The organism is Lentzea sp. NPDC051208, assembly GCF_040682435.1.
In the GTDB taxonomy this organism is placed as follows: Bacteria; Actinomycetota; Actinomycetes; order Mycobacteriales; family Pseudonocardiaceae; genus Lentzea; species Lentzea kristufekii.
In genome coordinates this window covers 1-54,660 of the sequence record NZ_JBFBAW010000031.1, presented here as the reverse complement: position 1 = coordinate 54,660, position 54,660 = coordinate 1, and the positions used below count along the sequence as shown (strand labels likewise).

Annotated in this window: 64 protein-coding genes and 3 pseudogenes (1 of these 67 only partly in view); 25 read left to right on the top strand and 42 right to left on the bottom strand. The window is 69.2% G+C overall.

All coding sequences use genetic code 11. From position 1 onward, the window contains the following. A protein-coding gene (locus tag AB0M48_RS42605) for a carboxymuconolactone decarboxylase family protein (RefSeq protein WP_363854128.1) crosses the window boundary here: on the bottom strand, positions 1-434 show its 5' portion. It extends 124 nt beyond the left edge of the window; only the first 434 of its 558 coding nucleotides appear in the window; the start codon lies at positions 432-434; the stop codon falls past the left edge of the window. Positions 435-516: 82 nt separating this feature from the next. Between AB0M48_RS42605 and AB0M48_RS42600 the strand changes: the two genes are divergently transcribed. Beyond that, positions 517-693 carry a hypothetical protein gene (locus AB0M48_RS42600; RefSeq protein ID WP_319984091.1) on the top strand — a complete coding sequence of 59 codons (177 nt, stop codon included), beginning with the start codon at positions 517-519 and terminating at the stop codon, positions 691-693. Here the strand turns inward: AB0M48_RS42600 and AB0M48_RS42595 are convergent. The 5 genes from AB0M48_RS42595 to AB0M48_RS42575 all read right to left on the bottom strand — a co-directional run bounded on the left by AB0M48_RS42595 (position 690) and on the right by AB0M48_RS42575 (position 5,188). Then, positions 690-1,208 (bottom strand): Scr1 family TA system antitoxin-like transcriptional regulator, encoded by a 519-nt coding sequence (locus tag AB0M48_RS42595; RefSeq protein ID WP_363854124.1) that lies wholly within the window; start codon positions 1,206-1,208, stop codon positions 690-692. The two genes, AB0M48_RS42600 and AB0M48_RS42595, sit on opposite strands and share 4 nt — an antisense overlap. 78 nt (positions 1,209-1,286) lie before the next feature. After that, on the bottom strand, positions 1,287-2,288 hold the full coding sequence (locus tag AB0M48_RS42590) for a serpin family protein (protein ID WP_363854121.1): 1,002 nt from the start codon (positions 2,286-2,288) through the stop codon (positions 1,287-1,289). Beyond that, positions 2,285-3,292, bottom strand: a complete 1,008-nt coding sequence (locus AB0M48_RS42585; protein ID WP_363854118.1) for a serpin family protein — start codon at positions 3,290-3,292, stop codon at positions 2,285-2,287. The genes AB0M48_RS42590 and AB0M48_RS42585 overlap by 4 nt, the downstream gene beginning before the upstream one ends. A 73-nt stretch (positions 3,293-3,365) precedes the next feature. Further along, positions 3,366-4,604 carry a deoxyguanosinetriphosphate triphosphohydrolase gene (locus AB0M48_RS42580; RefSeq protein ID WP_363854115.1) on the bottom strand — a complete coding sequence of 413 codons (1,239 nt, stop codon included), beginning with the start codon at positions 4,602-4,604 and terminating at the stop codon, positions 3,366-3,368. Further along, complete coding sequence (locus AB0M48_RS42575) at positions 4,604-5,188, bottom strand: YdcF family protein (RefSeq protein WP_363854196.1); 585 nt, start codon at positions 5,186-5,188, stop codon at positions 4,604-4,606. Before AB0M48_RS42575 ends, AB0M48_RS42580 begins: the two co-directional genes overlap by 1 nt. Positions 5,189-5,329: 141 nt before the next feature. On the opposite strand from AB0M48_RS42575, the gene AB0M48_RS42570 reads away from it, so the two are divergent. Together AB0M48_RS42570 and AB0M48_RS42565 are read left to right on the top strand one after the other, a co-directional pair. Further along, the gene (locus AB0M48_RS42570) at positions 5,330-6,061 is read left to right on the top strand and encodes a peptidase E (RefSeq protein WP_363854112.1); all 732 of its coding nucleotides are present in this window, start codon (positions 5,330-5,332) and stop codon (positions 6,059-6,061) included. A 16-nt stretch (positions 6,062-6,077) separates the two neighbouring features. Continuing rightward, positions 6,078-6,950: a serine hydrolase gene (locus AB0M48_RS42565; protein WP_363854109.1), complete on the top strand. Its 873-nt coding sequence runs from the start codon at positions 6,078-6,080 to the stop codon at positions 6,948-6,950. Here AB0M48_RS42565 and AB0M48_RS42560 read toward each other — a convergent pair. The 4 genes from AB0M48_RS42560 to AB0M48_RS42545 are packed head-to-tail and all read right to left on the bottom strand — an operon-like array spanning position 6,940 to position 10,562. Beyond that, the gene (locus AB0M48_RS42560; protein ID WP_363854106.1) at positions 6,940-7,785 is read right to left on the bottom strand and encodes a hypothetical protein; all 846 of its coding nucleotides are present in this window, start codon (positions 7,783-7,785) and stop codon (positions 6,940-6,942) included. The genes AB0M48_RS42565 and AB0M48_RS42560 overlap by 11 nt on opposite strands. Before the next feature lie 54 nt (positions 7,786-7,839). Continuing rightward, positions 7,840-8,280 carry a hypothetical protein gene (locus AB0M48_RS42555; RefSeq protein WP_363854103.1) on the bottom strand — a complete coding sequence of 147 codons (441 nt, stop codon included), beginning with the start codon at positions 8,278-8,280 and terminating at the stop codon, positions 7,840-7,842. Beyond that, complete coding sequence (locus tag AB0M48_RS42550; RefSeq protein WP_363854100.1) at positions 8,277-9,125, bottom strand: hypothetical protein; 849 nt, start codon at positions 9,123-9,125, stop codon at positions 8,277-8,279. The genes AB0M48_RS42555 and AB0M48_RS42550 overlap by 4 nt, the downstream gene beginning before the upstream one ends. A 51-nt stretch (positions 9,126-9,176) precedes the next feature. Continuing rightward, the gene (locus AB0M48_RS42545) at positions 9,177-10,562 is read right to left on the bottom strand and encodes a glycine--tRNA ligase (RefSeq protein ID WP_266042585.1); all 1,386 of its coding nucleotides are present in this window, start codon (positions 10,560-10,562) and stop codon (positions 9,177-9,179) included. Positions 10,563-10,655: 93 nt separating this feature from the next. Between AB0M48_RS42545 and AB0M48_RS42540 the strand changes: the two genes are divergently transcribed. Then, positions 10,656-11,333: a tetratricopeptide repeat protein gene (locus AB0M48_RS42540; protein ID WP_363854097.1), complete on the top strand. Its 678-nt coding sequence runs from the start codon at positions 10,656-10,658 to the stop codon at positions 11,331-11,333. Here AB0M48_RS42540 and AB0M48_RS42535 read toward each other — a convergent pair. Beyond that, entirely contained in the window at positions 11,314-11,667 is a 354-nt protein-coding gene (locus AB0M48_RS42535) for an antibiotic biosynthesis monooxygenase (protein WP_363854094.1), read from the bottom strand. The two genes, AB0M48_RS42540 and AB0M48_RS42535, sit on opposite strands and share 20 nt — an antisense overlap. A gap of 41 nt (positions 11,668-11,708) precedes the next feature. On the opposite strand from AB0M48_RS42535, the gene AB0M48_RS42530 reads away from it, so the two are divergent. From AB0M48_RS42530 to AB0M48_RS42520, 3 genes are read left to right on the top strand one after another with little or no spacing between them, the layout of a single operon-like run. Further along, complete coding sequence (locus AB0M48_RS42530; protein WP_363854091.1) at positions 11,709-11,987, top strand: hypothetical protein; 279 nt, start codon at positions 11,709-11,711, stop codon at positions 11,985-11,987. 11 nt (positions 11,988-11,998) lie between these two features. After that, the gene (locus AB0M48_RS42525; RefSeq protein WP_258950881.1) at positions 11,999-12,349 is read left to right on the top strand and encodes a metalloregulator ArsR/SmtB family transcription factor; all 351 of its coding nucleotides are present in this window, start codon (positions 11,999-12,001) and stop codon (positions 12,347-12,349) included. Next, positions 12,346-12,744, top strand: a complete 399-nt coding sequence (locus tag AB0M48_RS42520) for a Fur family transcriptional regulator (protein ID WP_090100492.1) — start codon at positions 12,346-12,348, stop codon at positions 12,742-12,744. Before AB0M48_RS42525 ends, AB0M48_RS42520 begins: the two co-directional genes overlap by 4 nt. Positions 12,745-12,943: 199 nt before the next feature. Here AB0M48_RS42520 and AB0M48_RS42515 read toward each other — a convergent pair whose 3' ends face one another. The 15 genes and pseudogenes from AB0M48_RS42515 to AB0M48_RS42445 all read right to left on the bottom strand — a co-directional run. After that, positions 12,944-13,648 carry a TIGR03943 family protein gene (locus AB0M48_RS42515; RefSeq protein WP_363854086.1) on the bottom strand — a complete coding sequence of 235 codons (705 nt, stop codon included), beginning with the start codon at positions 13,646-13,648 and terminating at the stop codon, positions 12,944-12,946. Then, the gene (locus AB0M48_RS42510) at positions 13,645-14,655 is read right to left on the bottom strand and encodes a permease (protein ID WP_363854083.1); all 1,011 of its coding nucleotides are present in this window, start codon (positions 14,653-14,655) and stop codon (positions 13,645-13,647) included. The genes AB0M48_RS42515 and AB0M48_RS42510 overlap by 4 nt, the downstream gene beginning before the upstream one ends. Continuing rightward, on the bottom strand, positions 14,652-15,083 hold the full coding sequence (locus AB0M48_RS42505) for a hypothetical protein (RefSeq protein WP_363854080.1): 432 nt from the start codon (positions 15,081-15,083) through the stop codon (positions 14,652-14,654). Before AB0M48_RS42505 ends, AB0M48_RS42510 begins: the two co-directional genes overlap by 4 nt. Positions 15,084-15,106: 23 nt before the next feature. Further along, on the bottom strand, positions 15,107-15,505 hold the full coding sequence (locus AB0M48_RS42500) for a YbjN domain-containing protein (RefSeq protein ID WP_086667743.1): 399 nt from the start codon (positions 15,503-15,505) through the stop codon (positions 15,107-15,109). After that, positions 15,502-16,326, bottom strand: a complete 825-nt coding sequence (locus tag AB0M48_RS42495) for an isoprenyl transferase (protein WP_363854076.1) — start codon at positions 16,324-16,326, stop codon at positions 15,502-15,504. Before AB0M48_RS42495 ends, AB0M48_RS42500 begins: the two co-directional genes overlap by 4 nt. 57 nt (positions 16,327-16,383) lie before the next feature. Beyond that, positions 16,384-19,329 (bottom strand): NACHT domain-containing protein, encoded by a 2,946-nt coding sequence (locus AB0M48_RS42490; protein ID WP_363854073.1) that lies wholly within the window; start codon positions 19,327-19,329, stop codon positions 16,384-16,386. A gap of 59 nt (positions 19,330-19,388) precedes the next feature. Beyond that, positions 19,389-20,147: a DNA repair protein RecO gene (gene recO, locus AB0M48_RS42485; RefSeq protein ID WP_363854070.1), complete on the bottom strand. Its 759-nt coding sequence runs from the start codon at positions 20,145-20,147 to the stop codon at positions 19,389-19,391. Then, positions 20,147-21,043, bottom strand: coding sequence for a GTPase Era (gene era, locus AB0M48_RS42480; RefSeq protein WP_363854067.1), 897 nt, complete (start codon positions 21,041-21,043; stop codon positions 20,147-20,149). The genes recO and era overlap by 1 nt, the downstream gene beginning before the upstream one ends. Before the next feature lie 77 nt (positions 21,044-21,120). Further along, complete coding sequence (locus AB0M48_RS42475; RefSeq protein ID WP_363854064.1) at positions 21,121-22,014, bottom strand: carbohydrate-binding protein; 894 nt, start codon at positions 22,012-22,014, stop codon at positions 21,121-21,123. 128 nt (positions 22,015-22,142) lie between these two features. Next, positions 22,143-22,475, bottom strand: a complete 333-nt coding sequence (locus AB0M48_RS42470; RefSeq protein ID WP_363854061.1) for a cytidine deaminase — start codon at positions 22,473-22,475, stop codon at positions 22,143-22,145. Continuing rightward, positions 22,468-23,757 (bottom strand): hemolysin family protein, encoded by a 1,290-nt coding sequence (locus AB0M48_RS42465; RefSeq protein ID WP_363854058.1) that lies wholly within the window; start codon positions 23,755-23,757, stop codon positions 22,468-22,470. Before AB0M48_RS42465 ends, AB0M48_RS42470 begins: the two co-directional genes overlap by 8 nt. Positions 23,758-23,761: 4 nt before the next feature. After that, positions 23,762-24,307, bottom strand: coding sequence for an rRNA maturation RNase YbeY (ybeY, locus tag AB0M48_RS42460; protein WP_030474423.1), 546 nt, complete (start codon positions 24,305-24,307; stop codon positions 23,762-23,764). Between the two features lie 5 nt (positions 24,308-24,312). Then, positions 24,313-24,669: pseudogene (locus AB0M48_RS42455) on the bottom strand (PhoH family protein); the annotation flags it as partial. Positions 24,670-24,939: 270 nt separating this feature from the next. Then, positions 24,940-25,182, bottom strand: a pseudogene (locus AB0M48_RS42450) (LAGLIDADG family homing endonuclease); the annotation flags it as partial. A 570-nt stretch (positions 25,183-25,752) separates the two neighbouring features. Further along, positions 25,753-26,445, bottom strand: a pseudogene (locus tag AB0M48_RS42445) (PhoH family protein); the annotation flags it as partial. Between the two features lie 145 nt (positions 26,446-26,590). Between AB0M48_RS42445 and AB0M48_RS42440 the strand changes: the two are divergent. Together AB0M48_RS42440 and AB0M48_RS42435 are read left to right on the top strand one after the other, a co-directional pair. Then, on the top strand, positions 26,591-27,334 hold the full coding sequence (locus AB0M48_RS42440; protein ID WP_363854054.1) for a GNAT family N-acetyltransferase: 744 nt from the start codon (positions 26,591-26,593) through the stop codon (positions 27,332-27,334). 11 nt (positions 27,335-27,345) lie between these two features. Further along, complete coding sequence (locus tag AB0M48_RS42435; protein WP_363854051.1) at positions 27,346-28,128, top strand: GNAT family N-acetyltransferase; 783 nt, start codon at positions 27,346-27,348, stop codon at positions 28,126-28,128. Here AB0M48_RS42435 and AB0M48_RS42430 read toward each other — a convergent pair. From AB0M48_RS42430 to hrcA, 6 genes are all read right to left on the bottom strand, one after another. Continuing rightward, complete coding sequence (locus AB0M48_RS42430; protein ID WP_363854049.1) at positions 28,125-28,442, bottom strand: histidine triad nucleotide-binding protein; 318 nt, start codon at positions 28,440-28,442, stop codon at positions 28,125-28,127. The genes AB0M48_RS42435 and AB0M48_RS42430 overlap by 4 nt on opposite strands. Before the next feature lie 8 nt (positions 28,443-28,450). Continuing rightward, positions 28,451-29,041 carry a TetR family transcriptional regulator C-terminal domain-containing protein gene (locus tag AB0M48_RS42425; protein WP_363854046.1) on the bottom strand — a complete coding sequence of 197 codons (591 nt, stop codon included), beginning with the start codon at positions 29,039-29,041 and terminating at the stop codon, positions 28,451-28,453. Between the two features lie 9 nt (positions 29,042-29,050). Then, a complete protein-coding gene (locus AB0M48_RS42420) occupies positions 29,051-29,707 on the bottom strand; it encodes an alpha/beta hydrolase (RefSeq protein ID WP_363854043.1) in 657 nt (218 codons plus the stop codon). A 345-nt stretch (positions 29,708-30,052) separates the two neighbouring features. Continuing rightward, entirely contained in the window at positions 30,053-30,784 is a 732-nt protein-coding gene (locus tag AB0M48_RS42415) for a 16S rRNA (uracil(1498)-N(3))-methyltransferase (RefSeq protein ID WP_319984066.1), read from the bottom strand. After that, positions 30,781-31,929 carry a molecular chaperone DnaJ gene (gene dnaJ, locus AB0M48_RS42410; protein WP_363854192.1) on the bottom strand — a complete coding sequence of 383 codons (1,149 nt, stop codon included), beginning with the start codon at positions 31,927-31,929 and terminating at the stop codon, positions 30,781-30,783. Before dnaJ ends, AB0M48_RS42415 begins: the two co-directional genes overlap by 4 nt. A gap of 43 nt (positions 31,930-31,972) precedes the next feature. Beyond that, positions 31,973-32,995, bottom strand: coding sequence for a heat-inducible transcriptional repressor HrcA (hrcA, locus tag AB0M48_RS42405; protein WP_363854040.1), 1,023 nt, complete (start codon positions 32,993-32,995; stop codon positions 31,973-31,975). A gap of 125 nt (positions 32,996-33,120) precedes the next feature. Between hrcA and AB0M48_RS42400 the strand changes: the two genes are divergently transcribed. Continuing rightward, the gene (locus AB0M48_RS42400; protein ID WP_363854037.1) at positions 33,121-33,315 is read left to right on the top strand and encodes a hypothetical protein; all 195 of its coding nucleotides are present in this window, start codon (positions 33,121-33,123) and stop codon (positions 33,313-33,315) included. Here the strand turns inward: AB0M48_RS42400 and hemW are convergent, their stop codons facing one another. Then, positions 33,316-34,524 (bottom strand): radical SAM family heme chaperone HemW, encoded by a 1,209-nt coding sequence (gene hemW, locus AB0M48_RS42395; protein WP_363854033.1) that lies wholly within the window; start codon positions 34,522-34,524, stop codon positions 33,316-33,318. A 28-nt stretch (positions 34,525-34,552) separates the two neighbouring features. Here hemW and AB0M48_RS42390 point away from each other — a divergent pair, with 28 nt between their 5' ends. The 12 genes from AB0M48_RS42390 to AB0M48_RS42335 all read left to right on the top strand — a co-directional run bounded on the left by AB0M48_RS42390 (position 34,553) and on the right by AB0M48_RS42335 (position 44,558). Further along, positions 34,553-34,783, top strand: a complete 231-nt coding sequence (locus AB0M48_RS42390; RefSeq protein ID WP_363854030.1) for a putative leader peptide — start codon at positions 34,553-34,555, stop codon at positions 34,781-34,783. A gap of 109 nt (positions 34,784-34,892) precedes the next feature. Then, on the top strand, positions 34,893-36,572 hold the full coding sequence (locus tag AB0M48_RS42385) for a nitrite/sulfite reductase (RefSeq protein WP_363854027.1): 1,680 nt from the start codon (positions 34,893-34,895) through the stop codon (positions 36,570-36,572). Beyond that, complete coding sequence (locus AB0M48_RS42380) at positions 36,569-36,727, top strand: Insertion element protein (RefSeq protein ID WP_090006108.1); 159 nt, start codon at positions 36,569-36,571, stop codon at positions 36,725-36,727. Before AB0M48_RS42385 ends, AB0M48_RS42380 begins: the two co-directional genes overlap by 4 nt. Further along, positions 36,724-37,419 carry a phosphoadenylyl-sulfate reductase gene (locus AB0M48_RS42375; RefSeq protein WP_319984061.1) on the top strand — a complete coding sequence of 232 codons (696 nt, stop codon included), beginning with the start codon at positions 36,724-36,726 and terminating at the stop codon, positions 37,417-37,419. The genes AB0M48_RS42380 and AB0M48_RS42375 overlap by 4 nt, the downstream gene beginning before the upstream one ends. Further along, a complete protein-coding gene (cysD, locus tag AB0M48_RS42370) occupies positions 37,416-38,315 on the top strand; it encodes a sulfate adenylyltransferase subunit CysD (RefSeq protein ID WP_363854023.1) in 900 nt (299 codons plus the stop codon). Before AB0M48_RS42375 ends, cysD begins: the two co-directional genes overlap by 4 nt. Next, complete coding sequence (locus AB0M48_RS42365; RefSeq protein ID WP_363854021.1) at positions 38,316-39,659, top strand: GTP-binding protein; 1,344 nt, start codon at positions 38,316-38,318, stop codon at positions 39,657-39,659. Positions 39,660-39,673: 14 nt separating this feature from the next. Continuing rightward, positions 39,674-40,723, top strand: a complete 1,050-nt coding sequence (locus AB0M48_RS42360; RefSeq protein ID WP_363854018.1) for an ABC transporter substrate-binding protein — start codon at positions 39,674-39,676, stop codon at positions 40,721-40,723. 30 nt (positions 40,724-40,753) lie between these two features. Then, positions 40,754-41,530, top strand: a complete 777-nt coding sequence (locus AB0M48_RS42355) for an ABC transporter ATP-binding protein (protein ID WP_363854015.1) — start codon at positions 40,754-40,756, stop codon at positions 41,528-41,530. Continuing rightward, a complete protein-coding gene (locus AB0M48_RS42350) occupies positions 41,514-42,386 on the top strand; it encodes an ABC transporter permease (protein ID WP_363854012.1) in 873 nt (290 codons plus the stop codon). Before AB0M48_RS42355 ends, AB0M48_RS42350 begins: the two co-directional genes overlap by 17 nt. Next, positions 42,383-43,078 carry a sirohydrochlorin chelatase gene (locus AB0M48_RS42345; protein WP_363854010.1) on the top strand — a complete coding sequence of 232 codons (696 nt, stop codon included), beginning with the start codon at positions 42,383-42,385 and terminating at the stop codon, positions 43,076-43,078. The genes AB0M48_RS42350 and AB0M48_RS42345 overlap by 4 nt, the downstream gene beginning before the upstream one ends. Before the next feature lie 79 nt (positions 43,079-43,157). Then, positions 43,158-43,679, top strand: a complete 522-nt coding sequence (locus AB0M48_RS42340) for a hypothetical protein (protein ID WP_363854007.1) — start codon at positions 43,158-43,160, stop codon at positions 43,677-43,679. Positions 43,680-43,943: 264 nt separating this feature from the next. Then, complete coding sequence (locus tag AB0M48_RS42335; protein ID WP_363854004.1) at positions 43,944-44,558, top strand: cyclase; 615 nt, start codon at positions 43,944-43,946, stop codon at positions 44,556-44,558. 30 nt (positions 44,559-44,588) lie between these two features. Here AB0M48_RS42335 and AB0M48_RS42330 read toward each other — a convergent pair whose 3' ends face one another. Further along, positions 44,589-45,041 (bottom strand): MarR family transcriptional regulator, encoded by a 453-nt coding sequence (locus tag AB0M48_RS42330; protein ID WP_363854000.1) that lies wholly within the window; start codon positions 45,039-45,041, stop codon positions 44,589-44,591. After that, a complete protein-coding gene (locus AB0M48_RS42325) occupies positions 45,028-45,642 on the bottom strand; it encodes a DJ-1/PfpI family protein (RefSeq protein WP_363853997.1) in 615 nt (204 codons plus the stop codon). The genes AB0M48_RS42330 and AB0M48_RS42325 overlap by 14 nt, the downstream gene beginning before the upstream one ends. Before the next feature lie 62 nt (positions 45,643-45,704). Between AB0M48_RS42325 and AB0M48_RS42320 the strand changes: the two genes are divergently transcribed. Beyond that, positions 45,705-46,472, top strand: coding sequence for an enoyl-CoA hydratase family protein (locus tag AB0M48_RS42320; protein WP_363853994.1), 768 nt, complete (start codon positions 45,705-45,707; stop codon positions 46,470-46,472). Here AB0M48_RS42320 and AB0M48_RS42315 read toward each other — a convergent pair. From AB0M48_RS42315 to AB0M48_RS42300, 4 genes are all read right to left on the bottom strand, one after another. Continuing rightward, entirely contained in the window at positions 46,469-46,813 is a 345-nt protein-coding gene (locus AB0M48_RS42315; protein WP_363853992.1) for a hypothetical protein, read from the bottom strand. The genes AB0M48_RS42320 and AB0M48_RS42315 overlap by 4 nt on opposite strands. A gap of 115 nt (positions 46,814-46,928) precedes the next feature. Beyond that, positions 46,929-47,192 (bottom strand): barstar family protein, encoded by a 264-nt coding sequence (locus AB0M48_RS42310; RefSeq protein ID WP_363853989.1) that lies wholly within the window; start codon positions 47,190-47,192, stop codon positions 46,929-46,931. Then, positions 47,189-47,638 (bottom strand): ribonuclease domain-containing protein, encoded by a 450-nt coding sequence (locus AB0M48_RS42305; protein WP_363853986.1) that lies wholly within the window; start codon positions 47,636-47,638, stop codon positions 47,189-47,191. The genes AB0M48_RS42310 and AB0M48_RS42305 overlap by 4 nt, the downstream gene beginning before the upstream one ends. Next, positions 47,635-47,847 (bottom strand): hypothetical protein, encoded by a 213-nt coding sequence (locus tag AB0M48_RS42300; protein WP_319984048.1) that lies wholly within the window; start codon positions 47,845-47,847, stop codon positions 47,635-47,637. Before AB0M48_RS42300 ends, AB0M48_RS42305 begins: the two co-directional genes overlap by 4 nt. Positions 47,848-47,917: 70 nt before the next feature. Here AB0M48_RS42300 and AB0M48_RS42295 point away from each other — a divergent pair, with 70 nt between their 5' ends. Together AB0M48_RS42295 and AB0M48_RS42290 are read left to right on the top strand one after the other, a co-directional pair. Further along, positions 47,918-48,886, top strand: coding sequence for a zinc-binding dehydrogenase (locus AB0M48_RS42295; protein ID WP_363853982.1), 969 nt, complete (start codon positions 47,918-47,920; stop codon positions 48,884-48,886). Positions 48,887-48,994: 108 nt separating this feature from the next. Beyond that, on the top strand, positions 48,995-50,413 hold the full coding sequence (locus AB0M48_RS42290; RefSeq protein WP_363853980.1) for an amino acid permease: 1,419 nt from the start codon (positions 48,995-48,997) through the stop codon (positions 50,411-50,413). On the opposite strand, the gene AB0M48_RS42285 is transcribed toward AB0M48_RS42290, so the two are convergent. From AB0M48_RS42285 to AB0M48_RS42275, 3 genes are read right to left on the bottom strand one after another with little or no spacing between them, the layout of a single operon-like run. Continuing rightward, complete coding sequence (locus AB0M48_RS42285) at positions 50,388-51,917, bottom strand: DUF885 domain-containing protein (RefSeq protein ID WP_363853977.1); 1,530 nt, start codon at positions 51,915-51,917, stop codon at positions 50,388-50,390. The two genes, AB0M48_RS42290 and AB0M48_RS42285, sit on opposite strands and share 26 nt — an antisense overlap. After that, complete coding sequence (locus tag AB0M48_RS42280) at positions 51,917-53,419, bottom strand: DUF885 domain-containing protein (RefSeq protein ID WP_363854189.1); 1,503 nt, start codon at positions 53,417-53,419, stop codon at positions 51,917-51,919. Before AB0M48_RS42280 ends, AB0M48_RS42285 begins: the two co-directional genes overlap by 1 nt. Positions 53,420-53,450: 31 nt before the next feature. Beyond that, a complete protein-coding gene (locus tag AB0M48_RS42275; protein ID WP_363853974.1) occupies positions 53,451-54,497 on the bottom strand; it encodes a nitronate monooxygenase in 1,047 nt (348 codons plus the stop codon). Positions 54,498-54,660: the final 163 nt, after the last annotated feature.

Here is a 54,660-nt window from a genome sequence, read left to right as displayed (position 1 = left end):
TTGCGCCCCAGCAGCTTCTCCAGCTCGGCGACCTGCTCGCCGGTGACCGCGACCGGTGTCTCGGTCATGGCGTCGGCGTAGGCGAGCGCCTTGCGTTCGAGGTCGGTGAACAGCGGCGACGTGGCGTAGTCGTCGATGTGCTTGAGCCGCTCGATGTCGAGGCCGCCGTGCTTCATGAGCATGGCGCCGAAGTCGACGCACCACGAACAGCCGAGCTTCACCGCGGTCCGGTAGACGCACAGCTCGAACAACGGCCCGTGGACCGCCTTCTTGACCGCCAGCTCGTGCCGGCCGCTCGCCATCAGCAGCTTCGGGTGGTGCGCCATCACGGTGACGGGCTCCGGCACCGCCCCGAACTCACGCCGCGCGAACCAGTACACGGCCCTGAGCAGCGGGCCGGCGTCCTTCTTCGTGATCCCCTTGATCCTCGTCATGCCCACTGGACGAGGTGGCCCGCCGGAACGTGACACCTTTGGGTGACTGGGACGCGAGCCGGTCTACTCATAGGGTCCCTCCATGAGCAACGACTTCGTGCTGGACATGGACCACGAGTCGGCCGGCCTGCTGGCGGGAACGCTGCTGGCAGGCGATTCGTGTGCGGTCCCGGTGCGACACCAGAACGTCAAACTCCTGCTGTGCGCGCTGCCCGGTGAGAACGGCATGCGGCTTTTCCTGCGCCGCAACACCCCCTAGCGGTCATACACGGCCACATACTTCATGAGCACATCGCGCGACTTCTCGTTGTCGAGCGCGACCGCGTGCATGCGCTGAAAGACGGCCACGGCCCGTTCCACGGTCGCCGCGTCGCTGGCGAGCGTCCAGTTCGCGAGGTAGACCAGCGGCGGCTCGTGCTCGTACTGGATGAGCGCGTAGTCGAGCCCGACCGCCGCCGCCCCGCCCGCGCTGGCCGGCACGACCCGGATCGACGGCGCGTGGAACAGCAGGTGCAGGACCTGGTCCTCCATCAGCCGGTTGCCGCCGACGACGGTGCGAAGCGCGTACTCGTGGATGAAGAACACGCACCGCGGTAACACGCCGTCGCGTTGCAGTTCCGGCGCCGGCGCGAACCCCAGGGCGCTGGCCAGCGCCTTCTCGTAGCACTCGGTTCTGAGCAGGACGGGAATGGTGACGCCGCTGAAGCAGGTGATCTGGGTGGCGCCCGCTGCGGCGAGCACCACGAGTTGCTCACCTGCACCGTGCTGGGTCATGGGTGGAACGGTAAAGCCATGATCATGATCTCGCCGCGCGAAACGCCTGCCCTACAGGGCGAATGCTGCCGGAATTGATTACGGAGAGGCGACCTGCGCGAGGAAGTAGACCGCCTTCGTGCGGGCGTGCCGGACCGCGACCAGGAACGGCCGGTCGACGTTCACGACGATCGGGTCCGGTCCTGGCCCCGGCCTTCCCCTGGTCATGACCACCGCGGTCGCGGCAGCGCCCTCCAGGCCCTGCTCGTCGAGGCGGAGCACGGCCTCGTGGATCACCTCGCTGACCGACAGCGGGTCCGGCGAGAGCCCGCCGAGGTCGGCCAGGGGAGTGAACATCGTGCCCGCACCGAGCCGCTTCAGCGTGTCCCGCAGCTCGAACTTCTCCCGAACGTCCACTTTGGGCAGTGACAGCTCGACCGAGGTGGTGCCGCTCACGTCGAACGCGGACGGGAGCAGCGGTTGCTCCAGCGACTCGTCCGGCAGCAGCACCAGCGCCTCCACCTCCGGCCCGGCGGGCAACGCGATCGTCTGCCAGCCGTCGGTCCTGGCGTAGCCGAGCTCGGCGGTCGTCTTCATGGTCGGCACCTCGACGTCGCCGCCGGGAGCGTGGAACAGCCTCGGCTTGGTCTTGTGGGCCTTGAACGCGGTCGTCCAGCCCGCCCTGAGGTAGAGGGCGTTGACGATGACCGCCCCGTCGAACTCCAGGCCCGCGGGCAGCAACTCGGGGATCAGGCCGCGGGTCGTCTCGGCGACGTCGGCGTTGACGAGCTTGCGCGTGGTCTTGGTGTCGGAGAAGTCGGCCCGCCGCACCGAGGAGGTCAACGAGAAGTCCGGGTTCAGCGGCAGGCCGTCGTCGGCCCACAGCGTGTTCGCGACGGCCAGGTCGCGGACACCGGGCGCGGCCCGCGGGTCGAACCCGCCGAGCAGCAGGTCGAGTTCCTCACGGGTCGCGCCCCGGGCAGCCTCCCGGACCAGCGCGAGCGCGCTGGCGACGGAGAACGGCGACCAGCACGCGTTGGCATCGGGATCGGGGACGGCGACGCGGTGGAGGTCCAGCGCGAAGGTGGTCAGATCGCTCACGGGCGGGCGACCTGCGCGAGGAAGTAGATCGCGCCGGACCGCGCGTGCCGGACGGCCACGAGGAACGGCCGGTCGACCGTCACGACGACCGGGTCCACCGGGATCTCCATCGACACCGTGCGGAACAGGACGGCGGTGGCCGCCGCGCCTTCGAGGCCTTCCTCGTCCAGGCGCAGCACGGCCTCGTGCACGACGTCGTCGACGAACATCCGCTCGTCCGGCGAGAGGCCGGAGAAGTCGGCGTCGCGCGCGAACATGCGCTCGACTCCCAGCTGCCGCAACGTGTCCTTGAGGGTGAACTTCGCCCGTACGTCCACTTTGGGCACTGAGAGTTCGAGCCGGGTGAAGTCCTGCGCGGTGAGCACCGACGGGCTCAGCGGCTGCTCCAGCGACTCGTCCGGCAGCAGGATCACGGCCTCGACGCCGGAGTCGGCGGGCAGCACGATCGTCTGCCAGCCGTCGTGGCGGGCGTAGCGGAACTTCTCGGTGACCTTCATCGTCGGCACGTCCACGTCGCCGCCGGGCGCGTGGAACGGTTTCGCGGCGGTCTCCCAGGCGGAGAACGCGTTGAGCCAGCCGACCTTGAGGTACAGGGCGTTCACGATGATCGCGGCGGCGTCCGAGGGCGGCGGGTCCGTCAGCAGTTCGGGGATGAGGCCGCGGGTGGTCTCGGCGACGTCGGTGTTGACGAGCTTGCGGACCGTCGCGGGGTCGGAGAACGCGATGCGCCGCACTGAACCGGCGAGCGAGAAGCCGGGGTCGATCGTCAGGTCGTCGTCGGCCCACAACGTGTTCGCGACGGCCAGTTCGGGCACGTCGAGGGCGTCGGAGGCGTCGAAGTCCTGGAGCAGGCCGTCGAGTTCGGTGCGGGTCTCGCCGCGCGCGGCCTCACGGGCCAGCGCGAGCGCACTGGCCACCGAGAAGGGCGACCAGCACGCGTTCGAGGACGGATCAGGTACGGCGACGCGGTGCAGGTTCAGGGCGAAGTCGGCCTGATCGGTCACGGAAGCACTCCCCTAACGGCGTGGACCTGGCGGTGACCGGCGGTCCCCCGGTTCGTCCGCCACGTCCTCGAACCTACGCCGATGCGCGGTGCCAGGCCACGGCCTGCGCGTCGGTGAGCAGCGCGACCTGGTCGATGACGACGCGAAGCCGTGCGGCGTAAGAGGAAGCGGCCGCGAACACCGGGCGGAACGCGGGGTCGAGCAACGTCGGGCGCTCCATCAGGCGGCCGGCGAGGTCGGTGATCAGGTCGCGCTGCTTCGCCTGCATGGCCAGGCGCGCCGGGTCGCTCATCACGTACCGGACGGCCATCGCCTTGAGCAGCGCCACCTCCGCCGCGACCTGCGTCGGGATCTCCAGCGAGGCGTTGTACCTCGTCAGCGCCCCGTCGCCGTGCACGGCACGGGTCGCGGTGACGGCCGCGGAGGCGAAGCGGCCGACCAGTTCGCTGGTGAGGTTCTTCAACGCCACCTGCGCGCCGAGCGAGCCGTCGTACTCGCGGTCGGTCCAGTACGCGATCACCGGCAGCTTCAGCAGTTCCTCGGCGGTGGCCTCGAGCGTCGCGACGGACTCGTCGGAGAACGTCTTCGCGGCGAGCGACGCGATGGCGCCGCGTTCGTCGGGACGGGCCAGCGCGCCGAGGCTGATGCGGTGGGCCAGCACGCCGTCCTCGACGTCGTGCACGGAGTACGCCACGTCGTCGGACCAGTCCATGACCTGTGCCTCGATGCACCGCTCACGGTCCGGTGCACCCGCACGCATCCACTCGAACACTTCGAGGTCGTCGTCGTACACGCCGAACTTCATCGTGCCCGGCGTACGCGGCCACGGGTACTTCGTCGACGCGTCCAGCACAGCGCGCGTGAGGTTCAGGCCGTGCGCCGTCTTCGGTTCGAGGCGCGCGAGGATGCGGAACGTCTGCGCGTTACCCTCGAAGCCACCGCACGGGCCCGCGAGTTCGTTCAACGCCCTCTCGCCGTTGTGCCCGAACGGGGGATGCCCGATGTCGTGCGCGAGGCCGGCCGTGTCGACGATGTCGGGATCGCAGCCCAGTTCCTCACCGATGCCGCGGCCGATCTGCGCGACCTCCAGCGAGTGCGTGAGGCGCGTACGCGGCACACCGGTGACCTCGGAGCCCTCGCCAGGGCCGACGACCTGGGTTTTTCCGGCAAGCCTGCGCAACGCGGCGGAATGGAGCACACGGGCCCGGTCACGGGAGAACGGCGTGCGCGTGTCGGTGCGGGCACCCGGCAGCGCGGCGCTCTTGGGCTCTTCGGGGAGCAGGCGCTCCGTGTCGTGGCCGGTGTATCCCATCAGCCGATTTTAGGGAGCTTGAGCTCCTCGAACACGCCGGCGTGCGCCTTCATCAGGCGGTAGTAGAGCAAGGCTCCGGTCTCGCGCTTGATGTAGAACCACTGCGTCCCGCGCGTCTGCACGTTCGGGCCGCTGCGGGTCGGGGACGTCCACGCCCGCAGTCCCGCGTCCTCGGCCATCGTGCGGGCGCGCAGCGAGTGCCACGGGTCGCTGACGATCACGGCCGTCTTCAGGTCGCGTTCCTTCGCGACCGACGCGACGGCCCGCAGCGACCCGAGCGTGTCCGCGCCCTCGCCGACCTGCAGCACCCTGTCCTCCGGCACACCGCGCTTGACCAGCCACAACTTGCCGACCTGGCCCTCGGTGAAGTTGTCGCCGGGCTGCCGGCCACCGGTCGTGGCGATGTAGCTGACCACGCCCTCCTCGTAGAGGCCGAGCGCGTGCTCCAGGCGTGCCGCGAGCACGTCGGACGGGACGCCGTTGTACTGCGCGGCACCGAGGACGATCGCCATGTCGGCCTTCGTCCAGTCGTCCACGCGCGCGACCTGCCAGACGCGGAACGCCGTGCCACCGCCCACGAGCATGCCGATGACCAGCGCCCCGAAAAAGAGGCGCAACACGATCCGGCGAATCCTGGCGAGTGGTTTCAGGGGCGTGGTCCGCACACCACGCATGCTCCCAGACCGCGCGGGTGCCGCGTTGACGCCCCTGCGAGGATCATCGTCATGCCTGCTGAGCAGCCCACCATCCTCGCGACGTCCGGAGGCCTGCGGGCCGGCAGCCGGACCTTCCTCGAGTTCAACAAGTTGATCCACTTCGCGCTCGACCTGTCCGGCGTGGACGGGCGCACACCGCGCTTGTGCCACGTCGGCACCGCCGGGGGTGACCAGCGGGCCATGAACGCGAACATGGCGGAAGCCGGCCGGGTCGCGGGCGTCGACGTGTCGGTGCTGAACCTCTTCACGATGCCGCCGACCGACGACCTCGAGGACTACGTGCTGTCCCACGACGTCATCTGGGTGGGTGGCGGCTCCGTGGCGAACCTGCTCGCGGTGTGGGAGGTGCACGGGCTCGGCGCGGTCTTCCGCAAGGCGTGGGAGGCAGGTGTGGTGCTCAGCGGCGTGTCGGCGGGCTCCATCTGCTGGCACGCGGGCGGCGCCACGGACTCGTTCGGCCCGGACCTCCGGATCGTCACGAACGGCCTGGGCTTCCTGCCCTACGGCAACGGCGTGCACTACGACTCCGAGGAGCAGCGCCGTCCGAAGATCCACGCCGCGGTGGCCGCCGGGGTGCTGCCGAAGACGTACTGCACCGACGACGGCGTCGGCCTGCTCTACCGCGGCACCGAACTCGTCGAGGCGGTGACGGAACGTCCCGGCTCCGGCGCATACGTGGTGGTCAGGGAGGATTCTTCAGCAACCGCACAGGAGGAAAAGCTCGACACCAGAGTCTTGTGACGCGGACCTTGGAAATGTGCGCTGGGCTCTGATCCTCTTCTTCGTGGCGGCCGTGTTCGTCGTGCCCGAGGCGTCGCCGTGCCTGGCCCACGGGAAGCCTTCGGCCGACATGTCGCGCGGCCCTGACGTGCTGGACACCGGCGCCGGTTCGCTGGATCCCGGCGAGGCCGATGTGTCGGACACCGGCCCGTCCTCGGCGATGTCCGACATGTCGGCCACCGCCCTGTCGGACATCGCGGCGGCGGGCGGCGCGTCCGACGTCGGCCTCGCGGTGCTGGACCTCCAGACCGACCAGGTGGTCTCGGAGCAGGGCGACAAACCGTTCTACTCGGCGTCGCTGTCGAAGCTGATCCTCGCCGTGGACGCGTTGCAGCAGCAGTTGTCCGGCGAGGACCAGGACCTGATCCACCGCGCGTTGAGCGACAGCGACGACAACGCCATGGACGTGCTGTGGACGAGGTTCGACGGCATGGACGCCATCGGCCGCGTCGCCGCCGCAGCGGGCCTCACCGGCACGCACGCGCCGGACGGCCCCTCGCAGTGGGGAGAGGTCGTCATCACCGCGAACGACATGGTGCGGCTCTACCACTACATCCTCGGCTCGCCGGCCCGCGACGCGGTCGTCGCGGCGCTGTCGGCCGCCCCCGCCACCGCCGCCGACGGCTTCGACCAGGCGTTCGGCCTGCTCGGCGTCACCGGCGTCTACGCCAAGCAGGGCTGGATGTACTACCTGCCGAGCGACGTCTACCTGCACAGCGCGGGCGTGCTGGACGGCCGCTACGCCGTCGCCGTGCTCACCACGAGCCCGACGGGATCGTGGACGACGGCCAGGCAGTCGATCAACGCCGTCGCGTCGGCGGTCCTCGCGAAGCTCGGCGTCAACGGCTGACCCTCCGGTCGCGGCGCTCCCGCCACGGCCGGTCCCACTCGCCGGTGAACTCGCGCACCACGAGGATCGCGATCACGAGCAGCACGACCGCGCCGAAGACCAGCGCGCCGAACAACGCCCCCGCCACACCCGCGCCGGAGGAGAACTCGGAGACGGCGAACCCCGAAGCGGCGAGGACGATGACGTAGTTGCCGACGTTGCGGCGCCGTGCGGAGTAGACGTCCGTCACCCGCGCCAAACTCACCCCGAGCACGACGGGCGTGAGCGTCACCAGCAGACCGACGACCAGCAGCACCGGCCGGTACAGCGGCGTCACGAGAGCCACCGTCATCGCGGACACCGCCAGCGCGAGCCCGACCGTGACGAGCACGGTCCCGAGCACCCTGATCCGCTGCAACGGAACCCCTTCGCCGGACTCCGGCACAAGCGGCCCGAAGGCGTCGACGACCATCTTGTGCACGGCATAGCTCCGCCACACGACCAACGCGAGCGCACCGAGCGCCGGCACCGAGAGCACCAGCAGCACCACGACCGCGAAGTCCCCCGGCCTCCCCACGGGCTCGACGCTGAACGCGAACCCGTAGAACAGGTAGAAGATCGCCATCGCGGTGCCTTCCAGCACCACGAACACGTGCCGCAGCCGGGCAGCGGACTCCGCGTCGGTGATCCGCATCGCCACCACGCCGCCCGCCACCGCACACAGGCACACCAGCCCGCCGCTCACGGCCGTGGCCAGCAGCACCTGGGGATTTCCGACCTCGGTCAACGCGGCGAACACCACCACCCAGGCGAGCAGCACCGCCCCCGCCACCGCCTGCCCGCGTTCCCCCGTCATGTCATGGACACGCGGGAACGTCCCGTGATGTTGCTCGCGACGCGAAACCCGCGATCACGGGATGAACGTCTCCAAGGTGCGACCGCCTCGCTGACCGTGCTTGGCGGTCCGGTCCACCTGCACCGCGACATACGTCAAAACCGCCAGCGACGCCGTCACAACCACTGTGAAGACGATCGAGCTCGGGCTCGTCAGCAGGCCGTCCACCTCGGGATAGTCCGTGTAGAGGGTCTCCAGCGCGATGAAGCCCATGAGGAACGGGATGAAGAGCGAGAACCGGAATGCCTTGGCCAGCCGCGTCAGGTCCGGCACCTGGACCACGACCACCCCCACGGCCGCGCAGCCGAGTGTCACGAGGAGACCCCACGCGACGAACCAGGGACGAACGAAGTCGTACAGCGGCAACGTCATCGCCGACACGAATGCCGCGAGCGCCATTCCCGGCGCCGCCGCGACGAGCACGACACCGAGTTGCCTGATCTCCCGCGGGCTCATCGCGCCACCTCCGCGTCCGGCCGGCGGCGAGTCGGCGGCAACGCGCCGTGGTGGCCGAGGAAGCGTGCGAGTTCGAAGGCGCACAAGACAACGGCGAACATCGCGGCGATGAGCTGGAGTGCGTGCAGAAGGGCCCCGATCACGGACTCCGCGAACATGCCGTAGACGACCGGCCACACCATGACCACGAAGAACATCGCGACCACGATCAGCACCGTCACCAGCGCGCGTCTCCGGAAGGCCTGGCGCAGATCGCGGACCCCTGTCAGCACCACACCTGAGACGACCGCGCAGCCGGCCGTCATCACCCCGAACAGTGCGGCGCCCGGTGCCGAGGCGGGCAGCGAGGTCGCCACGAGTCCCGCGGCGAACAGGGCACCGAGCATGGCGGCGCGCTTGCCCCACGTGTGCAGGTCGCGGACGTCCACCGGCCGGCTGTCCAGCTCCTCCGGTGTGAGCGGCGGCTCGACCATCGTGGGCGCCAGCACCGTCAGCAGCACCGACACGAGGGCGATCACGCCGTAGGCCACCGCGGCTACGGTGACCGGGGCGGCCGGGTGTTCCACGTAGTGATCGCGCACGGCGAGTCCCGCGGTGGCGGCCAGCACCATCGAGGCGCCCATTGGAAGGCCGAGGCGCTTGAGCGACTGGTGCCGCGACGACCGCAGGAAGACCAGGCCCGTCCAGCACGGCCCGAGCGCCACCGCCGCCACGCCCACCCACACCTGCACGGTGGCGTACCCGGTCACCGGGATGGTCAGTGCCACCACGACCATCCCGGCCAGCAGGACGAGTCCCGCTCCGAGCAGCGGGACACCGATCCGCGTCAATCGCTGCGTGTGCATGCACTCAGCACGCACGCACACGGCGATCTGTTGCCTCGCGGCCGAAAATTGTTAGCAGCCGACGAGGCGTGCCGCGAGGTAGGACTCCAGCTGGTCCATCGCCACGCGCTCCTGCGACATCGTGTCGCGCTCCCGCACCGTCACGGCGAGGTCGGTGAGCGTGTCGAAGTCGACCGTCACGCAGAACGGCGTGCCGATCTCGTCCTGGCGGCGGTAGCGGCGGCCGATGGCGCCGGCGTCGTCGAAGTCGACGTTCCAGTTGCGGCGCAGGGCCGTCGCGAGGTCGCGGGCCTTGGGCGACAGGTCGGCGTTGCGCGACAACGGCAGCACCGCGACCTTGACCGGCGCGAGGCGGCGGTCGAGCTTCAGCACGACGCGCTTGTCCACGCCGCCCTTGGCGTTCGGGGCCTCGTCCTCGGTGTAGGCCTCCAGCAGGAACGCCATCATCGGGCGGCCGACACCGGCCGCCGGTTCGATGACGAACGGCCGGAAGCGCGAGTTCGTGGCCTGGTCGAAGTACGACAGGTCGACACCGGAGTGGTTCGAGTGCGTCGTGAGGTCGAAGTCGGTGCGGTTCGCGATGCCCTCGAGCTCACCCCACTCCTGGCCGCCGAACTGGAAGCGGTACTCGACGTCGACCGTCCGCTTCGAGTAGTGCGACAGCTTTTCCTTCGGGTGCTCGTAGTGACGCAGGTTCTCCTTGGAGATGCCCAGGTCCGTGTACCAGCGGGTGCGCTCGTCGATCCAGTACTGGTGCCATTCCTCGTCCGTCCCCGGCTCGACGAAGAACTCCATCTCCATCTGCTCGAACTCGCGGGTGCGGAAGATGAAGTTGCCCGGCGTGATCTCGTTGCGGAACGACTTGCCGATCTGACCGATGCCGAACGGCGGCTTCTTGCGCGACGTCGTCTGCACGTTCAGGAAGTTCGTGAAGATGCCCTGCGCGGTCTCGGGGCGCAGGTAGTGCAGGCCCTCCTCGGTCTCGATCGGACCGAGGTGCGTCTTGAGCAGGCCGTTGAACATCTTCGGCTCGGTGTAGGAGCCGCGCACGCCGCAGTTGGGGCACGGCACGTCGGAGACGTCGCCCTCGGCGACCTCCTTGCCGGTGCGCTCCGCGTACTCCTCCGACAGGGTGTCCGCGCGGAAGCGCTTGTGGCACGACTCGCACTCGACGAGCGGGTCGACGAACGCCTCGACGTGACCGGAGGCGACCCACACGTCGCGCGGCAGGATCACCGACGAGTCCAGGCCCACCACGTCCTCACGGCCGCGGACCATGAAGTTCCACCACTGCCGCTTGATGTTGTCCTTGAGCTCGACGCCGAGAGGTCCGTAGTCCCATGCCGAGCGGGTACCGCCGTAGATCTCCCCGCACGGGTAGACGAACCCCCTGCGCTTGCAGAGGCTGACAACGGTCTCGATGCGATCGGCGGGCAAGGGGAACTCCATCGGGGGAATGAGAATCGGGGGCTCAAGCCTAGCCCGTCACGTCATGCCCCGAACGGGCGACCGGAGCCTTACCCTGCAGGAATGGAAGACCGGCTGCGAGAGCTGTGGGACTTCGCCGACCTCGACGGCACCGAGGCGAGGTTCCGCGCGTTCCTGGGCAACGTGGAGACCGACGACGAGCGGGCGGAGGTGCTGACCCAGCTCGCCCGCGTCGAGGGCCTGAGGGAGAACTTCGCCGCAGGTCACGCTCTGGTCGACGAGGCGGAGGTGCTGGTCGCCCCCGACTCGACGGGCCGGGTGCGCGCGCTGCTCGAACGCGGCAGGCTGCACCGCTCCGCCGGCGACCCGGAGGCGGCGCAACCGCTGTTCGTGGCGGCGTTCATCCTGGCCAAGACCCGCGGTGACCTGTCGCTCGCCGTCGACGCCGCGCACATGGCGTCGCTGGTCGACGACCCGGAGAAGTGGACCAAGCAGGGCATCGAGATCGTCGTCGCCAACCCCGGACTGGTGCGCTGGCTCGGCCCGCTGCACAACAACCTCGGCTGGTTCTACTTCGAGAACGGCCGCTACGACGAGGCGCTCGACGCGTTCGAGAAGACCCCGGAGGCCTACGCCGAGAGCGGCAAGGCCAAGACGCTGCACGCGCTGGGCCGGTCCGCGGAGGCCGCCGAGGCCGCGCGCAGAGCGTTGGAGCTGCTCCCCCACGACTCGCAAGAGGAGTGGGTCAAGGAGATGGAAGCTATCGCCGCGGGTTCGTAGGCCCTGCCGCCTCGCCGAGCCGCACCGTGAACGCGTCCTCGGCGAGCACGCTCGTGTGCGTCTCGACCTCGCCGGCGGCACTGGTCAGCGTGGGCTCGTACATCGCGGGCTCGTCGGTCAGCGCCTCGGACAGCAGCGGGATGACGTGTTCGCGCACGGGGAACGGCGACATCGCGCGCCGGTAGGCCACCACGGACTCGAACTCGACGGTCAGCACCCAGCGGTCGTCCTCGTCGGTCGACCGTGCCAGCGTGCCCTTGTGACACCCCGGCTGAGCGGTCAGGAGCTTCAACGCCTCTTCGACGCGCACGGTGAACGTCTCAGGGTCGGACACGCGGAATCGGCACACCAGCAGCACGGTGCAAGGATGGCACGGTGACCTCCAAGCGCCCTCTCCTGCCCGGCGACGGCCCACTCGCGCGCGTGCGCCCCGTCGTGGCGTTCGTGCTCGTGCTCGGTCTGTTCATCACCGGCGTTCTGGTGGGCGGCACCCTCGGCGCGGTGCTGCTCGGTGTGCTGATCGTGGGCGCCGCGGTGCTCCTGGCCGCCACCTGGAAGGTTCTTTCCCCAGGTCACCGCACATTGCGCGTGGTGGTCCTGCTGGTACTGCTCCTCATCACCGTAGAATTGGTTGTGAAAATCCCTACCAGGTGAGGTGCGCCGCCATGACCGTTCAACTGCACGGCGAGCACTCCCCCGAACGCGAGGCCCCGGCGCCCGCGGCACCCCGCCCCGCGCACACCCTCGCCGAGGCCGGCGACCTGCTGCGCGCGCTGGCTGCCCCGGTCCGCATCGCCATCGTTCTGCAGCTGCGGGAACACGACCGCTGCGTGCACGAACTGGTCGAGGCGCTGGGAGTCGCGCAGCCGCTGATCAGCCAGCACCTGCGCGTGCTCAAGTCGGCGGGCGTGGTGCACGGCGAAAGACACGGCCGCGAAGTCGTGTACCGATTGGTGGACGAACATCTGGCGCACATCGTGGTGGACGCTGTGACGCACGTCGAGGAGAAGTTGTGACCGGACTGAGGTCCACCAAGCAGCGCACCGCGGTGTCGAACCTGCTCGACCAGCTCGACGACTTCCGCAGCGCCCAGGAACTGCACGAGGAACTGCGCCGCCGCGGCGAGGGCATCGGCCTGACCACGGTCTACCGCACCCTGCAGTCCCTCGCGGACGCGGGCCAGGTCGACGTCCTGCGAACGGACTCGGGCGAGGCGATCTACCGCCGTTGCTCGGCGCACCACCACCATCACCTCGTGTGCCGCCACTGCGGCCGCACGGTCGAGGTGGAGGGTCCCGCCGTCGAGAAGTGGGCGGACCGGGTGGCGGCCGAGAACGGCTTCTCCGAGGTCAGCCACACCGTCGAGATCTTCGGCACCTGCGCGGAGTGCACGGCCAAGGGCCTCAAGTAAGGCGAGGACGGGGCGCCCGGTCCGGGCGCCCCGCTCCTAGGGCGTGTCCCGTAGGTCCGTTCGATGAGAGTCACGGTCGAGAGAACCGGAGGCGGTGCCGCCGCAATGCCCTCATACCGGGCGTATTCGGGCTTTGCGGCGGTGCCGTCTCCGGGGCCCTCGGCCGCGACTATCGCGGACGAGACTTACGGGACACGCCCTAGGACTCGTAGGGCTCGACCGGCTCGGCCACGGGCGTGAACGACTCCACGGTGAAGCTCGGCACCCAGGAGTTCTTCTCGTTCGCCGACTTCGGCACGACCTGCCCGGTCACCTCGACCCACTGCTCGTCGGGCAGCGGGGGCACGTCCCCGGTCACCCGCACCTTCAGCGGCCGGGCGTCGGCGGCGCAGCACGAGATCGCGAGCCGTGCGACGAACGTGTCGCCCTCCGCGCGCAGGAGGAACCCGGTCAGCTTCACCCGGCGCCCGTCCAGCGTCCCGGACTCGTCCCACGCCGTGCGCGTGACGAACTCCGTCATGGACAGCGGGATCACGTCCCCGGACGGCAGTTCGCCCAGCAGGTTGCGGGAGCGCTGCGTCTGGTTCGTGTCGGCCGCCGAGTTGACGACGTCACCGCCCAGCGCGGGTGGCGAGATCAGGAACACCGCCAGGACCGGCAGCAGCATCAGCCACGTCGAGCGCGACGAGTGCGAGTGCTCGTGGTCGTCCTCGGAGGCCGCCTTGCCGCGGCGGATGTCCCCGACGATGGCGAACAGCGCCAGGCCGATCATGATCACGCCGGCCGCGATCAGCAGTGGCAGCAGGCTCTTCTGCACGTACCTGAGGTACAGGCCCGAAAAGCTGATCTTCAGCAGCGCGCCGCCGAGCAGGACCAGCAGGATGTTCTGGGTTTCCCGTCTCACAGCAGCACCACTCCACTCACGACGGCGCACAGGATCGCCACCACGAAGGTAGCCGGGGCGAAGCGGAAGGCGAAGGACTTGCCGAACGCACCGGCCTGCAGCGCGATCAGCTTCACGTCGACGGCCGGGCCGACGACGAGGAACACCAGGCGCGGCAGCAGGGGCAGCGCGGAGAACGCCACCGCCACGAAGGCGTCGGCCTCGGAGCACAGCGCCAGGACGACGGCCAGCAGGGCCATCACGATCACACCCAGCACGATCTGGCCGCCCAGCGTCTGCATCCACGCGGTGGGCACGAACGTCTTGAACGCCGCCGCGAACAGCCCGCCCAGCACCAGGAACCCGCCGGCGTCCACCAGGTCGTGCCGCGCGCTCTCGGCGAACACGGCCCACTTGGACCTGCCGGAGTGATCAGCCAGCTTGGCCAGCGCGCGTTCGGCGATCCACTCCATCTTGCCGAAGCGCACCCACAGCCAGCCCATGACCATCGCGGTCAGCAGAGAGCCCACGAACCGCGCGGCGACCATCATCGGGGTGTCGTTGAACGCGACGGCGGTCGACACCAGCACGATCGGGTTCACCGCGGGCGCGGCCAGCAGGAACGTCAGCGCCACGGCCGGCGCGACCCCTTGCTGCATCAGCCTCTTGGCCACCGGCACCGAGGCGCACTCGCAGCCCGGCAGGGCGATGCCGGCGACACCGGCCACGGGCACGGCCAGGGCGGTCTTCGAGGGCAGCAGCTTGCGCAGCGCCGAGGCCGGTACGAACGCCGCGATGGCGCCCGAGATCAGCACGCCCAGCACGAGGAACGGCATCGCCTGCACGCAGATCGCCACGAACACGGTCGAGGCCGTGCGCAGCTTCGGCACGTCGAGAAGATCGACAAGTCTGGACTGGAAGAGCAGTGCGAGAACGAGGATCCCGCACAGCACCTCCAACGACGTGATCTTCAGCCGAGGCGGGCCCGAGCGCCGCTTCGACGAGCGGATCTCGCCGGTGATCGTCATTCCGCGTCCGCGTCCAGGTCCAGCAGGCGGCGGTACTGGCGCGCCATGCCCTCGCGGATCTCCTCGGGCGAGGGCGGCTCGTCGAACTCCGCCTCCTCCTCCACGAGGTCGTCGTCGTCGAAGTCGACCGGGGTGCCGTTGACGGTCTCCTCGGCGTCGGCCTCCTCCTCGAGGGCGGCCTCGCGGAGCTCCTCGATCGTGGCGGAGACGTCCTCGGCGGACAGCGCGGGCAGCATCGGCTTCACGATGGCCAGCACGCCGCCCTCGGCGTCGTCCAGCGCCACGGCCTCGGCCAGCGCGACGGCGTGGTCACGCTCGTACGGGCCGCAGATGAACGAGTCCCAGTCGTCGCCGCCCGAAGGCTCGAACGTGACGGTCCACGGGAACTCGTTGACGTCCGAGTCCTCTTCCGGCTCGTAAATGATCACGCCACCCATGGAAGGGTCCTTTCTCAAGAAAACCGGGAGAGGAGCTCGCCGCGCACCTGCGACGCGGTCGACACGACGAGCATGAGCAGCGTGCTCAGCGGCTCGGGCTTGAGGCCGTCCGCCGGGAAGGCGTAGCGCAGCATCACGTCCGTGCCCCGTTCGGACGCGATGACACCCAGCGTCCCGAAAAGGCCCTGACCAGCGCGTTCGGCGACCCACACGGCCACGTCGCCGACCAGGTCCCACGCGACGACGACCGTCAGCGAGAGAACCGTCAGCCCTTCGGCCAGTTCCATGCCCTGCACCGCGCACGGCACGTCGCCGTGCCGGAAGCTCAACGCGCCGTCGTCGTCCACGGAGACGTCGTGGAACAGCTCCAACGCCTTGCGCGCGGCCTCCAGGGCCTCACCACTCGCGTTCACGACGACACCACCTCCTCGCCCGGCTTGTCGACGGCACCGCCGAAGCGGCGGTCGCGCCCGGCGAACTTCTCGCAGGCCCGCCACAGGTCGCGGCGGTCGAAATCGGGCCAGAGGATGTCCTGGAACACCATCTCGGCGTACGCGGACTGCCACAGCAGGAAGTTCGAGATGCGCTGCTCCCCGGACGGCCTGATGAACAGGTCGACCTCGGGCATCTCCGGCTTGTACAGGTACTTCGCGAGGGTGCGCTCGTCGACCTTGTCCGGGTTGATCTTCCCGGCGGCGACCAGGCGCGCGACCTCGCGGGCGGCGTCACCGATCTCCGCGCGGCCGCCGTAGTTCACGCACATGACGAGGTTCAGCACGTCGTTCTCGGCCGTGCGGACCTCGGCCTCCTGCAGCTGCTTGATGACGCTGCCCCACAGCTTCGGCGAGCGGCCGGCCCAGTGGATGCGGACACCCATCTCGTCCAGCTCGTCGGTGCGGCGCGCGATCACGTCGCGGTTGAAGTTCATCAGGAAGCGGACCTCTTCAGGACTGCGCTTCCAGTTCTCCGTGGAGAACGCGTAAAGGGAAAGCCACTTCACGCCCAGCTCGATGGAGCCCTTCGCGACGTCGAGCACGACCTGCTCACCGCGCTTGTGCCCCTCCACCCGCGACAGCCCGCGCTGGTTCGCCCAACGGCCGTTGCCGTCCATCACGATCGCGATGTGCTTGGGCACCAGGTCGGCGGGGATGTCCGGGGGCGTCGCACCGGACTCGTGCGGCTCCGGCGGGCGCGGAACGCGCTTCTCACGCTCGGAGCGGCGGCGACGCAACATGAGGGCTCGGCATCCTCTCGGGCGAAAACCGTTGTCGGGTAGCCGCCACATTAGCCGCTAGCGCCGCCTGCCCTTCTCCCATCCCCCGAGCCAGGTCCGGAACGCCTCCTGCCACTCGTCGCACGGTCCGGTCCGGCGCAGCAACTCAGGAACGATGTCGCGCAGGTCCTCCGGCTGCGGTCGCCACGCACGGCTCACGGAATCATCGCGGCGCATCTGCTGCGCCCACATGCGCAGTGGAGGCAGACCGTCGACGATCGGAGTGACGTACGCGGGCGCGGCGACGTCCGTCTGGAGCGAGAAACCCGTGCACATCGTGAACAGGAACAACCGGTAGAAACCCGCCACGTGCGCCGCTGTCACGCCGTCCTCCGGCGCCTTCAGCGGGAACATCTCCGAGATGCCCCTGAAGCGGTCGGCCACGGCGACCAGGGCCCTGTTCACCTGCTGGGACATGCTCAGCACGCAACGCACGTCGCCCGCGACGACACCGAGCATGTACTGCAGCTCGGGATGGATCCCTCTGGATCCGAACAGCTGCTGCAGCGCGGTCACCAGTGGACCGCTCGTGCACACCCGGTTTCCTTGCGCGTCCCAATCCACGTGAGAACTCTCGAGCAACGCCCTGCCGCCGAGCAGCTCGACGAAGTCGCGGGCGGTGATCAGGCCGCGGCCCAGCATCCGGTGCACGACGTCCGAAGCGGTTCTGCCGAGCCGGGTCAGCTCTGTGGCCAACGGCAGCCGGTCGGAGTGGTCCCTGCCGAGCAGGTGCAGCGGTGGCGTGCGCGGGCCTCCCGGCAGCGCGCGGCCCCAGTTCCCCAGCAGCACGAAGACCAGTCCCGCACCCAGTCGTGCCGCACCCCGATCCGGGTCCGACACGCTCTCGTCACCCAGGATCTCGTCGTCGAGGATCTCGTGACAGGTCTTGCGCAGCAGCGGCCAGTTCTCCTCCGGCAGGTCGAGCAGCAACGTCAGCACCGCGCTGTCCAGCGTGGATCCGACCACGCGAACCGCCTGGCGGTACAGGGCCACCTGCGTCTTGGGCGTCGGGCTCATGAACCGCAACGACCGCAGTGCGAACTCCAGGAGCGTCGGGTCCTGCCTGCCCGCGCCGTACTGGTCGAACACCAGCAGCGTGAGGCACTGGTCGATCGCCTGTACCAACCGCCGGTCAAGCTCCTGAATCGCGATCTGGGGCACCACCTCGCTCTGCCCGCTCACGATCAACGGCTGGATGCGGCTGACGAGCTCGTGCGCGCCGTTGCAGTGCCGCACGATGAAGCACGCGGCGAAGTACTCCATGAACGTGCGGTGCGTGAACCCGAAGAGTTTCTCCCCGCGAGCGCTCACCCCGGTCCGGGTGAGCAGCCACGCCCGCCCGCCGCAGTAGTCGAGGAACTCCTGCGCGGCTGTCGTCGCGGCGGTTCCCCTGCGGCCGACGACGTTGCGCGCGAAGTAGTCGCCGATCAGGTCTCGCAGCTTCGCCTCGGTCTCGCCGCCCTGCGAGTCGACCCGGTTGAAGAAGTAGTAGGCGAGCTCGTGCACCAGGTACCGGTGCTGGTCCTTGGTCCGGTAGGCACCCGGCACGTGCCGGACCCGGTCCCACTTCTCGAACAGCAACTCGGCGCACTGCTCGTAGACCTGCGGCCGGTTCTCCGGGATGTAGCCGTCGTACTCGTAGATCATGCACAGCAGCGACAGCATCAACGGGTTCGTGCGCAGGTCACCTACGTGCACGCTGTCCAACAGGAACATCGCCATCCGCCGCTCCGGGTCGGCGTGGTGCGGTCCCGAGGTCAGCCGGAACCAGCGTCCGACGTACGTCTCCACCTGCGGGTCGGTGAAGTCGGGCAGGTGGAACACGGGGAAGACCGCGGGGTCGAGGCGCGCGGTCGAATACCCCTCCTCCCGTGCCGTCACGACCACGCGAACGAGCGGATAGTGCAGGCAGAACGCCTCGATCGCCTCCACTGTCGCCCGACGCCTGTCCACGTCGCTGATCTCGTCGAGGCCGTCGAAGACGATGACCGCGAGTCCCAGGGCGAGCACGTCGCGCACCACGCCGACGTCGTGGTCGTGCTGCGTCAGCACCCCGAGCCGTTCGGTGAGCAGCGTGGCGTACGACTCCTCCAGCCGCTGGTGGTCCTTGAGTTCGAGCACCAGCGGCGCGAGTCTGCTCTCCTCCGCCCCCAGCTGGTACATCATCCGGCGCAGGAACGTGCTCTTGCCGGCACCGGGGTTGCCGATCACGACGAACCTGCGTTCGGCCAGGTCGTCCTCGGAGATCGCCTCTCCCACCGAGCCGGTCGACGACCACGGCGCCAGCACCCGGTTGACGTACATCTGCTCGATGGGCACCCGGTGGTCCTCGCGCGAGTGCGGCATCACCAGCTTCGCGAAACGTCTGCGCATCTCCCTCTTGATCGACCGCACGGCGGCGTGCGCCGCGTCGACGCGCCCGAAGTCGGCGGAGACCTCGACCCGGTCGAGCACCGCCCGCACGATCGGGTGGTCCTGGTCGATCGAGTCCGGCCGTTGGCTGATCCGGATCGCGTGGACCAGGTCCTCCTCGTCGAACGCGCCCGCCTGCCGCAGTTCGAGGACCGCGAGCCGGACCGCGTCACTCAGGTCGTCCCACAACGCCGTGCCGATCGCAGCGGCTCGTTCGCCGGGTATGTCGAGCTTGCCTGCCAGCTCCTGGACGAACGTCGCGGCGAGCCGTTCCTGCTCCTCCGCGCGGTCACCCTGTGACAGTTCGAGGAACGCGAGCAGCTCCAGCAAGCCGGTGCAGAGGCGGCTGGAGAGGTAGTCGGCGATGGCGTCCTGCTGGGCGCGGGCGAGTTCGAGCTCGGCCCAGGCCGGGTTCCGCCGCACGGCCTCCGGTGCCGGCAGCGCCGCGTCGAGCGACTCCTTCCACCCGGCCGCGGAAGCACGAACGGCAAGCCCGCCAACGGCTCCCGCCGCCGACCGCCCCGCGAGTGCGACGAGCGCCGAATCTGCCACGCGGCGAAACTACAGAGATCTTGAACGTGCATCCCGGCCGTGGCGCGAACTTAGCCTGATCAGCCCAGCGCGTCTTCGGGCCTGGTCCTGCGCTCGACCAAAGGCAACGACCTGAGCTGCCGTTCGAGGTGCCACTGCAGATGCGCCGCGACCAGGCCACTCGCGTCACGACGGGCGATGTGCGGGATCTCGTCGACCACGGTCCACTGGCCGTGCAGCAGCGCCGAGAGCAACGTCAGCGTGTCCTGGGACGGCGACGAGGACCCGGCCGGACGGCAGGTCGGGCAGCACGAGCCGCCCGCCTGGATGCTGAACGCCCGGTGCGGACCGGGGTTACCGCACTTCGCGCACTCGTTCACCGCGGGCGCCCATCCCGCGAACGCCATCGCACGCATGAGGAACGCGTCCAGCAGCAGCGACGGGTCGCGCTCACCGTTCGACAACGCCCTCAACGCCCCGGCCACGAGCATGTAGAGCCGCAGGACCGGTTCGCCCTCTTCGGCCGTGAGCCGGTCAGCGGTCTCCAAGATGGCGCACGCGGCCGTGTAGCGCTGGTAGTCGGTGACGATGCCGACGCCGAACGCGTCCAGCGTCTGCACCTGCGTGATGATGTCGAGCGACCGGCCGGGGTGGAACTGCACGTCTACGTGGCAGAACGGCTCCAGCCGCGCGCCGAACTTCGACGACGTGCGGCGCACGCCCTTGGCCACGGCGCGGAGCTTGCCGTGCTTCTGGGTCAGGAAGGTGATGATCCGGTCCGCTTCACCGAGCTTCTGCACACGAAGCACGATTCCGGTGTCGCGGTACAGGTTGGCCATCAGAAGCCCAGGCGGCGCAACTGCTTCGGGTCCCGCTGCCAGTCCTTGGCGATCTTGATGTGCAGGTCCAGGTACACGCGGCTGCCCAGCAGCGCCTCGATCTGCTTGCGGGCGGCCATGCCGACCTGCTTGAGCCGCTCACCCCGGTGGCCCAGGATGATCGCCTTCTGCGACGGCCGCTCCACGTACACGAACGCGTGGATGTCGATCAGGTCGTTGCGGCCCTCGCGCGCCTGCATCTCCTCGACGACGACGGCGATGGAGTGCGGCAGCTCGTCGCGCACGCCTTCCAGCGCGGCCTCGCGGATGAGCTCGGCGACCAGCGTCTGCTCCGGCTCGTCGGTCAGGTCGCCGTCCGGGAACAGCTGCGGGCCCTCGGGCAGCTTCTTCAGCAGCAGGTCGCTCAGCTTGTCGACCTGGAAGCCGTCGACGGCGGACACCGGGATGATCTCGGCGAACTCCATGACCTTCTGCAACGCGAGCAGCTGTTCCATCACCTGCTGCTGCGACACCAGGTCGGTCTTGGTGACGATGCCGACCACGGGCGTGCGCTTGGCGACCTTCTCCAGCTCGGCGGCGATGAACTTGTCACCGGGGCCGACCTTCTGGTCCGCGGGCACGCAGAAGCCGACGACGTCGACCTCCGACCACGTCTCGCGCACCAGGTCGTTGAGGCGCTGGCCGAGCAGCGTGCGCGGCCGGTGCAGACCGGGCGTGTCGACCAGCACGAGCTGGCCGTCCTCGCGGTGCACGATGCCGCGGATCGTGTGGCGCGTGGTCTGCGGCTTGCTGGACGTGATGGCGACCTTCGAGCCCACCAGCGCGTTCGTCAGCGTCGACTTCCCTGCGTTCGGGCGGCCGACGAAGCACGCGAACCCGGAGCGGTAACCATCCATCCGTCCATTGTCCCTGGGACCGGCAACCGGGTTGTCGCCGGTCCCGGAACCTGCTATTCCGTCACGTCCGCGACCGGTCAGGACCAGGCCAGCTGGTGCGCCCCGTCGTCGGCGCCGACGACGAACGCGTCGATGCGGCCAGGGCCCCACGACACGGCCCCGGCGCCGCCGTTCAGCACACCGCCGTGGAACTCCCACTGGTGCCACACCTGGTCGAACGCCTTGTGGAACAGCCCGTTGTCCGTGCCGCGGACGAACACGTCGAGCCTGCCGGGCGCCCACGACGCGACACCGGGCGCCGCGCTGATACCGCCGCCGAGCGACTCCCACTGGCCCCATGCGCCGTTGTCAGCCCACGTGTGGTGCAGCGAGTTGTCGTCGCCCTTGGCGAAGACGTCGATCCGGCTTGCGTCCCACGACACCGAGGCCGGCGCCGAGGTGAGGTTGCCGCCCAGCGACTTCCAGCCCGACCAGGTGCCGTTGTCCAGGCTCTTCACGTACAGGTCGTCGTCGGTCCCGCCCCCGCGGCCGACCGTGAAGACGTCGAGCTTGCCCGGCCCGCGCGACGAGATGGCCGGGGCGTACTGGTAGCGACCGGCGTCGATCGTCTCCCAGGCACGCCACTGGCCGTCGTAGACGAGCCGCTGCAGGGCACCACCGGCGGTGCCCGCCACGACGTCGATGCGGCCAGGACCCCACGCCACGGCCGAGGGCGAGGTGCCGAGGTAACCGCCGAGCGACTCCCAGTCGAGCCATCGGCCGTTCTCGTACACGCGGTGCATCAGCGTGTGGTCGATGCCGGTGGCGAACACGTCGAGCCGGCCGGGACCCCAGGTCGTGACCGCGGGCGTGCCGTACAGCTTGCCGCCGTGCCCGGCCCAGTTCCACGCCGCGTGCGCCGCCGGCGTGGACAGGAACAGCGTGCCCGCGGCGATCGCGAGCACGCCGAACAACGCTGTCAAACGTCTCATCTGCGTTTCTCCCCCAATGATCACGGGACTGGTCCCGCTCGGGGTCATCGCAGCACGTCGGCGGCGTCTCCGGTCGAAGTTGCACGGATGACGGGCGCAGTTGCCGCCCGGTCCCGGACCACGGCTCGCTAGAACTGCTTGCGCAGCTCGCCGGAAGTGTTCGCGAGGAGCACCGGGCCGGTGGGTGTGAGGTCACGCACGGCCGCGAGCGACTCCCCGTCCACCCGGTTCGCCTCGGTGACGACCGCCGCCGCTTCCAGCCCCTCGGCACCGCTCGACACGGCGGCCGCGACGGCCGCCTGCAGCGCGGTGAGCTTCAGCGACGGCAACGAGACCGTGGAGGCGTTGTAGGTGCGGCCGTCGAGGTCCCGCACCGCCGCTCCCTCCTCGGCACCGTTGCGCGCACGGACGGACCGCGCCAGCGTGATCAGCTTGGCGTCCTCGGGGGCAACGTCAGTCATCTTCTTCTGTCTCCTTCTGCACGGGACGCACGAGCACAGTGGTGACCCGGATGCGGCCGCGTTCGTCCTTGCCGCCCTCGGCCCGCATGCGCAGGCCGGCGATCTCCGCCTCGGTGCCGGGCAGCGGCACGCGCCCGAGCCGTTGCGCGAGCAGGCCGCCGACGGTCTCGACCTCGTGGTCGTCGAGCTCGGTGCCGAACAACGCGTCCAGGTCGTCCACCGGCAGGCGCGCGCTGACCCGCACCGCGCCGTCCTCCAGGTGCTCGATCGGCGGACGGTCGTCGGTGTCGGACTCGTCGGTGATCTCGCCGACGATCTCCTCGAGGATGTCCTCGATGGTCAGCAGGCCCGCGGTGCCGCCGTACTCGTCCACGACGATCGCCATGTGCCGGCGTGACACCTGCATCTCCCGCAGCAGGTCCGCGATGGGCTTCGAGTCCGGGATGAAGCTCATCGGGCGCATCAGCTCGGCGACGTTCTTCGGGTCCTCGTCCTCGGCGAGCGTGGCCCGCATCAGGTCCTTGAGGTTCACCACGCCGAGCACGTCGTCGACGCTCTCGCCGATCACCGGCACGCGGGTGTAGCCCGTGCGCAACGACAGCGCGAGCGCCTGCCGCACCGACTTCGACTGCTCGATCCACACGATCTCGGTGCGCGGCACCATGATCTCGCGCGTGATGGTGTCACCCAGCTCGAACACCGAGTGGATCATCTCGCGCTCGCCCTCGTCCACGACGCCGCGTTCCTGCGCCATGTCGACGAGCTCGCGCAGCTCGACCTCGGAGCTGAACGGGCCCTCGCGGAAGCCCTTGCCGGGCGTGATGGCGTTACCGATGAGGATCAGCAACTTGGACAGCGGACCGAGCACGCGCCCGAGCTGCCGGACGGTGCCCGCGGCGAGCAGGCTCACGCCGTACGGGTGCTGACGGCCGAGCGTGCGCGGTCCGACGCCGACCAGGACGTACGACACGATGAGCATGCTCAGGCAGGCGTACAGGACAGCGAGCCCGTCCTGTTCCACGAAGTCGAGGAAGACCGTCGTGGCCAGCACCGCCGCCGACATCTCGCAGGCCAGCCGCAGCAGCAACAACAGGTTGACGTGCCGCGGCCGGTCGTTCAGGACGTGCAGCAACTGCCCGGTGCCCCAGCGGCCCTGCCGTTGCAGGGCCTCCACCCGTGCGCGTGACACGGTGCCGAGAGCGGCATCCACACACGCGAACAGGCCTGCGGCAAGCACGAGCAGAACGGCCAGCACGATCACACTGGCAGGGTTCGCGCTCATCGCGTCAGGCTTCTTCGTTCTTCTCGTCCAGGCCGACCGCGCCGAGCACCTTGTCGTCGGTGCTGCGCTGGTGCGCGGCCCGTTCGGCCTCGTCACGGGCGGTGCGGAAGTCGCCGAGGATGCGGTTCTGCAACGTGAACATCTCACGTTCCTCAGCGGGCTCGGCGTGGTCGTAGCCCAGCAGGTGCAGCACGCCGTGCACGGTCAGCAGGTGCAGCTCGTCCAGCAGGCCGTGGCCCGCCTTCTTGGCCTGGTCCTTGGCGAACGCGGGGCACAGCACGATGTCCCCGAGCAGCGCGGGCCCGAGGCCCGCGGCGTCGGGGCGGCGCGCGGAGTCCAGCTCGTCCATGGGGAAGGCCATGACGTCCGTCGGACCCGGCAGGTCCATCCAGCGCTCGTGCAGGTCGGCCATCACGTCCAGCTCCACGAGCAGGACGGACAACTCGGCCAGCGGGCTCACGCCCATGCGGTCCAGCGCGAAGCGGGCGGCGGAGACGATGGAACCCTCGTCGACTCCGACACCCGACTCGTTGGCGATCTCGATGCTCACGGCGCCTATCGTCCTCGCCGCTGGTTCCCCCGGCGTGCACCGGGTCCGTGGTGCTGCCCGTTCTGGTCGACGAGGTCCTGCTGGACCTGCCACTTGTCGTACGCGTCGACGATGTCGCCGACCAGGCGGTGGCGCACCACGTCCTGGCTGGTCAGCACCGAGAAGTGCACGTCGTCGACGCCTTCGAGGATGTCCCGCACGACCCGCAGGCCGCTGCGCTGGCCGCCGGGGAGGTCGACCTGGGTGATGTCACCCGTGACGACCACCTTTGAGCCGAAGCCGAGGCGGGTGAGGAACATCTTCATCTGCTCGGGCGTGGTGTTCTGCGCCTCGTCGAGGATGATGAACGCGTCGTTGAGCGTGTTGTGCGTCAGCAGGTAGTCCTCGGTGACGTACAGGGAGTCCTGCGCCGCCACCTGGATGCACACCGTCTCAGTCCGGCCTGCGGGCTCGATGCTGTCGATGAACCGCATCGGACGTCCGCCGCCACCGGCCGCGTGGTACTTCTCCCGCTTGCGCTTGAGCCGGAACGGCTCGACGCCCTCGGGCAGCCTGATGTCGAGGACGTACGCGTCGTGGCGGTAGCCGACGTCACGGCCCTTCGCCCTGCCCGGCTTGCGTCCCTCGGCCGGACGGCAGCGCCAGTAGGCGACGCCGCCCAGCGAGCGGACCAGTGCGACCACGTCGTCCCGGAGCCGCTCCGACGTCGTCGCGTACTGGACGCGACAGGTACGGCCGAGCTGGGCGACCGGGCCGCCGTCCGAGTCGAGCAGGCCCTGCAGGACGGCGAGACGCACGTCCGCGCTGTTGTGCAGGTAGAGCTCGGGCACGAACTTGGTGTGCGAACGGGTGCCGTGCAGTCCCAGCTCGCGCATCACGGCAGTCACGGGATTCGCGATCGTGATGACGTCACCAGGCGTCCTGATGCGCCGCATCGTGTAGTCGACCTGGGACTTCTTCATCACCGCGATGTCCGGCTCCAACGCGATCTGCAGTGCGAAGGCGAGTGCCGGGTCAGCGGTCGAGAACGACGGCGTCGTCGAGCCCGTGATGCACCCGTCGCCCAGCAGCAGGCCCAGCGCGTACGCGTTCATCGGCACTTCGCGTTCCGGCAGGCACACCGGTGCGCTGAGGAGCGGGAGCTCGTACCGCCGGGCGTGTGCCGCCCGCAGGTTGCCGATCATCTCCTTGGTCTCGAGCACTCGCCACGGCTTGTTCCGACGCCGTTCGGACGCCGTCCGAACGGTCCAGAGGTGTTCACCGCAGGCGAGCGTCGACGAACCGTCCTGTGCCGTGACGCGGTAGACGTCCTTCTCACCCTGCGGGTAGACGCCCAGCACCGGGGTCGGCTCGCCGTTGGAGCCGATGACGAGGTCACCGACCTGCAGCGACCCGATCGGCCGGTAACCGTCCGGGGTCAGCACCGGGGTGAAGATCGGCTGGGCGCGGCCACGCATGTAGGCCAGTGGTGCGACCTCGATCGTGCCCGCCTGCGTGAGGCGCGGGATCGACTCCGGGTCGACCATGTCGTGCAGCGCGTCGTAGAGCGGGCGCAGGTACGGGTCGATCTTCTCGTAGAGCGTGCCGGGCAGGTAGCCCAGGCGCTCGCCCGCCTCGACGGCCGGGCGGGTGAGGATGATCCGGTTCACCTGCTTGGCCTGCAGCGCCTGCACGGCCTTGGCCATGGCGAGGTACGTCTTGCCGGTGCCGGCGGGGCCGATGCCGAACACGATCGTGTTCTTGTCGATCGCGTCGACGTAGTGCTTCTGGTTCAGCGTCTTCGGCCTGATGGTGCGGCCGCGGCGGCTGACGATGTCGAGGCTCAGGACCTCGGCCGGCGACTCGACGTCGTTCGCGCTGAGCATCGCGACGATGCGGCGGACGGCGTTCTGGTCGATGGCCTGACCTCGGCCCGCGAGGGTGATGAGCTCGGAGAACACGCGTTCGGCGAAGGCCACGTCGGCGGGGTCGCCGGACAAGGTGATCTCGTTCCCGCGCACGTGCACGTCGGCGTCGAGCAGTTCCTCCGCGAGGCGGAGGTTCTCGTCGCGCGACCCGAGCAGCGTGAGCACCGCACCTTCCGGCACGGCGAACCGGGACTGACCTTCCTTGTTGCTCTGCTGGTTTTCTTCGGCCACGTGGCCCCGGCCTGCTTCCTGTCGCTCGGATCTGGTGCCGTCGATGCTAGTCCGGCCGAAAATGGGTGGCTACCGCTTTGCTCACGGTGTGTGCTCGGTAGCTGTGGAGATCCGCAGGCTCGGCGTTGAGGACGTACCCGAGTGCATGAAGCTCGTGACGGACCGGGGTTGGAGCTGGACGCCCGCTCAGTGGGAGATGCTGCTGGGCCTCGGTCCGGGCTTCGGCGCCTTCGACGAGACCGGCTTGCTCGGCACGACACTGGTCACGCCGTATCCCGAGATGCAGGCGATCAGCGGCGTGCTGGTCGGTTCGTGGGCCGAACGCAGAGGCATCGCGGGCGCTCTGATGTCCCACGTACTGGATGCGGGACCGTCGGTGCTGTACGCGACGGCGATGGGCCAGCCGCTGTACGAGCGGCTCGGCTTTCACTCGGTCGGGCGTGCGTCGGCGTACCACGGCGAGAGCGGCACGGCGACCGGTGTGACACGTCCGGCGACGCCTGACGACCTGCCCGCGGTGGTGGCGCTGGACCGGGCGGCGAGCGGGTTCACGCGCGAGGCGTTCTGGGCGCACGTGTTCGGTCCGTCATCGGCGTACACGCCCCACGTCGCGGAGGACGGTTTCGCCTGTACGCGGCGCATGGGTGAGACGTTGGTCATCGGTCCGCTCATAGCACCGGACGCGGCGGCGGCGTGCGAGATCATTGCTGACGTGGCCGCCGGCGCCGGGCCGTCCCGTGTCGACGTGAGCGACCCGGACGTGGCGGCGTACCTGACGGGCAAGGGTTACGAGGTGCGAGGGGGCTGCGCGCTGATGGTGCACGGCGTCGACGACGTCGGCGGCGACCGCGGGCGGTACTTCGCGCCCGCGTCGCTCGCGCTGGGATGACTGGGGAAACTGTGGAACTGCGACGACTGACCTTGGACGACATCCCCGCGTGCTCCGACCTGGCGGAAAGCCGGTCGTGGCCGCGCGAGGAGAGCAAGTGGGAGTTCCTGCTCACGTACGGCGAGGGCTGGGGACTGTTCGACGAGCACGGCCTCGTCGGCACGACGATCGTGACGCACTACCCGGAGCTGGCGTCGGTCAGCATGGTGCTGGTCGCCGAACGCGCCGCGCGCCAGGGCCACGCCCGCCGGCTGGTGTCGCACGTGCTGGACACGGGTGTCTCGACGTTGTTCGCCACGTCGATGGGCCGCCCGCTCTACGAGCAGCTGGGCTTCCACGCCGTCGGGTTCACCGACATCCACGCCGGGACGTTCACCGGACCGGCATCCGGCGTGTCGCGCCTCGCGACCGCCGCCGACCTCGACGACCTCGTCGCGCTCGACACCAAGGTCACCGGCCTCACCCGGCCGTACCTGTGGGAGTCGCTGCTCAGGATGGGCACGGTGCGGATCTCCGAGCACGGCGTCGCGGGCTCGTGGCAGGTGCGCGAAGGCCGGAAGCTGATCGGCCCGGTCATCTCGGACTCCCCCGCCGACGCGTGCGCGCTCATCGCCGACTGCGCCGCCGGTGATCCCAGCGTGCGCGTCGACGTGCACGACCCCGAGGTCATCGCGTTCGTGCGCGAGAACGGCCTGGAGTCGTGGGGTGAGGCGACCTGGATGGTCCGCGGTGCCGAGCAACTGCCAGGTGACCGCACCCGCTACCGCGCTCCGCTGCTGCAGGCCCTCGGCTAGAGGCGCCGGCCGCCGAGCAGGTGCAGGTGGGCGTGGAAGACCTCCTGTCCGCTGTCCGGCCCGGTGTTGAAGAGCAGCCGGTAGCCGGACTCGGCCACGCCCTCGGCGTCGGCGACCTCCTTCGCGGCGGCGAAGAGGTCGCCGAGCTGGTCACCGGTCAGGTCGACGGCGTTCGGCACGTGCTCGCGCGGGATGAGCAGCACGTGCACGGGCGCCTTGGGCTGGATGTCGCGGAACGCGAGCGTCGTCTTGGTCTCGTGCACGATCGTCGCGGGAATCTCACCGTCGACGATCCGGCAGAACAAACAGGACATGCCCCAAGCTAAACGAACAGGCGGTCCAGCTGCTCGTCGACGGCCTCGACCATGTCGGCGACCGTGAGCTCGCCGGGCCCGAGCCCGTGGTGGATGTTGAGCCCGTCGATCAGCACGATGAACCGCCGCGCGGCCTTCATCGGCACGACGCCGTCCCGCAGCTCACCGGCTTCGTGCGCCGCGACGAGAACGCGCGCGACCCCGTCGTACAACTCGCGTGTGCCGGTGCGTTCCAGTTCGTGCAACGACGGCTCGACCATCGCGCGCGGCAGGAACGACAGCAGCACCGCGGCCTCGGCCCGGCGGTCGTCGTCCAGCGCCAGCATCTCGTGCGCGAAGGACCGCAGCACCTCCCGGTTGCCGGCGGTGGTGTCGATCTTCTCGAGCCGCGCCAGGAACCGCCGGTACGCGAGTTCCATCGCGAACCCCAGCAAGGCGTCCTGCGTCGGGAAGTAGTGGCGCAGCGACCCGCTCGACCAGCCGGACTCCGCGGCGACGGCACGCACGGACGCGTGGTCTATCCCGTCCCGCTGGACGATGCGCCACACCGCCTCAGCGAGTTCCCGGCGGCGTTCGTCGTGGTCGACAACCTTGGGCACCGGCCCTTTTTAGCAGTCGCGCGCGAGCCGGACGACAGCCGCGCGGCACCTCTCCCACGACTCCGTGCCGGGCGTGATCACGTCCATGTGGCCCGCTCCCCCGACCACGACGAGCTCCGCCTGCGGCTCGGCTGCGCAGAACCCGATCGACTGCTCCACCGGCACGTCCTCGTCCTGGTCACCGTGCACGCACACCACCGGCTTGCCGATGGGGATCAGCGCGGCCGGCGAGGCGTCCGCGAACTGCTCCTCGGTGCACAGCTCCAGCGCCCGCGGCGTGATGTGCTTCGTGAAGTCCAGCACCGCCGCCTGGGCGACCGCTCCGGCCACTCGCGCGCTGTGCTTGGCCGCCCACACGGCGAGGTGGCCTCCCGCGCTGTGCCCGAGCGTCACGACGGGCCCGATGTCGACCGCGTCGATGGCGGCGAGCACGTCCTCACCGGTCTGCGGCCAGCCACCGCCGCCGCTCACCCGCCGGTATTCGATGTTCCAGACAACAAATCCTTCTGCGACGAGCACGTCCGCAAGAGGGCGGCCTAGTTCGAGGCCGTAGCGCTGGTGCCAAAAACCACCGTGAATGACGACAACGGCACCCTGAGTCGCGGTCTCGGGAACGTAAAGCTCGCCGAACTGACTGGGATGGTCACCGTAAGCAATTTGCTGCACACGCAGAACTTACGTGAACGACAAGAATTCGCCGAGAAGCGCGCCGGTTCGATAGGGAGTGACGAACCCGCAGGCCAGGCGGCCGGAGCAGGCCACGCACGCCGGGAAACCAAAAGGGGCGCCTCGCGGTCCGAAGCCTGGGGGTCGCTTCGCCGCGAGGCGCCGACGCCGGACCGAGGGGGGAGGTGTCCGGCGAGTCTTTTGGTCAGAAGGTCTAATCGTCTACTCCGTTTCCGGATAGACCAATCAGCCCCACTGCGAACAAGAGTAACCCCAACCGCCTGCGGTTCGCTACAACTTGCGTCAAGCCAATCCATCCGATGTTCACCTTGCGAGTGATCGGGGTCACCACCTAGTAGTACGTACCCCGATGGCACCAAGAGCAACCGCCGCAGCGGTAGATGCACGCAGAACGGTTGGTCCCAATCGGACGATCCGGGCACCCGAAGATCGCAACGCGTCGAGTTCCTCGGGTGTGATTCCGCCTTCGGGACCCACGACGAGCAGCACGTCCCCGGAATCGGGCAGCGCGACGTCCGCGAGCCGTTCGGTCGCGCTTTCGTGCAACACGAGAGTGAGCGCCGACGACGACACGCGATGAGAAAGCTGGTTCGTGCTCACGGGTTCGTCGACGAACGGCACTCGCGCGCGGCGTGCCTGCTTGGCCGCCTCACGAACCGTGGACCGCCAGCGCCCCAGCGCTTTCGCACCGCGCGGGCCGTCCTCCCACTTCGCCACGCACCGCGCCGCTCGCCACGGCACCACGCCGTCCACACCGGCCTCGGTGGCCAGCTCGACCGCCAGCTCACCCCGGTCGCCCTTCACCAGGGCCTGGGCGAGCACGACGCGCGGTGCCGGTTCGGGCTCCACCCAGCGCTCGACCACGCGCAACGCCAGGGCGTCCTTCTCCACCGCCACCACGGAACAGCGCACCTGGGCACCGGAACCGTCCGACAGGACGAGTTCCTCACCCGCGCGCAACCGCTTCACGGTGGCGGCGTGCCGGCCTTCCGGGCCGTCGAGCACGAACTCCTCACCGGAGGGCAGCGCCTCGACGAGGAAGACCGGCAGGGTCACCGGTGGCCGCGCGAGGAGCGCAGGCGGGAGAACAGCCCGCCGCCGCCCTTGCCGTTGTGGGACAGGGAGGGCTCGTTCTCGCCGCGCATCTCGGCCAGGTCGCGCAGCAACGAGGCCTGCGCGGCGTCGAGCTTGGTCGGCACGACCACCTCGAGGTGCACGTGCAGGTCGCCGCGACCGTCGACACGGCCGGTGGACCGCAGCTTCGGCATGCCGCGACCGGTCATGACGAGCTGCGTGCCCGGCTGCGTGCCGGGGTCGATCTGCAGTTCTTCCTCGCCGTCCAGGGTCTTCAACGGCAACGTGGCGCCCAGGGCGGCCGTCGTCATCGGGATCTGGACGATGCAGTGCAGGTCGGCGCCGTCGCGTTCGAAGATCTCGTGCGGGTGCTCCTCGACCTCGACGTACAGGTCGCCGGCCGGGCCACCGCCGGGACCGACCTCGCCCTGGCCCGCGAGGCGCACGCGCATGCCCTCGGCGACACCGGCGGGGATGTTCACCGAGATCGTGCGGCGCGACCGCGTGCGGCCGTCACCGGCGCACTGCTGGCACGGGTCGGGGATGACCTCGCCGTAGCCGCGGCACACCGGGCACGGGCGCGACGTGACGACCTGGCCGAGGAACGAGCGCTGCACCGACTGCACCTCGCCGCGGCCGTGGCAGGTGTCGCACTGGACGGGCTTGGAGTTGTTCTGCGTGCCGGCGCCGTGGCAGCGGTCGCACAGGATCGCCGTGTCGACGGTCAGCTCACGGGTGGCACCCGCCGCGCACTCCTCCAGCGTCATGTCGAGCCGGATCAGCGCGTCGGAACCGGGCTGCACGCGGCTGCGCGGCCCGCGGCCACCGCCGGGCGAGGCACCGAAGAAGGCGTCCATGATGTCGCCGAGGCCGAAGCCCGCGAACGGGTCACCACCCGCGCGGCCACCACCGCCCGAGTCGAGCGGGTCGCCTCCCAGGTCGACGACGCGGCGCTTCTCGGGGTTCGACAACACCTCGTAGGCGGCCGTCACCTCCTTGAAGCGGGCCTCCTCGTTGGGATTGACGTCCGGGTGCAGCTGCCTCGCGAGCTTGCGATAGGCGCGCTTGATCTCATCCTGTGTCGCGTTCTGCGAGACACCGAGGATGCCGTAGTAATCCCTGGCCACCTTGTTCGCTTTCGTGTTCATCTCAAGTGCAAGACGTTTCTGGTCAACGACCGGTCAGGATCTCACCGACATAGTTGGCGACCGCGCGCACGGCGGCCATGGTCCCGGGGTAGTCCATGCGCGTCGGTCCGACGACGCCCAGGCCGCCGAGCGGATTGTCGCGGCTGCCGTAGCCGATGGACACCACGGAAGTGCTGCGCATCTCAGCGGCCTCGTTCTCCTCGCCGATGCGCACCAGCACGCGACCGGGGTCGCGGGAGGCGGCGAGCAGCTTGAGCACGACGACCTGCTCCTCCAGTGCCTCCAGCACCTGCCGCAGCGAGCCCGGGAAGTCGGTGATGCTGCGCGTGAGGTTCGCCGTACCGCCGAGCACCAGCCGTTCCTCGGGGTGCTCCACCAGCGTCTCGATGAGCACAGTAGCGACTCGCAGCATCGGATCGCGCAGGTTCGACGGTACCTCGTCGGGCAGCTCGGCGACCTTGGCACTCGCCTCGGCCAGCCGCTGCCCCGCCATCGCCTGGTTCAGCACGCCGCGCAGCTGGGCCGTGTGCTCCTCGCTGATCACGTCCCCGAGCTCGACGATCCGCTGGTCGACGCGGCCGGTGTCGGTGATGAGCACCAGCATCAGCCGCGACGGAGTGATCGGCAGCACCTCCAGGTGGCGCACGGCCGCGCGCGACAGCGTCGGCACCTGGATCACCGCCACCTGCCGGGTCAGCTGCGCGAGCAACCGCACGCTGCGGCGCATCACGTCGTCGAGGTCGACCGCACCGTCGAGGAAGCTGCGGATGGCCCGCCTCTCGGCCTGCGAGAGCGGCTTGATCTCGCTCAGCTTGTCGACGAAGAGCCGGTAACCCTTGTCCGTCGGCACACGCCCCGCGCTGGTGTGCGGCTGGGCGATGTACCCCTCGTCCTCCAGCGCGGCCATGTCGTTGCGCACGGTCGCGCTCGACACACCCAGGTTGTGCCGGTCGACCAGGGCCTTCGACCCCACGGGCTCCTGGTTGGACACGTAGTCGGCAACGATGGCGCGAAGCACCTCGAAACGACGCTCATCGGCGTTCACCGCTGTTCACCTCCATGTCCACTGCTCCCGAGTTTACCCAGCCCGTTTCCTGCTCGGTGCGCGCTCTGAAGTCCTGCTCGATCCGGCCTCCGGTTTTTGTCGGTGGTGGTCGCTAGGGTCCAAACGTGGACAACGTTGTGTGGCTGCGGCCACCCGGCAAGCCATGCCTGGTGCTCAGCGACGACGAGTGGCGGAAGGGTTCGGTCGTCTGGGAGGAGACCCGCAGGGAGGACGGGCTCTGGTGGGGCACGGTGACGTACGACAAAGAAGGACAGAAGATCACCGAGGTGCGCAGTCAGCACGACCTGCGCGCCCGCTGATCAGGGAAGCAGGCGCCTGACCACGGCGTCGGCCAGCAGGCGGCCGCGGTCGGTCAGCACGCAGCGGTCGTCGTACGGCTCCAGCAGCCCGTCGGCGATCGCCTGCTTCGCCTCCTCACGGCCGGCCTCGTCCAGCACGTCCATCGGCAAACCTTCGGCGAGGCGCAGTTCCAGCAGCACCCGTTCGACGCGCTGGTCCTCGGCCGACAGCGTCTCGCGCCCTGCGGCGGGCGAGTTGCCCTCGGCCAGCAGGGCCGAGTAGCGGGCCGGGTGCTTCACGTTCCAGAAGCGCACTCCGCCCACGTGGCTGTGCGCGCCGGGACCGAAGCCCCACCAGTCGGCGCCCTTCCAGTAGAGGACGTTGTGCTGGCACTGCGCTTCGACGGACGTCGCCCAGTTCGACACCTCGTACCAGGAGAAGCCGGCGCCGCTCAGCACCGAGTCGACCATCTCGTACGACGAGGCCAGCACGTCGTCGTCGGGCATGGGCAGGTCGCCGCGGCGGATGCGGCGGGCGAGGCCGGTGCCGTCCTCCACGATCAACGCGTACGCGGACACGTGGTCGACGCCCGCGGCCAGCACGGCGTCGAGGGATTCGGCCAGATCCGAGGGTCGCTCCCCCGGTGTGCCATAAATCAGGTCCAGGTTCACGTGCTCGAACCCGGCTTCACGGGCCTCCAGCGCGGCTTCCCCCGGACGGCCGGGCGTGTGCTTGCGGTCGAGCACGGCGAGAACGTGCCGTGCGGCGGACTGCATGCCCAGGGACACGCGCGTGTAGCCGGCCGAACGAATCCCTTCGAAGAACGGAACAGACGTCGACTCGGGGTTCGACTCCGTCGTCACCTCGGCGCCGGGAGCCAGGCCGAACGACTGCCGCACCGCGTCCAGCACGTCGCCCAGACCTGAGGCACCGAGCAGAGAAGGCGTACCGCCGCCGACGAAGACGGTCTGGGCGGGCACGGGAGACCCGAGGACGGAAGCGGCCAGGTCCAGTTCGCGGCGCAGGCCCTCCAGCCACGATTGCGGTGACGCCGAGGAACCCAGCTCACCGGGCGTGTAGGTGTTGAAGTCGCAGTAACCGCACCGGGTCGCGCAGAACGGCACGTGCACGTAGATGCCGAAGGGGCGCGAGCCGACACCGGCGAGAGCGGAAGGAGGAAGCGAACCGTCGGCGGGCGCGGGCTCGCCATCGGGCAAAGCGGAGGGCATGACTCCCAGTGTCCCCTACACGGCCCGAATGGCGGTGTTCGACCAGGGAAATTATCTGTCGGTGACAGAAGTATTACGTAGTGAAACCGGCCCACGATGTCAACTCACCCTCGTCAATCCCAGCATTCGGTTGGCGGTGGACCACGCACTGGACGGCATGCACACTGAGGTCATGCATTCGACTGGAGTCCGCCTCGTGGCCCGCCGCCACGTCGACTTCCGTCGTGTCTCCAGCGCGATGTGCCGTCGTTCGGCATGACCGCGCGCTGATTTGTTCCCGTCAGCGCTCGGCGCGCTGACGAGGCCCCCACCACAAGCACCTCCGGGCTCGCACGCGCACTGAGCGCCTCGAAACCCGGAGGATGGCGATGGCCACGCCGCAGACGTCACCGCGTGCCAAGCAGCGTCGCGGCGAGGGGCAGTGGGCACTCGGTTACCGAGAGCCGCTGAACCCCAACGAGCGGAGCAAGAAGGACGACAACCCGCTCAACGTCCGCGCCCGCATCGAGAACATCTACGCCCACGGCGGTTTCGACTCGATCGACCCGGCAGACCTGCGCGGGCGGTTCCGCTGGTACGGCCTCTACACCCAGCGCAAGCCCGGCATCGACGGCGGCCGCACGGCCACGCTGGAGCCGGAGGAGCTGGACGACGAGTTCTTCATGATGCGCGTCCGCAGTGACGGCGGTGCGCTCACCACGCAGCAGTTGAGGGTTCTCGGCGAGATCTCGCAGACCTATGCGCGTGACACCGCGGACATCACCGACCGGCAGAACATCCAGTACCACTGGATCCGGGTCGAGGACGTTCCCACGATCTGGCAGAAGCTCGAAGCCGTGAACCTGACGACGATGGAGGCGTGCGGCGACAGCCCGCGCGTCATCCTCGGTTCGCCGGTCGCGGGCATCTCGCAGGACGAGATCATCAACGGGCAGCCGGCGATCGACACGATCCTCGAGCGCTACATCGGCGACCCGCGCTTCTCCAACCTGCCGCGCAAGTTCAAGACGGCCATCTCCGGTCTGCAGGACGTCGCGCACGAGATCCACGACATCGCGTTCGTCGGCGTGAACCACCCCGAGCACGGGCCGGGCTTCGACCTCTGGGTCGGCGGCGGCCTGTCCACGAACCCCATGCTGGGCAAGCGCCTGGGCGCCTGGGTGCCGCTCGACGAGGTGCCGGACGTCTGGGAAGCCGTCATCAGCGTCTTCCGCGACTACGGCTACCGCCGCCTGCGTCACCGCGCGCGCATCAAGTTCCTCGTCGCCGACTGGGGCCCGGAGAAGTTCCGCCAGGTCGTCGAGGACGAGTACCTCAAGCGCAAGATGATCGACGGCCCGGCGCCGGAGACCCTGGACCAGCAGCTCGACCACATCGGCGTGCACAAGCAGAAGGACGGCCTGTTCTACGTCGGCGCCGCGCCGGTCGCGGGCCGCGTGTCGGGTTCGATCCTCGTCGAGGTGGCGAAGTTCGCCGAACGGGCCGGCTCGAACCGCGTCCGCTTCACGCCGCAGCAGAAGATCATCGTGCTGGACGTGCCCGAGGCCGAGATCCCGACGCTCAAGAGCGATCTCGCCAAGCTGGGCCTGCAGGTCGACCCGTCGCCGTGGCGGCGGGGCATCATGGCCTGCACCGGCATCGAGTTCTGCAAGCTCGCGATCGTCGAGACGAAGGCACGTGCGCTCGACCTCGTCACGCAACTCGAAGCGAACCTCAAGGACATCGTCGACGGCGTCACGGCGCCGATCACCGTGCACATCAACGGCTGCCCCAACTCCTGCGCCCGCATCCAGACCGCGGACATCGGCCTCAAGGGCCAGATCGTCACCGACGAGCAGGGCAACCAGGTCGAGGGCTTCCAGGTGCACCTCGGCGGCGGACTCGGCCTCGACGCCGGGTTCGGCCGGAAGTTGCGCGGCCACAAGGTGACCGCGGCCGAACTGCCCGAGTACGTCGAGCGGGTCGTGCGGAACTTCGTCGCCCAGCGCGAGACCGACGAGCGGTTCGCTCAGTGGGTCGGCCGGGCGGAAGAGGGTTCGCTGCGATGACCGAACGCGCGACGCCGTTCTACTGCCCCTACTGCGGCGACGAGGACCTCCGGCCGCAGGAGGAACCCAGCTACGCGTGGCTGTGCACCGGATGCCGCCGCGTCTTCAAGGTCTCGTTCGTCGGGCTCAACCTGCCGCAGGAGGTGAAGAAGTGAGCGATCTCAAGGAAGACCTCAAGATCGTCGCCGAGGCCGCGGAACTGGAGCTGAAGGACGCCAACGCCGAAGAGGCGCTGGAGTGGGTCGCGCGGACGTTCGGCGACAACTACATCGTCGCCTCCAACATGCAGGACGCCGTGCTGATCGACCTCGCCGCCAAGGTGAAGCCGAACTTCGACGTGCTGTTCCTGGAGACGGGCTACCACTTCCCGGAGACCATCGGCGTGCGTGACGCCGTCGGTGTCGTCTACCCGGAGGTGCGCATCGTCAACGCCGCCGCCGAGCAGTCCGTCGCGGACCAGGAGGCGGAGTTCGGCCTGCTGTACCAGTCGGATCCGGCGAAGTGCTGCAACCTGCGCAAGGTCGTGCCGCTGCGCCGGGAGCTCGCGAAGTACGACGCGTGGGTCACCGGTGTGCGCCGCGTGGACGCCCCGACGCGGGCGAACACGCCGATCGTGCAGTGGGACGAGCGCAACGGCCTGGTGAAGATCAACCCGATCGCGCCGTGGAGCGACGACGAGTTCAACGCCTACATCCGCGAGAAGGGCATCCTCGAGAACCTGTTGGTGCAGGAGGGTTATCCCTCCATCGGCTGCCTGCCGTGCACCGCGAAGCCGCTGCCGGGGCAGGACGCGCGCAGCGGTCGCTGGGCCGGTCAGTCGAAGACGGAATGTGGGTTGCACGGATGACACTGGCTCTGGACACCCTGGGACGCCTCGAATCGGAGGCGATCCACATCTTCCGCGAGGTCGCGGGCGAGTTCGACCGGCCGGTGATCCTCTTCTCCGGCGGCAAGGACTCGACGCTGCTGCTGCACCTCGCGATCAAGGCGTTCTACCCGGCACCGGTGCCGTTCCCGCTGCTGCACGTCGACACCGGGCACAACTTCGACGAGGTCATCGAGTTCCGCGACCGCGTCGTCGCCCAGCACGGTCTGCGCCTGGAGGTCGCGAAGGTCCAGGACTGGATCGACGACGGCCGTCTCGAAGAGCGCCCGGACGGCACGCGCAACCCGCTGCAGACCGTGCCGCTGCTGGACTCCATCACGCAGCACAAGTTCGACGCGGTCTTCGGCGGCGGCCGCCGGGACGAGGAACGCGCCCGTGCCAAGGAGCGGATCTTCAGCCTGCGCACGGCGTTCGGCCAGTGGGACCCGAAGCGCCAGCGCCCGGAACTGTGGAACCTCTACAACGGCCGGCACCGCGCCGGTGAGCACGTCCGCGTGTTCCCGCTGTCGAACTGGACCGAGCTCGACGTGTGGAACTACATCGAGCGCGAGGGCATCGAGCTGCCGGACATCTACTACTCGCACCAGCGCGACGTGTTCCTGCGCGACGGCATGTGGCTCGCCGAGGGCCCGTGGGGCACCGCACGCGAGGGCGAGACGTTGCTGCGCAAGACGGTTCGCTACCGCACGGTCGGCGACGGCTCGTGCACGGGTGCCGTCGAGTCCGACGCCGCCGACATCCAAGCGGTGATCGCCGAGGTCGCCGCGTCACGACTGACCGAGCGCGGTGCCACGCGGGCCGACGACCGGCTGTCCGAGGCCGCCATGGAAGACCGCAAGCGGGAGGGGTACTTCTAAATGAGCGACCTGTTGAGGTTGGCCACGGCGGGCAGTGTGGACGATGGGAAGTCCACGCTCGTCGGAAGGTTGCTCTACGACACCAAGTCCGTGCTCGCCGACACGCTCGACGCCGTGCACCGCGCGAGCGCCGACCGCGGTCTCGCGACGCCGGACCTGTCACTGCTGGTCGACGGCCTGCGGTCGGAACGCGAGCAGGGCATCACGATCGACGTGGCGTACCGCTACTTCGCGACGCCCAAGCGGTCGTTCGTGCTCGCCGACACCCCCGGTCACGTCCAGTACACCCGCAACACCGTCACCGGTGCCTCCACCGCGCAGCTCGCGGTCCTGCTCGTCGACGCGCGCAAGGGCGTCATCGAGCAGACCCGGCGCCACGCGGCGGTTCTCGCGCTGCTGGGCGTGCCGCGGCTCGTCCTGGCCGTCAACAAGATCGACCTCGTGGACTACGACGAGGTGACGTTCTCCCGCATCGCCAAGGAGTTCACGGCGCACGCCACGGCTCTCGGCTACACCGAGGACGCGGTCGTCGAGATCCCGGTGTCCGCGCTGGCGGGCGACAACGTCGTGGACAAGTCTGCGAACACGCCCTGGTACTCCGGCCCGACCCTGCTGGAGCACCTGGAGAACGTGCCGGTCGAGCCCGACCCGCACGACGCCCCGTTCCGCTTCCCGGTGCAGTACGTGATCCGCCCGCGCACCGCCGAGCACCTCGACTACCGCGGGTACGCCGGTCTGGTCGCGGCGGGCACGGTCAAGCCGGGCGACGAGATCGTCGTGCTGCCCTCCGGCCGCCGCTCGACCGTCACCAAGATCGACACGGCGGACGGCGAACTGACCGAGGCGGCGGCCGGCCAGTCCGTCACGCTGCTGCTGGCCGACGACATCGACATCTCGCGCGGCGACCTGATCTCGGTGGCGGGCAACGAGCCCACGGTCACCGACGAGCTGGACGCCACCCTGTGCTGGCTCGCGGAGAAGCCGCTGCGGCCCGGCGCCCGAGTCCTCGTCAAGCACGGCACGCGCACCGTGCAGGCGATGGTCACCGACCTGCGCGACCGCTTCGACGAGCAGAACCTGTCCAGTGTGGACAGCCCTGCCTCGCTGGAGCTCAACGAGATCGGCCGAGTGGCTCTGCGACTGGCGGAGCCCGTTCCGCTGGACGACTACAGCTTCAGCCGGCGCACCGGGTCCTTCCTGGTGATCGACGCGAGTGACGGTTCCACTCTCGCCGCCGGACTGGTCGGGGCTCCGCTGCCGCTGCTCGAGGACGGCGTGGAGAGCTGTACCGGGGGTAGCGCCGCTGCCCCCGACACTCACGCCCTCGTCTCCCCCGGTCCCTGAAAGGCCTTGCTCCCGTGAACCTCAAGCCCGCCATCGCCGTCACCCTGATCGCTCTGACAGCCCTGTCCGGTTGCAGCCGCGCCGGTACCTCCGACACTCCCGTCGCCGAGTCCAAGGGTGCCGCCGCCGAGGTCCGCCTCGGGTACTTCCCGAACGTCACCCACGCCGCCGCGCTGATCGGCGTCGACAAGGGCCTGTTCGCGAAGGAGCTCGGCAACACCAAGCTGACGACGCAGACGTTCAACGCGGGCCCCGACGAGGTGAACGCCCTGCTGGGCGAGTCGCTCGACATCGCGTACATCGGCTCCGGCCCGGCGATCAACGCCTACTCGAAGTCCAAGGGCGAGGCCGTGAAGCTCATCGCGGGTGCCACGTCCGGTGGCGCTCAGCTCGTGGTGAAGCCCGAGATCAACTCGATCGAGGACCTCAAGGGCAAGGTCGTCGCCACGCCGCAGCTCGCGAACACGCAGGACGTGTCGCTGAAGAAGTTCCTGGCGGAGAAGAACCTCACCGGCCAGGTGACGGTGCAGAACGCGGAGAACGCGGCGTCGCTCGACCTGTTCAAGAAGGGCGACATCCAGGCCGCCTGGGCACCGCAGCCGTGGTCGGCACGCCTGGTCGCCGAGGCCGGTGCCAAGGTGCTGCTGGACGAGAAGACGCTGTGGGAGGGCGGGGCGTTCCCGACCACCGTGGTCATCGTGCGGACGAAGTTCCTGCAGGAGCACCCGGAGACGGTCGAGGCGGTGCTGAGGGGTCACGTCGCCGCGATCGACTGGGCGAAGGCCAACAAGGACGAGGCCAAGAAGTCCGTGAACGCCTCGCTGGAGAAGCTCACGTCCAAGAAGCTCGGCGACAAGATCCTCGACGCCGCGTGGGACAACATCGAGCTGACGACCGACGCGCAGGCCAAGTCCTTCCCGCAGCTCGCCAAGGACGCCGTGACGGCGGGCGTGGCCAAGGAGGCCGCGAACGTCGCCGGGTACGCCGACTTCACGTTGCTGAACAAGGTTCTCCAGGCACAGGGCAAGCCGCAGGTGCAAGCAGCCGGACTGGACCAGAAGTAAGTCTTCGACGCCGAGGGAAGGCACACCACCATGACCGCCACGCTCGAGACCACTGTCCCGTCCACTGTGGATACTGCCGTTGAACTGGCCGGAGTCCGGAAGGTGTTCGGCCACGGCAACTCGGCCGTGGTAGCGCTCGACGGTGTCGACCTGAGGGTCAAGCCCGGCGAGTTCGTGTGCCTTCTCGGCGCCTCCGGCTGCGGCAAGAGCACGCTGCTCAACATCGTCGCGGGCCTCGACGCCGCGACGTCCGGCGAGTTGCAGCTCAACACCTCACGCCCGGCCGTGATGTTCCAGGAGCCCGCGCTGATGCCGTGGCTCACCGCCGCGCGCAACGTCGAGCTGGCACTGCGCTTCGCCGGTGTCGGCCGGCTGGCGCGCAAGCGCCGCGCGCTGGACCTGCTGGAACTGGTGCGGCTGGGCGACGTCGCCGACAAGCGTCCGCACGAACTTTCCGGCGGTATGCGTCAGCGCGTGGCCCTGGCCCGCGCGCTGGCGTCCACCACCGTCTCCCCGGACGGCGCTCCCGCCCTGCTGCTGATGGACGAGCCGTTCGCGGCCCTCGACGCCATCACGCGGGACGTGCTGCAGAGCGAACTGCTGCGCGTCTGGGAGACCACGAACACCGCGATCATCTTCGTGACGCACGACGTGCGCGAGGCCGTTCGCCTCGGCCAGCGCGTCGTGCTGCTGTCCTCACGTCCCGGCCGCGTCGTGCGCGAGTGGGACGTCACGGACTCCTCGAACGAGGTCCTGGACGAGATCAACACCCATCTGCGAGAGGTCATCAGTGGCCACGCCTCCTGACACGCTCGACAAGGTCGGCGCCGGCCTCGACGCGCTCGATGTGCCCGTGGAGGAGCACAAGCCGCCGGTCTGGCGCCGTTTCCTGAAGACGGGCGTGCCACCCATCATCGCCTTCGCGCTGCTCCTGGGCGTCTGGCAGGCGTTGTGGGCTTCGGCTCTGCTGCCCGAGTTCCAGCTCCCCGCTCCGGTCGACGTGTGGGACGAGCTCGTCCGCTCGATCTCCACCGGCGAGGCGTTCGGCATCCTGTGGACCTCGTTGCACCGCGCGGTGCTCGGGTTCCTCGCGGCGGTCGTGATCGCGACGCCGCTGGGGCTGCTGATCGCCAAGGTGCGGGTCGTCCGCGCGGCGATCGGGTCGTTGCTGACCGGCCTGCAGTCACTTCCGTCGGTGGCCTGGGTTCCGGCGGCGATCCTGTGGTTCGGCGTGACGCCGTCCACGATCTACTTCGTGGTGCTGATGGGCTCGGTGCCGTCGATCGCGAACGGCCTGGTGGCGGGTATCGACCAGATTCCGCCGCTGCTGCCGCGAGTGGGACGCGCCCTGGGCGCCGGCCGCCTCGCCTCGGCCCGCCACATCCTGCTCCCCGCCGCCCTGCCGGGTTATCTGGCGGGTCTGAAGCAGGGCTGGGCGTTCTCGTGGCGGTCGCTGATGGCCGCGGAGATCATCGCGACGTCACCCCAGCTCGGCGTCGGGCTCGGGCAGTACCTGCACAACGGGTCGTCGTTGAACGACATCAACATGGTGATCGCGGCGATCTTCCTGATCCTGCTGGTGGGCATCGGGATCGAGCTGCTGCTGTTCCGGCCGTTGGAGCGCGCCGTGCTGAGGGCCCGTGGATTGACGGGTGCGCTGTGATTCCCCTTGTCGCCGTCGCCCACGGCAGCCGTGATCCCCGTTCGGCCGCTTCGATCCATGCTCTGCTCGATGTGGTGCGCTCGTTGCGGCCCGAGTTGGACGTCCGCGGGTGCTTTCTGGACCTGTGCGCGCCGCGGCTGAACGACGTGCTGCGCGGTCCTGCGGTGGTCGTGCCTTTGTTGCTGGGCAAGGCTTATCACGCCCGCGTCGACGTTCCGGCCGCCGTCGCCGAGTCTCGCGTGCCTGCTGTGGTGACGGATGTGCTGGGGCCGGATCCCCGGCTGGAGTCAGCGGCTTTGCGGCGGTTGTCCGAGGCCGGGGTGTCGTTCGGGGACAGGTCTTTGGGTGTGGTGCTGGCCGGTGCGGGGTCCTCGCACGGTCCGGCGAACGAGGCTGTGGCGCGCGTGGCCCGGCGGTGGGCTCGGGAGTCGGGGTGGGCCGGGGTGGAGGCGGCGTTCGCGTCGATCGCATCGCCTACCGTGCCCGAGGCGATCGAACGGTTGAAGGCTCGCGGTGCCAAGCGAATCGCGGTGGCGTCGTGGTTCCTGGCGCCGGGGCTGCTGCCGGACAAGGTGGCGAGGCTGGCGGGCGATGCCGTGGTGGCGCAGCCGTTGGGTGACGACGTGGAGGTCGCGCAGCTCGTGCTGGACCGCTACGACTTCGCCCTGGCTCGTCAGACCGTCGCCGCTTAGCTTGTGCCACAAACAGATCCTTGGATCGCATTCAACGACCCGCGCAGGGAATGTCGGTGGCACCTGCGATCCTGTTTGGATGCATATGTTCGTCGACGAGTCGGAGCGGAGCGGCTACCTCATGGCAGCCGTCCTGATCGCCCCGAACGCACTGCACTCCACCCGCTCGTTGATGCGCGGCCTGTTGCTCCCCGGTTGTCGACGCGTGCACTTCAAGACCGAGAAACCCGCCCGGCGCAAGCTGATCGCCGACAAGCTGGCGTGCTGCGACCTCGTGGTCAACATCTACGTCGCGCGCGGCAAGAGCGAGAAAGTCCGTTCCAAGCTTCTCCCGCTGCTAGTCGATGACGCCGTCGGCGCAAGCGTCACCCGCCTGGTGCTCGATTCACGTGACCCCGTGGCCAACGGTCGCGACCGGCTGGTGATCGGTACCAGAACCAAGGCCCACGATGCCGGACTGGTGTACGAGCACATTCAGTCGTCCTCGGAGCCAGCACTGTGGGTCAGCGACGCGCTCGCCTGGTGCCACGGTGCCGGCAGCGACTGGAAGCGGCGGATCGCACCCATCACCGGGACCGTCGTCGACCTGGGCCAGCTTTAGAAAGCGCGAAGCCCAGGCAGCGACCGTCCGGACGCGCACCTGGGCTCACTTCCTCCACCTAGCGGCGAAGGCTATGCGCACAGTCTAGCACATTTGACCCCAACCGCTCCCCGCGCCACTTCCGGCCGCCGCCACAAGATCGAAGACACAGCGCCGTTCGGGCGATGTGAACCGTGAACTGTTGACGTGAAACCTACTCATGAGTAGTCAGAAGATTACGCCGCGTGCTGGAAGTGTCCCTCGTCCACTCATCGGGGAGAGGCCATGAAGCTAGCCGGAATCGCAGCAGCAGCAGCACTGGTACCGATGCTCATGTTCGCCGCCAACGCGTCAGCAGCTCCGCAGACCATCACCTACAAGCTCCGCGCGAGTGCCGCCGGGCAGTCGTCGGACTTCACGCTCGACCAGGGCGTCGACGCGTCGGCGCCCGCGACCGTCGCGCCCGGCGGTTCCGTCGCGGTCACGATCGACCCCGCGCCCAACAAGATCCCGACCGAGGCCGGCGGCCGGCAGGTGCGGGAGATCAAGGGTCTCGCGCTGAGGTTGCCGGTGCCCGCCAACTCGAAATTCCAGTCCGCGTCGCTGGCCGGCGGTTCCGGGCTGGGCGGCACGCCGACGGTTGCCTTGCAGGGCAACGACGTCGTGCTGAGCGTGCCGGGGCCGATCAAGGGCGGCGCCGACTTCGAACTGCCCACCGTCACCATCAACCTGCAGGCGGGTGGCACCGGGACGATCACCACGAAGCTGGGTGGCACCAGCTACGACGCCCCGGGCCTCACCTTCACCGCCGTCGTCACCGTCATCGGATTCCCGGTCAACGCCGCCGCGAAGGGCTACCCGGACCCGAGCCCCGTGCTGACCACGACCACGATCGGCTAGCGATCCTGACGCCCAACCCCCTGCCGGGCATCAGGAAGTAGCCGCGACCAGAGCGGTCATCGTGGCGAGCGTCGTGCGCAGGTCTTCCAGTGAGACCTGCGCACTGACGCGGTTGGCCCACTCGTACTGCGCCTCCCGCAACCGTTCGATGGCGGCGAAACCCTCGGGCGTGGGCCGCACCAGCTTCGCGCGGGCGTGCGCCGGGTTCGGCAGGTACTCCGCCAAACCCTTGTCCACCAACAGGTCCGCGATCCGCTGCACGGACTGCCGCGCCAGTCCCATCTCCCGCGCGATGCCCGAGACGGACAACGGTTCACGCAGCACCGCGCCGAGCACCTGCCACCACGCCGCGGTCAGGCCGACCGGCTTCGTCATCACCTCGGCCGCGTCGAGGAACGCTCCGTACAGACGGAAAGTCCTCATCACGACGTCGGTCAGCACATCGCCCGACTCGGTCCTGGACACCGCCTCAGCCCTGGACACTCGCCACCAGCTTCTCGAACGCCTCGGCCGTGTCGTCGCGGTTGAACTCGTACCAGGCCTGCAGAGTCCCCGGCCAGAACGTCTCCAGCTCCGCCAGCACCTCGCGGGCGAACTCCAGCGCGGACGCGCCACCCGCCGTGATCACACCGTCGGCGCGCACCACACGTTCGTCGCGATACAGAGCCGCGCCGCCGTAAGAACCAAGCGCCCCAGGGAAGTTCGACGTGTGCGGCACGTCGTCGAGCAGCCCCTCGGCCGCCAGCCCGACCGTCGCCCCGCAGATCGCCGCGATCGGCTTGCCCGCCTCGCGGAACCGCCGCGCGAGCTTCCCGAACGCCGCCAGCTCACCGGTCTCCCAGCCGTCGCCGCCCGGCATCACGAGCATCGCCGCGTCGTCCAGAGACACGTCTCCGATGGCGACGTCCGGCAGCATCCGCACGCCGCCGATCGTGCGGATCGGGTCCGTGGTCAGACCGACCGTGCGCAGCCCGTACCGCCCCGGCTGCTGCTGGAACTGCTGCAGGCTCACCTGCGCGGCCACGTGGCCGTACTCCCAGTCGGCGAGCTGGTCGGCCAGGACGAGGTACACCGTCTGTGTCATGACAGCACACTGTCATGAATGACAGGATGCTGTCAACATGCCCGGAAGCTAAGGTCAGCGACATGGCAGACGAGCTGGTCCACTACGAGGTGCAGCGTGGCATCGCGACGATCACGCTGGACTCCCCCCACAACCGCAACGCGCTGTCCTCGCAGCTGCGCCGGGAGCTCAAAGAGCACCTGACCAGCGCGGCGAACGACGACCAGGTGCGCGTGGTCGTGCTGACCCACACGGGCTCCGTGTTCTGTTCCGGCATGGACCTCAAGGAGGCGGCCGGCGCGAGCGCGGGCGACCAGGGCGTCAACGAGTTCCCCGCGATCCTCGAACAGCTCTGGACCAGCCCGAAGCCCGTTGTCGCCGCGCTGAAGGGCCCGGCCCGCGCGGGCGGCGTCGGCATCGTGGCGGCGTGCGACATCTCCATCGCCGCCACCGCGGCCACGTTCGCGTTCAGCGAGGTCAGGATCGGCGTGGTGCCGGCCGTCATCTCGGTGACCGTGCTACCGCGCCTGCTGCCCCGCCAGGCCCACGAGCTGTTCCTGACCGGTGAGACGTTCGACGCCAAGCGCGCGGTCGAGATCGGCCTGCTCAACTCCGCGGCCGACGACGTCGACGCGGAGGTCCGCCGCTACACGGACATGCTCGCGCTCGGCGCCCCCAACGCGCTCGCGGCCACCAAGGAGATGTTGCAGCAGGAGCGGTCCACGAACCTCGGCGAGGTCTTCGCGGACATGCTCAAGCTGTCGGCCCAGCACTTCGGCGGCCCGGAGGGCCAGGAGGGCATCGCGGCGTTCAAGGAGAAGCGCAAGCCCTCCTGGGTGCCCGCCGACTAGAACCAGCCGGTGCACTCGATGACGCCCTGCGAGGACCCGCAGGCGCGCATCACCTTGCCGTCGTTCTTGAACGCGTCGGTGTACTTCGCCGACCCCGAGTCGATCTTGGTGTAACCGAGGAAGCCCTCGTGCCCGTTGGCCGAGGGCTCCTTGCGGTCCGTCCAGATCTCCTCGCCGGGCGTGCCGTACGAGATGCGGCCCCACGCGCACTTCGACTTGTTCGACGCGCGCAGCTCGACCACGCGGCCGTTCTGCATCGTCACGGGGTTGTCGCCGTCGATCGTCTCGAACGGCGTGAAAGCCCCCTCCTGCGAACAGTCGGGGTCACCGGCGAAGGACACCGCCGGACAAAGCGTTCCAACAACTACAGCGACGCCGAGCGCGGAGCTCAAGCGACGGAATTGCGTTCCCATGGAACGGCACTGTCCACTCCGGACGCCACAACCGCAGCCCACGTCACCGTTCTGTGCGAATCACGCGCACTTTCCGGTCACCTGATTCGGCGGTCTGCTTCGCGGCGTCACGCAGGACCTCCAGCACGGAGGAGTCCAGATCAACGGGCACGACCAGCACGTACTCACCCGCGGGCAGCCACGAGAGGTCGGTCAGGCTGTCGTACAAAGCGTCCAGGTTCTGCCCGAACCACTCGGGAAAGTCCAGGGCGGCGGCAATGGCCGAGATCGCGGCGGACTTCTCCGAAACGAGAATGTGCCGTTTCATTTTCTCACGTCCACGACGACGAATGACGAATAGTGGTCGCCGGTGTAGAAGACTTCCTTCTCCGAACCGGTGACGAGGCGCCGCGCACCTCGATCAGGACTTCCCGGCGTCGGCACGGTGTACTCCTTGTAGTACCCGGAGTCCTTGGCGGGCAGGCGCTTCTCCCGGTTCTGGAACGTCACGCCGTCGTTGCGCGGGTACGGGAACGGCCCCTTCGCCTCGATCAGCTTCCAGGTCTGGGCCGCCTCGGCGGGCAGCTTCGACAGCGCCTCGATGTCCAGCCCGGAGTTCGCGCCGGGCACGGTCTCGGCCTCCGCCGTGCCCGTGACCACCGGCCTCGTGGTCTGGGGAGGCGGCTCCGAGCTGTTGTCCTTGACGAACCACCCGATGACGACCAGCGCGAGGAGCCCGACCAGCGCGACGGTCAGGCGACGACCAGGGCTCACGCGGCGACCTTCTCCGGCTCGGGCTCGGGCTCCAGCTCGGAACCGGAAGCCGGGTTCTTCGCGCCCCAGTCAGCGACCCGGTCGATCAGCCGCGCCACGCCCAGGCAGAGCGGGAGCACCACGATCATCACGACGGGGAACTGCACGGCGACGGGCAGCTGGACGACCCACAGCTCGACCCCGTCCCACCACTGCACCAGCCAGTCCACGCACCTCAGCCTAGTCTCGTGACCGGTGTCACGGCATTTGGCCACGATCCAGGTGGGTATGTTGCGAACCATGTTCGCCGTTTACGCAGCAGAACCCAGTCCTGAGAACCCGCTGGCCTCGCTTCGCGTCGGCGAGCGCCCCGACCCCGAGGTTCCCGCCGGGTGGGTGCGCGTCGCGGTCAAGGCGGCCAGCCTCAACATGCACGACCTGTGGACGTTGCGCGGTGTCGGCATCAAGCCGGAGCAGTTCCCGATGATCCTGGGCTGCGACGGTGCCGGTGTGCTCGACGACGGCACCGAGGTGGTGCTGCACTCCGTCATCGGCGACCCGAACTGGGACGGCGACGAGACGCTCGACCCGAAGCGCACGCTGCTCACCGAGAAGCACCAGGGCACGTTCGCCGACTACGTGGTCGTGCCGGCCCGCAACGCGCTGCCCAAGCCCGCGGACCTCACGTTCGCCGAGGCCGCCTGCATGGGCACGGCGTGGCTGACCGCGTACCGGATGCTGTTCGTGAAGTCCGGCCTGCGTCCCGGCCAGACGATGCTCGTGCAGGGCGCGTCGGGCGGTGTGTCGACCGCGCTGATCCAGCTCGGCCGCGCCGCCGGGTTCCGTGTGTGGGTGACGGGCCGAACGGAGGAAAAGCGCGCGCTCGCGTCCAGTCTCGGTGCCCACGACACGTTCGAGTCCGGTGCCCGGCTGCCCGAACGGGTCGACGCGGTGTTCGAGACCGTCGGCAAGGCCACCTGGTCGCACTCGATGAAGTCGCTCAAGCCCGGCGGCATCGTGGTCATCTCCGGCGCGACGTCCGGCGACGCCTCCGCGGCCGAACTGCAGCGGCTGTTCTTCCTGCAGTTGCGCGTGGTCGGCTCGACCATGGGCACGCGCGAGGAACTGGGCGACCTGATCAGGTTCTGCGCCCTGAACGACCTCAAGCCGCAGATCGGCGCGGAGCTGAAGTTCGAGGACGCCGAGCAGGGCCTCCGCTCGATGCTGGACGGCGACACCGCGGGCAAGATCGTGTTCAGCCGCCCGTAAACAGCACGAAAAGCCAAAAATCGGCTCTCTGATTGGTGGGTCCGGACAAACCGCGTGACAGTGAGCACGCATAGGTTCGCCCGGACCCACTCACCAAGGGAGCTAGGCATGACCACACAGGGCGTCTTCAGGCGCAAGCCCATCGAACAGATCGCCGAGGACTCCGGCGACGGGCTCACCAGAACACTGGGCCTGTGGCAGCTCACGGCGATCGGCATCGGCGGCATCATCGGCGCCGGCATCTTCTCGCTCGCGGGCGCCGTCGCGAACAAGACGGCGGGCCCGGCCGTGCTGATCTCGTTCCTCGTCGCCGGTGTCGCGAGCGCGGCGGCGGCGTTCTCGTACGCGGAGTTCGCGGGCCTGATCCCGAAGGCGGGCAGTGCCTACACCTACGGCTACGCGGTGCTGGGCGAGATCGTCGGCTGGTTCATCGGCTGGGACCTGCTGCTGGAGTACACCGCGATCGTGGCGGTGGTCGCGATCGGCATCTCGGGCTACTTCACCGAACTCCTCAGTCTGCTCAACATTCAGCTGCCGCAGTGGATGCTGGGGGCGCCGGGCACCGAGACAGGGGACGTCGCCGCGGGCACGTACAAGGTGAACCTGTTCGCCGTCGTGCTGTGCCTCTTGATCGCGTACGTGCTGAACATGGGCATGAAGAACGCCGCACGGTTCGAAACCACGCTGGTGTACCTGAAGGTCGCGGTGGTGGCGCTGGTCATCGTCGTCGGTGCGTTCCACATCAACACCGACAACTACAACCCGTTCTTCCCGTTCGGCATCTCGGGTGCGCTCACGGGTGCGGCGACGGTGTTCTTCGCCGTCTTCGGCTACGACGCGATGTCGACGGCGGCGGAGGAATCCAAGGACTCGCAACGGCACATGCCCAAGGCGATCATCTACTCGCTCGCGGTGTCGATGGTCCTGTACGTGCTGGCCTGCCTGGTGCTGACGGGAATGGTGAACTACTCCGACGTCGACGCGGAGTCCGCGTTCGCCACGGCGTTCGCCGACGTCGGCCTGCCCGCGCTGGGCATCATCATCAGCGTCGGCGCCATCCTCGGCATCACGACGGTGCTCTTCACGTTCCTGCTGGGCGCGGCCCGCGTCGGCTACTCGATGAGCCGCGACGGCCTGCTGCCCCAGTGGTTCGCGAAGACGCACCCGGTGAAGCACGTGCCGTCGCGCATCACCTGGGTGCTGGGCGTCGCCTCCGCGATCATCGCCGGTTTCCTGCCGATCGCGGAGGCAGCCGAACTGACCAACATCGGCATCCTGCTGGCGTTCGTCGTCGTCTGCATCGCCGTGATCGTGCTGCGGTACAAGCAGCCCGACCTGCCGCGGACGTTCAGGACGCCGGGCATGCCGGTGGTGCCGATCATCGGCGTGATCTTCTCGATCTGGCTGATCACGTTCCTGACCCCGGAGACGTGGCTGCGGTTCGCGGTCTGGTTCCTGATCGGCCTGATCGTCTACTTCGCCTACTCGAAGCGGCACTCCCTCATGGAGCGTCAGTCCAGGAAGTGACGATCTGGTCGAGGGTGGAGAGCGGCACCGCGCCGCTCCCCACCACCAGGTCGTGGAACGCCTTGATGTCGAACCGGTCGCCCAGCTTCGTCTCGGCCTCCGCCCGGATGCGCTGGATCTCCAGGCGCCCCACCATGTACGCGAGCGCCTGGCCCGGCGTCTCGATGTACCGGTCGATCTCGGAGTCGATCTCGGGTGCGGTCATGACGGTGTTCTCCCGCAGGTAGTCGACGGCCTGCTGCCGCGACCAGCCGAACGCGTGGATGCCGGTGTCCACGACGAGCCGCCCGGCGCGCATCGCGTCGAGGCCCAGCATCCCGAGGCGCTGCTCGTCCGACGAGTACAGGCCCATCTCGTCCGCGAGGCGCTCGGTGTAGAGCCCCCAGCCCTCCAGGTACGCCTCGATGAACGCGTACTTGCGCATGTTGGGCAGTTCCGTCTCGGAGGCGATCGAGAACTGGTAGTGGTGGCCCGGCACGGCCTCGTGGAACGCCGTCACCTCGGACAGCGTGCGGCTGCGTTCGGTGGCGCCCAACGGGTTCAGCCAGTACGTGCCGGGACGGCTGCGATCGGCCGGGGCGGGCTGGTAGAACGCGATGGCCGACGTGCGCTGCTCCTCCTGCGGCACGGCGCGCACCTGGCAGCCGATGCCCGGCATGCGGCCGAACCACTTCGGCGCCTCGGCCTCCGCGCGGGCGATCGCCGCGACGGCGTTCTCGATCATCTGCTCTTCGCTGTCCCACAGCAGTTCCGTGCGCAACCGGTGGAAGATCTCCGGCACGTCCTTCGTGCCCCACAGCCGCGAGCCGATCTCCGCGTACTCCTCGCGCAGCGACGCGATGATGTCGAGCCCGAGCCGGTGCAGCTCGTCGGGTGTGCGGGAGGTCGTCGTGTAGGTGCGGACCAGGTTCGCGTAGTTCGCCTCGCCCTCGGGCAGCCAGCAAAGTCCGGCCTTGTCGTCGTCGCGGCCGTCCTCGATCGACGCCAGCACGTCGCGGAACCCGGCGACGGCGGTGCGGATCTCGGCCGAGTGCGCGCCTTCCCACTCCTGTGCCGGGAGGGCCAGGAAGGCGTCCATGCGCTGCACGCCGGTCTGGAGGTGCCGGCTCAACGGCCGCCGGTCGGAGTCGCGGACCCTCTCGGCTGCCTGCTCGATGTACCGCGGGTACTTGTCGAGGCGCTGGGACACGTCCAGCTTCGAGGAGATCATGAGCAGGCCGTTCACCGGCGCGCTCATGGTCCCGACGGTGTGTTCCACCAGCCTGGCGTCGAGGCGGTCGACGATCGCCCGGCCCTGCTGCTTGATCACCGCGAGCGTGACGGCGTCCTCGGTGTCGTCCGTCTCGGCCCTCTCCAGGAGGGCGGCGATCCGGTCGCGGTCGGCCCGCTGGCCCTCGACGCTCAGGTCTCCGAGCCCGTCCTCCCAACCCGGCACCCCGAGCATCGTGGCCTGCAACGGCGAATAGTCCATCATCGCCTGGAACATCTCATCAGCGAGCGACATCAGGCCCTCCTGGACCAGTCGGAAACGAGCTTGCCGAGCGTGGGCAACGGCACGATGCCGTTCTGCAGCACGAGGTCGTGGAACTCCTTGATGTCGAACCGGTCACCCATCGCGGCCCTGGCCTCCTCGCGCACGCGCTGGATCTCCAGGCGCCCCACCATGTACGCGAGCGCCTGCCCCGGCGCCTCGATGTACCGGTCGACCTCGGACGAGATCTCCGCGTCGTCCATGGCGGTGTTCTCGCTCAGGTAGTCGATGGCCCGCTGCCGCGGCCATCCGAGCGCGTGCAGGCCCGTGTCGACGACCAGCCGGCCCGCGCGCATGGCGTCGAGGCCCAGCATGCCCAGGCGTGCCTCGTCCGACGAGTACAGGCCCATCTCGTCGGCCAGGCGTTCGGTGTAGAGGCCCCAGCCTTCGAGGTAGGAGTCGATGAACGCGAACTTGCGCACGTTCGACAGCTCGGTCTCGGCGGCGATCGAGAGCTGGAAGTGGTGGCCGGGAATGGCCTCGTGGAACGCCGTCACCTCCGACACCGTGCGGCTGCGTGCGGTGGCGTTCAACGGGTTCACGAAGTACGTGCCGGGACGGGACCCGTCGAGGGCCGCGTCCTCGTAGTACGCGAACGCGGCGTTGTGGCGGTCGACCTCCGGCACGAACCTGATCTCGCAGCGCGCCAGCGGCAACCGCCCGAACCACTTCGGCGCCTCGGCCTCGGCCCGCGCGACGGCCTCGACCGCGCTGACGAGCATCTCGTCCTCGTTGTCCCACAACAGGTCCGTGCGCAACCGGCGGAAGATCTCCTGGACGTCGCTGACGCCCCACACCCGCGACCCGATCTCCGCGTACTCCTCGCGCAGCCCGGCGATCAGGTCGAGGCCCAGCTGGTGCAGTTCGGCGGGGCTGTAGGAGGCGGTCGTGTAGTCGCGGACGAGCCTGCGGTAGTTCTCCTCGCCGTCGGGCAGCCAGCACAGGCCGGCCTTGTCGTCGTCACGGCCGGGCAGGCCGAGCAGGACCTCGCGGTACCGGGCGAACGCCGGACGCAGGTCCGCGTCGCCCTCCCACTCCTGGCGCGGCGAGGCGAGGAACCGTTCGACGTACGCCGCGCCGTTCTCCACGTGCCGGCGCAACGGTCTGCGGTCGGTGTCGAGCAACCGCCGCGCGGCCTGCTCCAGGAAACGTGGAACGAGGTGCCGCCGCTGGGAGAAGTCCACCTGGGAGGTGGCCCTGAGCATGGTCGCGACCGGTGCGTTCGCTCCCCTGGACACCGAGTGCTCGACCAGCCGCGCGTCGATGCACGTGATGATCGACTCGGCCTGGTGGCGGATCACGTCCCGTGAGACCTGGTCCTCGTCGCTGCCGTCGAGGCGGCCGAGGATGCCGGTCAGCCGTGTCCGCAACGCCTGGTGGCCCTCGACGCTGAGGTCGTCGAGCCGGTCGTCCCAGCCTGGGACACCGACGAGCGAGGCGAACAGCGGGTTCCAGTCCATCATCGCCTGGAACATCTCATCGGAGAGCGAGGTCACGCCCTCCTTCTTAGCCGCGCGGGAACCGCTCTGCCAAGGAATTGATCGTTTCCGTCAGCTCGGCACCGATGCGCCGCACCAGCTCACCCGCGGGTTCGGCCGTCGCGAGCGGATAGGTGGTACCCGCCCACAGCGACATGACCTCCACCTCACCGCTCGCGCGCACCGGCCTCGTCAGGTGGTGCACGTTCGGGTAGGCGGCGGGCGCGTGCGGGCCCTGCTCGACCATGAACCGGTTCACGAGCCCGCGAGCCGGACGCCCGCTGAACGCCCGCGTGAGCGCGGTGCGCCGGACTCCTTCGGCGAGCGCTTCCCGTTGTGCCGCATTGGTTCCCGCCTCCGGGCACCCGAGGAACGCGGTGCCGAGCTGAGCCGCGACCGCACCCGCCGCCAGCACGGCGGCGACGTCGGCGCCCGTGACGAGGCCGCCGGTCGCGATCACCGGCAGGTCGACGGCACCGCGCACGAGCCTGATCGCGGCGAGGGTGCCGTACAGGTCGCCGCCGCCGGGCGAGACGCCGTCGTCGACGAACGTGCCGCGGTGGCCACCCGCGTCCGACCCCTGCACGCACAAGACGTCGGCGCCGATCTGCCGCGCCTGCCTTGCCTCGTTGGGGGTGGTGACCGTCACGACGATCGTGGAGCCGGCCGCCTTGAGCCGCCGCACGTCGTCCGCGTCGGGCAGGCCGAAGGTGAACGACACCACGGGCACGCGCAGTGCCAGGACGAGTTCGAGCTTCGCCGCGTAGTTGTCGTCGTCCCAGCGGGGATCGCCGGGGACCGCGCCGACCTTCTCCGCATAGGACGTGACGCGTTGCACGTACGAGGAGATGTCCGCTGTCGGGCGCGTGCCGGGCACGAAAAGGTTGACCCCGAACGGTTTGCTCGTGAGCTCGCTCGTGCGCGTGATCTTCTCCGCGAGCTGCTCGACGGTGATGTACCCCGCCGCGACGAACCCGAAGCCGCCTGCTTCGTTCACCGCGGCGACCAGTTCGGGGGTGGAGGGGCCACCTGCCATGGGCGCGGCGATCACGGGCACGGCCAGCGTGTGGAACATGAAGGACAACCTAGTTGGATCGGGCGCCGAATGCCTGGTGAAGCGCTGTGTCCTTGGTGACGCGAGATCCGCTCCGGACGTGGGGGGCCCCCACCCCACAGGGAGGTGGGGCCGGGGGGGGCCCAAAGAAAGGCGCGGGGTTGAGGATTTGTGGGGCGGGTGT

Coding starts and splice junctions, on each gene's coding strand:
- AB0M48_RS42440 (WP_363854054.1), top strand. CDS start 26,591: ATGAAGCTCGTGACGGACCGGGGTTGGAGCTGGACGCCCGCTCAGTGG.
- AB0M48_RS42275 (WP_363853974.1), bottom strand. CDS start 54,497: ATGTTCCACACGCTGGCCGTGCCCGTGATCGCCGCGCCCATGGCAGGT.
- AB0M48_RS42365 (WP_363854021.1), top strand. CDS start 38,316: ATGAGCGACCTGTTGAGGTTGGCCACGGCGGGCAGTGTGGACGATGGG.
- AB0M48_RS42430 (WP_363854049.1), bottom strand. CDS start 28,442: ATGTCCTGTTTGTTCTGCCGGATCGTCGACGGTGAGATTCCCGCGACG.
- AB0M48_RS42335 (WP_363854004.1), top strand. CDS start 43,944: ATGAAGCTAGCCGGAATCGCAGCAGCAGCAGCACTGGTACCGATGCTC.
- AB0M48_RS42355 (WP_363854015.1), top strand. CDS start 40,754: ATGACCGCCACGCTCGAGACCACTGTCCCGTCCACTGTGGATACTGCC.
- AB0M48_RS42385 (WP_363854027.1), top strand. CDS start 34,893: ATGGCCACGCCGCAGACGTCACCGCGTGCCAAGCAGCGTCGCGGCGAG.
- AB0M48_RS42595 (WP_363854124.1), bottom strand. CDS start 1,208: ATGACCCAGCACGGTGCAGGTGAGCAACTCGTGGTGCTCGCCGCAGCG.
- cysD (WP_363854023.1), top strand. CDS start 37,416: ATGACACTGGCTCTGGACACCCTGGGACGCCTCGAATCGGAGGCGATC.
- AB0M48_RS42390 (WP_363854030.1), top strand. CDS start 34,553: ATGGCGGTGTTCGACCAGGGAAATTATCTGTCGGTGACAGAAGTATTA.
- AB0M48_RS42525 (WP_258950881.1), top strand. CDS start 11,999: ATGACCGTTCAACTGCACGGCGAGCACTCCCCCGAACGCGAGGCCCCG.
- AB0M48_RS42555 (WP_363854103.1), bottom strand. CDS start 8,280: ATGAGCCCGCGGGAGATCAGGCAACTCGGTGTCGTGCTCGTCGCGGCG.
- AB0M48_RS42560 (WP_363854106.1), bottom strand. CDS start 7,785: ATGACGGGGGAACGCGGGCAGGCGGTGGCGGGGGCGGTGCTGCTCGCC.
- AB0M48_RS42340 (WP_363854007.1), top strand. CDS start 43,158: ATGCATATGTTCGTCGACGAGTCGGAGCGGAGCGGCTACCTCATGGCA.
- AB0M48_RS42540 (WP_363854097.1), top strand. CDS start 10,656: ATGGAAGACCGGCTGCGAGAGCTGTGGGACTTCGCCGACCTCGACGGC.
- AB0M48_RS42580 (WP_363854115.1), bottom strand. CDS start 4,604: ATGGGATACACCGGCCACGACACGGAGCGCCTGCTCCCCGAAGAGCCC.
- AB0M48_RS42495 (WP_363854076.1), bottom strand. CDS start 16,326: ATGTTGCGTCGCCGCCGCTCCGAGCGTGAGAAGCGCGTTCCGCGCCCG.
- AB0M48_RS42320 (WP_363853994.1), top strand. CDS start 45,705: ATGGCAGACGAGCTGGTCCACTACGAGGTGCAGCGTGGCATCGCGACG.
- AB0M48_RS42510 (WP_363854083.1), bottom strand. CDS start 14,655: ATGACGATCACCGGCGAGATCCGCTCGTCGAAGCGGCGCTCGGGCCCG.
- recO (WP_363854070.1), bottom strand. CDS start 20,147: ATGGCCAACCTGTACCGCGACACCGGAATCGTGCTTCGTGTGCAGAAG.
- hemW (WP_363854033.1), bottom strand. CDS start 34,524: ATGCCCTCCGCTTTGCCCGATGGCGAGCCCGCGCCCGCCGACGGTTCG.
- era (WP_363854067.1), bottom strand. CDS start 21,043: ATGGATGGTTACCGCTCCGGGTTCGCGTGCTTCGTCGGCCGCCCGAAC.
- AB0M48_RS42290 (WP_363853980.1), top strand. CDS start 48,995: ATGACCACACAGGGCGTCTTCAGGCGCAAGCCCATCGAACAGATCGCC.
- AB0M48_RS42465 (WP_363854058.1), bottom strand. CDS start 23,757: ATGAGCGCGAACCCTGCCAGTGTGATCGTGCTGGCCGTTCTGCTCGTG.
- AB0M48_RS42285 (WP_363853977.1), bottom strand. CDS start 51,917: ATGTCGCTCGCTGATGAGATGTTCCAGGCGATGATGGACTATTCGCCG.
- AB0M48_RS42325 (WP_363853997.1), bottom strand. CDS start 45,642: ATGACACAGACGGTGTACCTCGTCCTGGCCGACCAGCTCGCCGACTGG.
- AB0M48_RS42575 (WP_363854196.1), bottom strand. CDS start 5,188: ATGCTCGTGGGCGGTGGCACGGCGTTCCGCGTCTGGCAGGTCGCGCGC.
- AB0M48_RS42470 (WP_363854061.1), bottom strand. CDS start 22,475: ATGACTGACGTTGCCCCCGAGGACGCCAAGCTGATCACGCTGGCGCGG.
- AB0M48_RS42295 (WP_363853982.1), top strand. CDS start 47,918: ATGTTCGCCGTTTACGCAGCAGAACCCAGTCCTGAGAACCCGCTGGCC.
- AB0M48_RS42570 (WP_363854112.1), top strand. CDS start 5,330: ATGCCTGCTGAGCAGCCCACCATCCTCGCGACGTCCGGAGGCCTGCGG.
- AB0M48_RS42380 (WP_090006108.1), top strand. CDS start 36,569: ATGACCGAACGCGCGACGCCGTTCTACTGCCCCTACTGCGGCGACGAG.
- AB0M48_RS42310 (WP_363853989.1), bottom strand. CDS start 47,192: ATGAAACGGCACATTCTCGTTTCGGAGAAGTCCGCCGCGATCTCGGCC.
- AB0M48_RS42550 (WP_363854100.1), bottom strand. CDS start 9,125: ATGCACACGCAGCGATTGACGCGGATCGGTGTCCCGCTGCTCGGAGCG.
- AB0M48_RS42600 (WP_319984091.1), top strand. CDS start 517: ATGAGCAACGACTTCGTGCTGGACATGGACCACGAGTCGGCCGGCCTG.
- AB0M48_RS42475 (WP_363854064.1), bottom strand. CDS start 22,014: ATGAGACGTTTGACAGCGTTGTTCGGCGTGCTCGCGATCGCCGCGGGC.
- AB0M48_RS42280 (WP_363854189.1), bottom strand. CDS start 53,419: ATGTTCCAGGCGATGATGGACTGGAACCCGCTGTTCGCCTCGCTCGTC.